49 protein-coding genes and 2 pseudogenes are annotated in these 49,733 nt (G+C 39.2%); 7 read left to right on the plus strand and 44 right to left on the minus strand.

The window, feature by feature from the left end:
* Positions 1-23 precede the first annotated feature (23 nt).
* Positions 24-152: a YSIRK-type signal peptide-containing protein gene (locus C1E58_RS04295; protein WP_161951264.1), complete on the minus strand. Its 129-nt coding sequence runs from the start codon at positions 150-152 to the stop codon at positions 24-26.
* A gap of 213 nt (positions 153-365) precedes the next feature.
* Here C1E58_RS04295 and C1E58_RS04300 point away from each other — a divergent pair, with 213 nt between their 5' ends.
* Positions 366-803: a PH domain-containing protein gene (locus C1E58_RS04300; RefSeq protein WP_105209516.1), complete on the plus strand. Its 438-nt coding sequence runs from the start codon at positions 366-368 to the stop codon at positions 801-803.
* 105 nt (positions 804-908) lie between these two features.
* On the opposite strand, the gene asnS is transcribed toward C1E58_RS04300, so the two are convergent.
* The 3 genes from asnS to C1E58_RS04315 are packed head-to-tail and all read right to left on the minus strand — an operon-like array spanning position 909 to position 3,945.
* Positions 909-2,255 (minus strand): asparagine--tRNA ligase, encoded by a 1,347-nt coding sequence (asnS, locus tag C1E58_RS04305; RefSeq protein WP_014638198.1) that lies wholly within the window; start codon positions 2,253-2,255, stop codon positions 909-911.
* 14 nt (positions 2,256-2,269) lie between these two features.
* Entirely contained in the window at positions 2,270-3,451 is a 1,182-nt protein-coding gene (locus C1E58_RS04310; protein WP_105209476.1) for a pyridoxal phosphate-dependent aminotransferase, read from the minus strand.
* Positions 3,448-3,945 carry a DUF5590 domain-containing protein gene (locus C1E58_RS04315; protein WP_105209477.1) on the minus strand — a complete coding sequence of 166 codons (498 nt, stop codon included), beginning with the start codon at positions 3,943-3,945 and terminating at the stop codon, positions 3,448-3,450. The genes C1E58_RS04310 and C1E58_RS04315 overlap by 4 nt, the downstream gene beginning before the upstream one ends.
* 124 nt (positions 3,946-4,069) lie before the next feature.
* On the opposite strand from C1E58_RS04315, the gene C1E58_RS04320 reads away from it, so the two are divergent.
* Positions 4,070-4,510, plus strand: coding sequence for a MarR family winged helix-turn-helix transcriptional regulator (locus tag C1E58_RS04320; protein WP_105209478.1), 441 nt, complete (start codon positions 4,070-4,072; stop codon positions 4,508-4,510).
* A gap of 147 nt (positions 4,511-4,657) precedes the next feature.
* Here the strand turns inward: C1E58_RS04320 and glf are convergent, their stop codons facing one another.
* The 4 genes from glf to C1E58_RS04340 all read right to left on the minus strand — a co-directional run bounded on the left by glf (position 4,658) and on the right by C1E58_RS04340 (position 8,383).
* Positions 4,658-5,767: a UDP-galactopyranose mutase gene (gene glf / locus C1E58_RS04325; protein WP_105209479.1), complete on the minus strand. Its 1,110-nt coding sequence runs from the start codon at positions 5,765-5,767 to the stop codon at positions 4,658-4,660.
* An 18-nt stretch (positions 5,768-5,785) separates the two neighbouring features.
* Positions 5,786-5,995, minus strand: a complete 210-nt coding sequence (locus tag C1E58_RS12195) for a hypothetical protein (RefSeq protein ID WP_105209480.1) — start codon at positions 5,993-5,995, stop codon at positions 5,786-5,788.
* Between the two features lie 359 nt (positions 5,996-6,354).
* Positions 6,355-6,663 (minus strand): PD-(D/E)XK nuclease family transposase, encoded by a 309-nt coding sequence (locus C1E58_RS04335; protein WP_105209481.1) that lies wholly within the window; start codon positions 6,661-6,663, stop codon positions 6,355-6,357.
* A gap of 226 nt (positions 6,664-6,889) precedes the next feature.
* Positions 6,890-8,383, minus strand: a complete 1,494-nt coding sequence (locus tag C1E58_RS04340) for a nucleotide sugar dehydrogenase (protein WP_193441736.1) — start codon at positions 8,381-8,383, stop codon at positions 6,890-6,892.
* A gap of 295 nt (positions 8,384-8,678) precedes the next feature.
* On the opposite strand from C1E58_RS04340, the pseudogene C1E58_RS12605 reads away from it, so the two are divergent.
* Positions 8,679-8,859, plus strand: a pseudogene (locus C1E58_RS12605) (ISL3 family transposase); the annotation flags it as partial.
* A 356-nt stretch (positions 8,860-9,215) separates the two neighbouring features.
* Here the strand turns inward: C1E58_RS12605 and C1E58_RS04345 are convergent.
* The 21 genes from C1E58_RS04345 to yaaA all read right to left on the minus strand — a co-directional run bounded on the left by C1E58_RS04345 (position 9,216) and on the right by yaaA (position 29,746).
* A complete protein-coding gene (locus tag C1E58_RS04345) occupies positions 9,216-9,512 on the minus strand; it encodes a DapH/DapD/GlmU-related protein (protein ID WP_161951265.1) in 297 nt (98 codons plus the stop codon).
* Positions 9,513-9,755: 243 nt separating this feature from the next.
* The gene (tagD, locus tag C1E58_RS04350; protein WP_105209483.1) at positions 9,756-10,178 is read right to left on the minus strand and encodes a glycerol-3-phosphate cytidylyltransferase; all 423 of its coding nucleotides are present in this window, start codon (positions 10,176-10,178) and stop codon (positions 9,756-9,758) included.
* Positions 10,179-10,204: 26 nt separating this feature from the next.
* Positions 10,205-10,894, minus strand: a complete 690-nt coding sequence (locus tag C1E58_RS04355) for a hypothetical protein (RefSeq protein WP_105209484.1) — start codon at positions 10,892-10,894, stop codon at positions 10,205-10,207.
* Positions 10,895-10,910: 16 nt separating this feature from the next.
* Positions 10,911-12,134 carry an oligosaccharide flippase family protein gene (locus C1E58_RS04360; protein ID WP_105209485.1) on the minus strand — a complete coding sequence of 408 codons (1,224 nt, stop codon included), beginning with the start codon at positions 12,132-12,134 and terminating at the stop codon, positions 10,911-10,913.
* Positions 12,134-13,087, minus strand: coding sequence for a glycosyltransferase family 2 protein (locus C1E58_RS04365; protein ID WP_105209486.1), 954 nt, complete (start codon positions 13,085-13,087; stop codon positions 12,134-12,136). Before C1E58_RS04365 ends, C1E58_RS04360 begins: the two co-directional genes overlap by 1 nt.
* Positions 13,088-13,151: 64 nt before the next feature.
* Positions 13,152-14,372, minus strand: coding sequence for a hypothetical protein (locus C1E58_RS04370; protein WP_153055820.1), 1,221 nt, complete (start codon positions 14,370-14,372; stop codon positions 13,152-13,154).
* A 14-nt stretch (positions 14,373-14,386) separates the two neighbouring features.
* Entirely contained in the window at positions 14,387-15,619 is a 1,233-nt protein-coding gene (locus tag C1E58_RS04375; protein WP_105209488.1) for a glycosyltransferase, read from the minus strand.
* A 1-nt stretch (position 15,620) separates the two neighbouring features.
* Entirely contained in the window at positions 15,621-16,745 is a 1,125-nt protein-coding gene (gene wecB, locus C1E58_RS04380) for a non-hydrolyzing UDP-N-acetylglucosamine 2-epimerase (protein ID WP_105209489.1), read from the minus strand.
* 2 nt (positions 16,746-16,747) lie between these two features.
* Entirely contained in the window at positions 16,748-17,857 is a 1,110-nt protein-coding gene (locus C1E58_RS04385) for an NAD-dependent epimerase/dehydratase family protein (RefSeq protein ID WP_105209518.1), read from the minus strand.
* Complete coding sequence (locus tag C1E58_RS04390; RefSeq protein ID WP_105209490.1) at positions 17,854-18,897, minus strand: polysaccharide biosynthesis protein; 1,044 nt, start codon at positions 18,895-18,897, stop codon at positions 17,854-17,856. Before C1E58_RS04390 ends, C1E58_RS04385 begins: the two co-directional genes overlap by 4 nt.
* Positions 18,890-20,095: a glycosyltransferase family 4 protein gene (locus C1E58_RS04395; RefSeq protein ID WP_105209491.1), complete on the minus strand. Its 1,206-nt coding sequence runs from the start codon at positions 20,093-20,095 to the stop codon at positions 18,890-18,892. Before C1E58_RS04395 ends, C1E58_RS04390 begins: the two co-directional genes overlap by 8 nt.
* A 10-nt stretch (positions 20,096-20,105) precedes the next feature.
* Complete coding sequence (locus C1E58_RS04400; RefSeq protein ID WP_105209492.1) at positions 20,106-20,714, minus strand: acetyltransferase; 609 nt, start codon at positions 20,712-20,714, stop codon at positions 20,106-20,108.
* Positions 20,711-21,328: a sugar transferase gene (locus tag C1E58_RS04405; protein ID WP_105209493.1), complete on the minus strand. Its 618-nt coding sequence runs from the start codon at positions 21,326-21,328 to the stop codon at positions 20,711-20,713. The genes C1E58_RS04400 and C1E58_RS04405 overlap by 4 nt, the downstream gene beginning before the upstream one ends.
* Positions 21,329-21,341: 13 nt before the next feature.
* Positions 21,342-22,592, minus strand: a complete 1,251-nt coding sequence (locus C1E58_RS04410; protein ID WP_105209494.1) for a DegT/DnrJ/EryC1/StrS family aminotransferase — start codon at positions 22,590-22,592, stop codon at positions 21,342-21,344.
* 33 nt (positions 22,593-22,625) lie between these two features.
* Positions 22,626-23,108 carry a Fic family protein gene (locus C1E58_RS12365; protein ID WP_330848250.1) on the minus strand — a complete coding sequence of 161 codons (483 nt, stop codon included), beginning with the start codon at positions 23,106-23,108 and terminating at the stop codon, positions 22,626-22,628.
* Between the two features lie 317 nt (positions 23,109-23,425).
* Entirely contained in the window at positions 23,426-25,252 is a 1,827-nt protein-coding gene (locus tag C1E58_RS04420; protein WP_105209495.1) for a polysaccharide biosynthesis protein, read from the minus strand.
* A 29-nt stretch (positions 25,253-25,281) separates the two neighbouring features.
* Complete coding sequence (gene cps4B / locus C1E58_RS04425) at positions 25,282-26,013, minus strand: capsular polysaccharide biosynthesis protein Cps4B (protein ID WP_105209496.1); 732 nt, start codon at positions 26,011-26,013, stop codon at positions 25,282-25,284.
* Positions 26,014-26,054: 41 nt separating this feature from the next.
* Positions 26,055-26,750 (minus strand): tyrosine-protein kinase, encoded by a 696-nt coding sequence (locus tag C1E58_RS04430; protein WP_105209497.1) that lies wholly within the window; start codon positions 26,748-26,750, stop codon positions 26,055-26,057.
* Between the two features lie 9 nt (positions 26,751-26,759).
* Positions 26,760-27,449 carry a YveK family protein gene (locus C1E58_RS04435; RefSeq protein WP_105209498.1) on the minus strand — a complete coding sequence of 230 codons (690 nt, stop codon included), beginning with the start codon at positions 27,447-27,449 and terminating at the stop codon, positions 26,760-26,762.
* Between the two features lie 19 nt (positions 27,450-27,468).
* A complete protein-coding gene (locus C1E58_RS04440) occupies positions 27,469-28,908 on the minus strand; it encodes an LCP family protein (protein ID WP_105209499.1) in 1,440 nt (479 codons plus the stop codon).
* Positions 28,909-29,017: 109 nt separating this feature from the next.
* On the minus strand, positions 29,018-29,746 hold the full coding sequence (gene yaaA / locus C1E58_RS04445) for a peroxide stress protein YaaA (RefSeq protein WP_105209500.1): 729 nt from the start codon (positions 29,744-29,746) through the stop codon (positions 29,018-29,020).
* A gap of 119 nt (positions 29,747-29,865) precedes the next feature.
* On the opposite strand from yaaA, the gene C1E58_RS04450 reads away from it, so the two are divergent.
* Positions 29,866-31,125, plus strand: a complete 1,260-nt coding sequence (locus C1E58_RS04450) for a PLP-dependent aminotransferase family protein (protein WP_105209501.1) — start codon at positions 29,866-29,868, stop codon at positions 31,123-31,125.
* 113 nt (positions 31,126-31,238) lie between these two features.
* Here C1E58_RS04450 and C1E58_RS04455 read toward each other — a convergent pair whose 3' ends face one another.
* Entirely contained in the window at positions 31,239-32,093 is an 855-nt protein-coding gene (locus C1E58_RS04455; protein ID WP_105113427.1) for a DegV family protein, read from the minus strand.
* 126 nt (positions 32,094-32,219) lie between these two features.
* On the opposite strand from C1E58_RS04455, the pseudogene C1E58_RS12370 reads away from it, so the two are divergent.
* A pseudogene (locus C1E58_RS12370) lies at positions 32,220-32,477 on the plus strand (TetR/AcrR family transcriptional regulator); the annotation flags it as partial.
* 413 nt (positions 32,478-32,890) lie between these two features.
* Here the strand turns inward: C1E58_RS12370 and proC are convergent.
* From proC to C1E58_RS04480, 4 genes are all read right to left on the minus strand, one after another.
* On the minus strand, positions 32,891-33,676 hold the full coding sequence (gene proC / locus C1E58_RS04465) for a pyrroline-5-carboxylate reductase (RefSeq protein ID WP_105209502.1): 786 nt from the start codon (positions 33,674-33,676) through the stop codon (positions 32,891-32,893).
* 9 nt (positions 33,677-33,685) lie between these two features.
* Positions 33,686-34,924, minus strand: a complete 1,239-nt coding sequence (locus tag C1E58_RS04470; protein WP_105209503.1) for a glutamate-5-semialdehyde dehydrogenase — start codon at positions 34,922-34,924, stop codon at positions 33,686-33,688.
* A 65-nt stretch (positions 34,925-34,989) separates the two neighbouring features.
* A complete protein-coding gene (gene proB / locus C1E58_RS04475) occupies positions 34,990-36,066 on the minus strand; it encodes a glutamate 5-kinase (RefSeq protein ID WP_105209504.1) in 1,077 nt (358 codons plus the stop codon).
* 161 nt (positions 36,067-36,227) lie between these two features.
* Positions 36,228-38,696: a bifunctional DnaQ family exonuclease/ATP-dependent helicase gene (locus C1E58_RS04480; RefSeq protein WP_105209505.1), complete on the minus strand. Its 2,469-nt coding sequence runs from the start codon at positions 38,694-38,696 to the stop codon at positions 36,228-36,230.
* A 108-nt stretch (positions 38,697-38,804) separates the two neighbouring features.
* Here C1E58_RS04480 and C1E58_RS04485 point away from each other — a divergent pair, with 108 nt between their 5' ends.
* Positions 38,805-39,440: an MBL fold metallo-hydrolase gene (locus C1E58_RS04485; protein ID WP_105209506.1), complete on the plus strand. Its 636-nt coding sequence runs from the start codon at positions 38,805-38,807 to the stop codon at positions 39,438-39,440.
* Positions 39,441-39,487: 47 nt separating this feature from the next.
* On the opposite strand, the gene C1E58_RS04490 is transcribed toward C1E58_RS04485, so the two are convergent.
* The 10 genes from C1E58_RS04490 to C1E58_RS04535 form a co-directional block, all read right to left on the minus strand.
* Positions 39,488-39,988, minus strand: a complete 501-nt coding sequence (locus C1E58_RS04490) for a GNAT family N-acetyltransferase (RefSeq protein ID WP_105209507.1) — start codon at positions 39,986-39,988, stop codon at positions 39,488-39,490.
* Positions 39,989-40,056: 68 nt separating this feature from the next.
* Positions 40,057-42,072, minus strand: a complete 2,016-nt coding sequence (locus C1E58_RS04495; RefSeq protein WP_153055821.1) for a M13 family metallopeptidase — start codon at positions 42,070-42,072, stop codon at positions 40,057-40,059.
* Between the two features lie 59 nt (positions 42,073-42,131).
* Complete coding sequence (locus tag C1E58_RS04500) at positions 42,132-43,154, minus strand: PhoH family protein (protein ID WP_105209509.1); 1,023 nt, start codon at positions 43,152-43,154, stop codon at positions 42,132-42,134.
* A 114-nt stretch (positions 43,155-43,268) separates the two neighbouring features.
* On the minus strand, positions 43,269-43,484 hold the full coding sequence (locus C1E58_RS04505) for a YozE family protein (protein WP_105114529.1): 216 nt from the start codon (positions 43,482-43,484) through the stop codon (positions 43,269-43,271).
* A 5-nt stretch (positions 43,485-43,489) separates the two neighbouring features.
* On the minus strand, positions 43,490-43,945 hold the full coding sequence (locus C1E58_RS04510) for a DUF1801 domain-containing protein (protein ID WP_105209510.1): 456 nt from the start codon (positions 43,943-43,945) through the stop codon (positions 43,490-43,492).
* An 8-nt stretch (positions 43,946-43,953) separates the two neighbouring features.
* On the minus strand, positions 43,954-44,874 hold the full coding sequence (locus C1E58_RS04515; protein WP_105209511.1) for a 2-dehydropantoate 2-reductase: 921 nt from the start codon (positions 44,872-44,874) through the stop codon (positions 43,954-43,956).
* Positions 44,875-44,876: 2 nt separating this feature from the next.
* Entirely contained in the window at positions 44,877-45,731 is an 855-nt protein-coding gene (gene cvfB, locus C1E58_RS04520; RefSeq protein WP_105209512.1) for an RNA-binding virulence regulatory protein CvfB, read from the minus strand.
* 125 nt (positions 45,732-45,856) lie between these two features.
* Positions 45,857-46,414 carry a ribosome recycling factor gene (frr, locus tag C1E58_RS04525; protein WP_029187063.1) on the minus strand — a complete coding sequence of 186 codons (558 nt, stop codon included), beginning with the start codon at positions 46,412-46,414 and terminating at the stop codon, positions 45,857-45,859.
* A 28-nt stretch (positions 46,415-46,442) separates the two neighbouring features.
* Complete coding sequence (gene pyrH, locus C1E58_RS04530) at positions 46,443-47,177, minus strand: UMP kinase (RefSeq protein ID WP_172029101.1); 735 nt, start codon at positions 47,175-47,177, stop codon at positions 46,443-46,445.
* A gap of 106 nt (positions 47,178-47,283) precedes the next feature.
* Entirely contained in the window at positions 47,284-48,924 is a 1,641-nt protein-coding gene (locus tag C1E58_RS04535) for a putative polysaccharide biosynthesis protein (RefSeq protein WP_105116909.1), read from the minus strand.
* 201 nt (positions 48,925-49,125) lie between these two features.
* On the opposite strand from C1E58_RS04535, the gene C1E58_RS04540 reads away from it, so the two are divergent.
* On the plus strand, positions 49,126-49,733 hold a 608-nt coding region (locus C1E58_RS04540; protein ID WP_161951269.1), incomplete at its 3' end, for a transposase.

Here is a 49,733-nt window from a genome sequence, read left to right on the forward strand (position 1 = left end):
CGTTAACTAAAGCAAAACGTGTATCAAGCCATTCTTTCTTTGCGACGATGATGAGTAGCAAAAGCAAGACCTGTTGCTAATGTTGTCATTCCTAAGATGCTTCCAACTCCTAGGCTAGTCTTACGAATAGAAAATATTTGTTTTTTATTCAAAAACATTCCTTCACCCCATTTAATATTTTTCTTACTATTCTACCCCCCATTTTGTCAAGGATTTTATTGTATATTTAAATATTTTTTATATGCATTTTATTGCAAGAAATTAGATTTTTAAACTTTATTACTAGCTCAACTATTGACTAACTATAGCATTTATATTATTATGATTTATATCACATTAATATAAAAAGGAGACATGTTATGGCCATCAATTTTGGAAAATTAACTCAAGGACTTGCAGGAAACTTTAGCCAACAAAGTAAAGAATCCCTAAATGCAGAATATTCTTCCTACTTAATAAGTGGAGAGGAAATAAAAGATGGGTATGTTCTTATTCGAGACGCCATTATTTTTACCAATATCCGAATTATTTTTGTTGATAAACAAGGCGCTACTGGAAAGAAAACAGCCATTAAATCGATATTTTTAGCAAATATTGTTAATGTAGAGATGGAAACAGCTGGTTTCGGTTTGGATGATAGCGAAATTACGATTACCTACCTTGAAAATATCTATTTAAAATCTCACCGTGAACATCTCATCCATCATAAATTTGAATTTCCAAAACAAACTGACATACTTCCACTCTATACCTATCTTTTTGAGTTAGCTTACCAAAATAGACTAGCTATCAATAATCTATAATTTTTTCAGGACCAAAATTATCTGGTCCTTTTATTTTATTCAAATCTACTGAAACCTCAAAAAACAGACCACGTTTGTAGTCTGTTTGGCTATCTATTGATTTGCTTATGGATGCAAGCGATGCAACATACGTGGGAACGGAATGGCTTCACGGATGTGTTTTGTACCAGCGACGAAAGTTACCATACGCTCGATACCGATACCGAAGCCACCGTGTGGCACAGAGCCGTATTTACGAAGGTCAAGGTAGAATTCGTATTCTGACTTGTCCATGCCAAGCTCGTCCATCTTAGCTACCAAGGCGTCGTAATTGTCCTCACGCATAGAACCACCGATGATTTCACCGTAGCCTTCTGGTGCAAGCAAGTCTGCACAAAGCACGCGCTCTGGATTGCCAGGAACTGGTTTCATGTAGAAGGCCTTGAAGCTTGCTGGATAGTTGACCACGAAAGTCGGTACACCAAAGTAGTTTGAAATCCATGTTTCATGAGGTGAGCCAAAGTCATCACCATGCTCGATGTGTTCGTAGTCTGTATCTTCATCAGCCTCATGCTCTTGCAGAAGGGTAATGGCATCATCATAAGCCACACGTTTGAATGGTTCTGCAATGTAGCGTTTAAGGGCATCCACATCACGCTCCAGAGTTTCCAAGGCTTGTGGAGCACGGTCGATAACACCTTGGATCAAGGCTTTGACATAAGCTTCTTGCAAATCAAGTGACTCTTCATGGCTGAGGAATGAATACTCGGCATCCATCATCCAGAACTCAGTCAAGTGACGACGAGTTTTTGATTTTTCCGCACGGAAAACAGGACCGAAGTCGAAAACACGACCAAGTGCCATAGCACCAGCTTCAAGATAAAGCTGACCTGATTGACTGAGATATGCTGGTTGACCAAAGTAATCTGTTTCGAACAACTCTGTCGAATCTTCTGCCGCATTTCCAGACAAGATTGGGCTATCAAACTTGATAAAGCCATTCTTTTCAAAGAATTCGTAAGTCGCATAGATGATGGCGTTACGGATTTGCTGGATAGCGACCTGCTTACGCGAACGCAACCAGAGATGACGGTTGTCCATAAGGAAGTCCGTACCGTGTTCTTTCGGTGTGATTGGGTAATCTTGTGACTCACCAATGACTTCAAGGTCTGTCACATCCAACTCATAACCAAACTTAGAACGCTCGTCTTCCTTGACAATCCCTGTCACATAGACAGACGTTTCTTGGCTGAGGCGTTTTGCTACATCGAACTTCTCCGCACCTGCTTCTTCGCCGAATTTTTCAATGAAGTTTGGCTTGAAAGCAACAGCTTGGAAGAAGGCTGTTCCGTCACGCAACTGCAAGAAAGCCAACTTGCCCTTGCCTGACTTGTTGGCAACCCAGGCACCGATGGTCACTTCTTGACCGACATAGTCTTTTACTTGGTTAATGGTAATCAATTTTCTAGACATTATTTTTCCTCTTTTTATTTTTTCATAAATGTGTGTAGTCGAGCCACTGCTTCCTTGAGCGTGTCCATATCTGTCGCATAACTGAGGCGGATATTTTCAGGAGCTCCAAAACCTGCACCTGTCACCAAGGCTACTCCGACTTCTTCCAAAATGGCTGTGGTAAATTCAGTCACATCTGTGTAGCCCTTGATTTCCATAGCCTTTTTGACATTAGGGAAGAGATAGAAGGCACCTTCTGGCTTGATAACCTCAAAACCTGGGACTTCTGCCAGCAAGGGATAAATGGTATTAAGCCGCTCTTCAAAAGCCTGACGCATGGTTTCTACCGTATCTTGCGGACCTGTAAAGGCTTCAATGGCCGCATACTGAGCAGCAGTTGTTAAGTTCGATGTCGTCTGTCCGACAATCTTGCTCATAGCTCCAATAATCTCAGGATTGCCAACCGCAAAGCCAACCCGCCAACCTGTCATGGCATAGGCCTTGGCCACCCCATTGACAACAATAGTCTGCTGACGAATGCTTTCTGAAATGCTTGAAATCGGTGTGAAGCTATTTCCATTATAGACCAAACGACCGTAAATATCGTCTGCCAAGATGAGAATATCGTGCTCTACAGCCCAGTTTCCAATAGCTTCCAACTCCTCACGACTGTAAATCATGCCCGTCGGATTAGAAGGACTATTGAGCAAGAGGACCTTGGTCTTATCCGTACGAGCCGCTTCCAGCTGGTCAACTGTGACCTTGAAATTGTGTTCTTCCGTCGCAGTGACAAAGACAGGCACTCCTTCGTTCATCTTAATCTGGTCAGCATAGGATACCCAGTAAGGCGTTGGAATAATCACCTCATCACCAGGATTGATGACCGCCGCAAAGAAGGCATAAAGAACAAACTTAGCACCTGTCGCAAGAATGACTTGATTGCGTTCAATAGAGTAGCCATAGAAATTCTCAAAATAGGTATTGACCGCGTCTTTCAACTCTGGAAGACCAGAAGCTACCGTATAAAAACTCGCCTTACCATTTTCGATGGACTTGATGGCCGCTTCTTGGATATTTTTCGGTGTGACGAAGTCTGGCTCACCCAAGGTCAGCTCTAAAATATCGCGTCCTTCTGCCTTCAAAGCCTTGGCCCGCGCACCTGCTGCCAGCGTGACACTTTCTTCCATTTCTAAGACACGTTTTGATAACTTGCTCATAAGCCCTCCTTCTTGACAAAACTTCCTGTTTCAAACTCTACTAGATAATAGGCTGTCCCAGATTTGACTTCCCAAATTGGTTTGCCATCCCTAAATCCTAGAATAGTTCGCTCTGCTTGGCCTGCACCATTTTCCTTGGCAATCGCTTGCGCTTCTTCTTGTGAAATACCCTGAGTCAAAGGATAGACATAGACTGTACTAGAAGCCTCTGGAACCAGCACTGCAATCTCCTCTCCCTGACTGTTGGCACCGAGTACACTAAAATAGGTTTCGGTTCCATTGTAAATAGAGAAGTTGCTTACCGTTTGCAGATCTGCATATTCTGCAGCCACTGCGACTGCTTGACTGCGCGCACTATTGAAAGGAGCCCTAGCAATATCCCAAATAGTAAAAATTGAAAAAGTTACAACACTGAGGAGGATAAAAGAGCCTAGCACCAACTGACCAGCCTTCGATGCCATCCACTCCAATAGTTGAATTATCTTTTTTTCCATAGTAGTCCTATTATACTACAAGTTACAGGAGATTTCCATTTTTTCAGCGATAGAATAAGAATTTTACAGACCCCAACTTCCCATTTCACTTGCTTATCCGACGAATTATTGCTAAAATATTCTCATGAAAACTGTTGAACAATCTTTAAATGAAAATAAGCATGCACTACACAGCCTAGTTGTTTTTAGACGCGCTGCCAATACCATCTCAAAATCAGAATTAGAAACCATCAAAAAATACGGACTGACCGTCTGTCAATTCGGAGTCATGGAAGCCCTCTACAACAAGGGAAACCTCCGCATCCAAGACTTGATTGATAAACTCCTCAGCACATCTGGAAATATGACAGTCGTCATCAAAAATATGATACGAGATGGCTATGTCTATAAAACCAGTGACACAAGCGACCGTCGTGCCTCCCTGATTGCCCTGACAGAAAAAGGACGCCAGACGATTGAATCCATCCTACCAGAGCACTATGATCATGTCGGTCAGATTTTCTCTGTGTTAAGCTCAGAAGAACAAGACCTACTTGCTACAATTTTAAAGAAATTTAAACAATAACGACAAATCCCAAAGCCTACACTTTGGGATTTTAATCTGCTTTGTGTGATGAACAATTGATGCATCACTTAAAAATCGACAATATCAGACTGTACACTTTACTATATAAGAAATCAGCCAGTGCATACTACCCTGCCAGCTATCCCACTACTTCACTTCATTTCTCACACACTGCAAGGCAGCTCCGATAACCTGGTGCATATCGTAATAGCGATAGTGACCAAGACGACCACCGAAGATAACATTTTCTTGTTGTTCTGCAAGACGTTTGTAGGCAGTATAGAGTTTGTTGTTGCGGTCATTGTTGACTGGATAGTATGGCTCATCACCACGCTTCCAAGTCTTCGAATACTCGCGTGTAATAATGGTTTTCTCTTGAGTACCAAATTCGAAATGCTTGTGTTCGATGATACGAGTATAAGGTGTTTCGCAATCAGTGTAGTTGACAACCGCATTACCTTGGTAGTTTTCCATAGCCAAGACTTCCGTTTCAAAACGGAGACTACGGTACTCTAATTCACCCAGTTCATAATCAAAGAACTCATCAATCATCCCTGTAAAGACAACTTTTGGATAGCTTGCCAAGTATTCTTCTTTATTTGCAAAGAAATCAACATTTGTCTCCACATCGATATTTTCATGAGCCAACATCTTTTCAACAATCTGCGTGTAACCACCGATTGGAATACCTTGATAAGTATCGTTGAAATAGTTGTTGTCATAAGTCAAACGCACTGGCAACCGACGGATGATAAAGGCTGGAAGTTCCGTACATGGTTTTTCCCACTGCTTCTCTGTATATGACTTAATCAATTTTTCATAGATGTCCGTACCTACAAGGGAAATAGCTTGCTCTTCCAAGTTCTCAGGCGTTTTTCCTCCCAAAACAGCGCGTTGCTCAGCAATTTTAGCCTCAGCTTCAGCAGGAGTAACTACACCCCAAAGCTTGTTAAAGGTATTCATGTTAAATGGTAGATTGTAGATTTCACCCTTATAGTTGGCAACTGGTGTGTTCGTGTAGCGGTTGAACTCCGCAAATTGGTTAACATAGTCCCAGATTTCCTTTTCAGAAGTATGGAAGATATGCGCACCGTACTCATGAACCTGGATACCTTCTACTTCTTTGGTGTAGATATTACCAGCGATGTGATCACGCTTCTCGATAACCTTAACTTTTTTCCCTTTTTTTGCTGCTTCATGGGCAAAGACCGCACCGAACAAACCAGCACCGACAACTAGATAGTCGTAATGTTTCATATATTTTGTATTTTTCTCCTAAACCTGGTGATTTTGTGAAAGTTGATCAATTTGTGCAGAAGATAGACCGGTTAATTTTTCAATCATTTCATTCGAAAAACCTTCACGTAACATTTGATAAGCGACATCAAGCCGACCTTCTTCCTTACCTCGCCGTCTGCCACGTATGTAGGAGCTTTCCAATTCTCCAAAGTGGTTGGAAGCATTACGTAACCATTGATCTACCATTTCGACTTCCTCCTCTGTCCATGTATTTCTAACCCTCAGATGTTCTGCCTTTTATGTGATGTAGCTTGACTAAATGCTCGATTAGCGAAAAATTCTATCCATTGGCGTTGACTTTTCTCTAGCTGACCCTTTCGGAATTTTTTCCGTTCAATAATGACCATTTCAAATGGTTTTCTTAATTCTTCATATTCGCCAAATGGCAATTCCAAGACTTGACCCCTATCTTTTTCAGTTAATACAAAACTGTGAATCGGCTGGTCATCATCAAAATACTAACTAGCAACTAAGGCAATCGAATAAATCGGTGAGATTTTATCATACATATCGTGTGTCTGTGTGACCTTGTCACGAACATTGGGCTAGTCCTTGACCAAATGTTGACAGGAATAGGTCCATAAGCGCTTGATAAAACTATTTTGATAGGCAACCTGTATCTCAATGATGACCTGTGTTCTATCATCCATACGAGCCAAAATATCCACCGTAGTACTAAAGTGGCTAGTCTTTTCCTTTTTCACATCCGCAATAGTCCCATTCAAAATCTGAACAGACTTGGGGCGAAAACCTAGAAAAGTATTGATGAAATCAATAGTGATTTCATGGTCATTGAAAATCTTTTTTGCAATAATGTCAGCCATTGGACTGACTGCCTGACGGCGTTTTGTCATCTACTCTCCTCCGAATAAAGTAATCGAGAAATACTCCTTATCTATTTATTCGGAAAAGTTTCTAGTTATATTATAGCACGGTAGCTAAAATTTTCAAGTCACTTTCCTATTACAGCAACTACTAAAAAGCGTCCCAAAGCCATCTTGACTATGGAACGTTTTCTACTTTGCCTGAAGAAAGAATGAAAATTCGTCCTATCCACATGCAAGTTCAAATACCCTATATTTAATCCCTCCTAAAAATATCCCGCGTATAGACTTTGTCAAGAACATCATCCAAACTCAAGTCGTATCGGTTGACGACAATAGCTTGACTCATTTCTTTAAATTTCTTAAGATTGTTGACGACTTTGGAGCCAAAAAATGTCGTCCCGTTCTCTAGGGTCGGCTCATAAATAATCACTCTTGCTCCCTTAGCCTTCAAACGCTTCATAACTCCCTGGATAGAACTTTGACGGAAGTTATCAGAATTACTCTTCATGGTCAGACGATAAATTCCTATCGTGATATCCTTTTCTTGCTGTTGCGAATAGGAATCATGTTCTGAGTAAGCATAGTAGCCAGCCATCTTCAGTACCTGGTCAGCAATAAAATCTTTTCTAGTTCGATTGGCCTCGACAATTGCAGACATCATATTTTGAGGTACCTTATCATAATTGGCCAACAACTGCTTAGTATCTTTTGGTAAACAGTAGCCACCGTAGCCAAAGGAAGGGTTATTGTAATGTTCACCAATTCGAGGATCCAGACCAACACCTCTAATAATGGATAAGGTATCAAGTCCCTTTAACTCCGCATAGGTATCCAATTCATTGAAGTAAGAAACACGCAATGCCAAATAAGTATTAGCGAATAACTTAACTGCTTCTGCTTCTGTTGACCCCATATGAAGGATCTCAATATCTTCCTTCAAGGCACCTTCCTGTAGTAAGGCCGCAAACTTTTCTGCACCCGCAATAACAGTTTCACTATCATTTTTCTCATAAGAAACAATGATTCGTGAAGGATAGAGATTATCATAAAGAGCTTTGGATTCTCTTAAAAATTCCGGACTGAAAATGATATTTGGAGTACCAAATTTCTGACGAATTGCTTGGGTATATCCAACAGGAATAGTTGACTTGATAACCATCAAGGCGTCAGGATTTACTTTCAAGACAGTCTCGATCACCTTTTCAACATGGCCTGTATCAAAATAATTTTTCTCACTATCGTAGTTGGTCGGTGCAGCAATCACAACAATTTCTGCATCTTTATAGGCTGTTTCTGCATCTAGTGTTGCTACCAAATTCAGATCCTTCTCTGCTAAATACTTTTCAATATAATCGTCCTGAATAGGGGATTTTCTAGCATTGATCAAATCAACCTTTTCAGGAATCACATCCACAGCCACAACCTGATGATGCTGAGCCAAGAGAACGGCATTGGATAAACCAACATAGCCTGTACCTGCGACTGCAATTTTTGTCTTTGAAACTTTGGTTACTGAAGAGTTTTTACTACTCGAAAAGAATAAAGAAGCCAGGTCAAAATCCAAGACTTGAGCCAATCTTTCAAGCTGAGGAATGGATGGAATATAATCCCCCTTCTCAATCCTACTGATCATGGCACGATTGATGCCGGTCGCATTGGCCAGTTCTTGTTGAGAATAGCCATACTGTTTTCTATTTTCGAAGACTATTGATTTTAACTTTTCAATTGAAAAAACTTTGTTGCTCATTCTAACACCTCATTACACAAACGTTACAAAAAGTATATCATTTGTTGTATATAGTTGCAACAAATTAATCAATACTAAAGAACAAATATTTTCGTACAGCTAACGCTGCAAATTAGTAAATAACCTATAAAATCACTCAAATTTTTCATAATAATCTATTTTATACTTGAATGAGGAGGTAAGAAAGCATCTCACAATACTTATATAGTTTGATTCCCAATGAATGAAAAACCAAATTTCCTATAAAAATGATTCCGACGTTCTTCATCTATTGGGGAATTGGAATTTGACAATTGACCAAACTAAGGAATCGAACACTCTAGAGTTGCCATAATCCAATACCAAACAGAAGGAGACCAATACTCATATCAAAGTAATAAAACGAAGAGCATTTGATTTTAGGAACTTTGATAAGAATATAGGTTTCCCTGGACATAAAGAAGGAGAAAACGAATATCGGCATCACTATATGTTAGCTTATGTAGCTTTTCACCATTGACAAGCATTAACACTCCTGAACTTGCCTTACTCCCGTCAATCCCAAAAACTACTCGCATGATATTACCATTTAATGTTGTTTGATTTCTTGTTTCAATGATGTAACTTTAAATACTCAATATTTGAATTCTCACATACTATTATTACCGATTTCCTAAACCAGTTGTATTTCCATTCTATTTTGCGACAACCGGCAAAAATTATTTCACAAGTCACCACGACTTTATCAACTTGAAAATGAAAAAGTAGTGAATACTCTCTCCAGACGGAGATTTCTTCGCTACTAATCTTAGTATGTTCTTATTTATAATAAAAATTATTTTTTTATATAGAGCTAATCCAAAATTTTCTTAATCACAGCAGGTACACCCGCGACCATGACATTATCTGGAATAGATTTGGTCACAACAGAACCTGCAGCAATAACAACTCCTTTACCAACAGTTACTCCAGGTAATATTGTTACATTAGCACCAATCCATGTGCCATCACCAATAATAACTGACTTGCAAACTGTTTTACTAGATGCACGTTGTTTTTGTTCTGAAACTTCATGCGTAGCAGTCCCAATAAATACTCTTGGTCCGATAAAAACTCGCTTTCCAATTGTAATCTTTGTGTCCTTTTTCAACTGATCTCCGAAATGAAAAAAACAATCATAGCTTATAAATGTGTCTTCACCAATATATATATGATCTAAATGATCAGAGGATACCCCCCTCTAATATTTACACCTGAGCTTACATTCGAAAATAACTTAAATTTGGCTCTAGTAAATTTCTCATTGATACTTTCAAAATATTTTTTATAAAATTTATAAGCAAACTTCATAAGTCTCTCCATATTAATTTGAGTTAATATTTAAACTTTAATGTTATAAATCTGAGTTCTTATTTGTAGGTTCTATTGAATATAAATCCTTTTTTATTTGTGAAGTACTAATTTCAGGTGTCCTTGGTAAATAAACTACCTCTACTCCTTCTTCTTTAAGAAAATCAAATTTTCCTTCCCAATCATCACCCATAACAAAAGTATCTATATGGTATTCATGTACATCCGATTTTTTTTGATTCCAGCTTTGTTCGGGTATCACTAAATCGACATATCTAACGGCCTCAACCAGTGATTTCCTTTGTTCATATGTAAAGTAACATTTCTTTTGTTTTTCATTCCAGTTAAATTCATCAGATGAGACAACTACAACTAGGTAGTCACCTAATGCCTTAGCACGTTTTAATAAATTAATATGCCCATAATGTAATAAATCGAAAGTACCATATGTAATAACTCTTTTCAAAATATGTCCTCCGTTATTTGAATATGCTAATCATCTAAATGACCAAAGAGTTGAGTGTCAATATGAAATGAAGGTGAATCAAAATCTTTCCAATTAGGATTTGGAGTTCTCCAGTCCCTTGTATATAGAGTTTCTAAATAAGGTTCGATAGGTTCTGGAAGAGACTTAATACCTAATGCTGTTTCTAATTTTGCTACAGCTAATTCAAATGGCAAGATTAGATTAATTGATGTAAATTCTTTATCACTTGAATACTCAACACCTGGGACTCTGTAGTATGCTTGAGTTTGACATTTTCCATTAGAGTTCACGTATAAAAAGAAATCAATATTAACTCCTTCAAGAAGATAAGCCTGCTCCGTAATTGTGTTATTGGTTTTGAACTCCTTAATTTTTTCTAATCCATTAGAAACTAAAAATTTTTCAAACTCTAACCAATTAAATTGCTCATCCATCAAGATTCCTACATCAATATCAATATCTCCATTGATAAATTTTCCGTCTCTATAGAGACCCAAGGCACTACCACTAGCATAAAAAAAAGTATATGGAGATGCATCAAAAATACTATCTAGTTTTTGAGAAACTAATTCTCCATTTTCTAGTAAAAACTTACTCATTTTTCTCTTTTTTGGTAATAGTAAAACATTATTCAATTTTAAAAATAAGTCATAAATAATCTTATTTTTTTTTATTATTTTTTTTATTTTATGCATAGATACTCCTTATAATCTAGCTATATTTTTTAATAATTAATGCTCTGAAAATAACCTCAATTATTGTAGTCAAAGAAAATAAATAACCTAAACTAATTGGATTAATACTATGACAGATCCATAGAACTAATAATAGTAATACATAGACTGTAAAACTAAGAAAAATTGATATATTTGCGTATTTTTCTCTATTAATTGCTGACAATGCTGGAAATCCTAATAGGTAATTTGGAAACATTAAAATCATACTGGGGATTAATGAAATTATTATATCTATCGCCCCGATATATTCCATTCCAAAAATTAAAACTGTTAATTCTTTAATAAAAATAAAACAAATAATTGAAATGATAATTAATGCGGGTATGGTAATTTTTAAAATTTTATAGATAATGTTTAGGTCTTTTGTTCTGATAAGATATGGATACAGACTATCTGCTATAGGTGAATAAATTGAAAAGACCATTTGGGCAATTCTAAATGCAAATGAATAGTAACCAACTTCTACTTTTGAAGGATCTAGTACTCCAAGAATAAATATTCCTGCTGTGGAGTATACTACAGAGACAATTCTGGAAATGAAAAACTGTACTGAATCAAAAAATATCTCCGAAATTAACTTAAAATTAAATCTAAAATATTTAAAAACATTCACAATCCTATTTAAATCAATCAATGCCCACACCAAAGCCAACGCATTTCCAATTAAGGTAGCAACTGGAATAAGATTCAAATCCTCTTTCGTTTTTAAAAAAATAAAAAGCAGTAATGTAAAAATTAATCTAATAAAAATTGTCCGATAAGTAAACGACTGCATTTTCTCCAAACCTCTAAAAACAAAGTCTGGTAAGAAGCCGTTAATTAGTATTGCAATTAGAAACCAAATATACAAAGGATAAAAATTACTCTCAACTCTAAATAAGATTAAGTATATCCAAAGAAATATGATTGATACTACTGAAATAAGTAATTTAATTACAGATACACTCCAAAAAAGTTCAGTAATATATACTGGATTATTTCGATTTTTTGAAACTAATCCCGTCGCTGAAATAGTAAATCCAAAATCAATAAATAAGGTAAAGTATGTCATTAGGGCAGTTGCAATACCTAATTCTCCATAATATGAAATACCTAATACTCTAGCTTGTAATGGAATAGTTATCATGGAAAAAAATACTGTTGAAAATTTTAATAAGTATAATAAGACAGTATTTTTAAATAATGAACTCTTAACCATTATTTCCCCCTATAAATAATGCTAATAAGAGCTGGAAAATATCTGAAAAGAATTAAGGCTATTTTCTTACCTAAAGTATTTTTAGAGTTCCACACTTTAGGAAATGAATAATATTTTTTATACTGAATATGGAATATTTGCTTTGCATATTTATCAGAATAAAATATTTGATACTGTCCAAATGTGAATTTAAGAATCGAACATACAAAATTATTTCTAATTTCATCTCTATCTAAAAGGGTCAACCATTTCTCAAACTCATGATAAACCCATAATCTTGTATAGCTAAAACTTCTTGTATTAGTATTTCCCGACCTTTGCTTTAGATAATTATGGAAAACATAATTACTAGCAAAATATTTAGGTTTACGATTTAATAATTCCAAGTTAAAATAAACATCTTCAAAAGGTTGTGACACTTTGAACTTAATATCAACTAAGAAATCTTTTCTAAAGACTTTAGTCCACATTTCATATCTTATCAAATCTTGATTAACCACATTCTCAGTAAAGTAGTTAAAATCAACTTCCTGAAAACAAGCAGACTCCATACTTATTTGATTGTAAATTTGTAAATCATTTTTAGAAAATACATCTTTAGACTTAAATGAAAATACATCCAAATTGTTCTTATCTAATACTTCAACACATTTTTCTATTGCTATTGGATGAAGTGAATCATCCCCATCAAAAAAATATATGTAAAATCCATTTGCCTTCTCCAACCCAAGGTTTCTAGCAGCTGAAAGCCCCTCATTCTTTTGAGAGTAAACTTTCAACCTCCTATCAGCGGAATACTTTTCTAAAATATCAACACTATTATCAGTAGAACCATCATTAACAACTATTACTTCTAAATTTTGATAAGTCTGATTAAGTATTGACGGAATTGACACTTCTAAGTATTCCTCTAAATTATATACTGGAATTATTATTGAAACTAATCTATCCATATTATTGCTCCTATATTATTTTTTATCAGAATTTCGTACCACATTGACTAAACTTTTTGATTTTTTAATCATTGAGTATTTTTTTACTTTGAGTGAGAGGATTAAAATAATATAGGGAAATCAATAAAATAACTAAAAAATTCATTACTGCATTATATGAAAAGATATATCCTTTAACATTTACAAAAATAAGCGTAAAAAATACAAATAGTGTATACATTAGATTTCGATTTTCACTTAATAAATACCCTCGTACTAAGTTTAAAATTACAATAATAAAAATACAGATCAAATAGATATAACCACCTAACCAAATATCATTTATATAACCAATATCTGTACCTGCCATATTAAGTGTTGTGTTCCCCATCAATCTAGTTCCTTGCCCGAAAATTTGTGAAATTCCATCTGGTAAGACTATTCTTTGTGCAGATGTCACATATCCAAAATAACCTACCTCCTGACCATAAAAAAATAATACTATCTCTTTCATTCCAGCATATATCCAGTTTATAGTCGGGTTTATAGAATGTAAGGACAAAATAAAACTAGGTTGATATAAAACAAAATACATGGATAAAATTGATAAATTAATAAACAAAATGCCAATAATTTTCTTGTAGTTTATTAAAGAATAACAAAGAATTCCAATTAACAATACAACAATACCTGTCCTAGCATTGATAATCGAGGAAAATACAAAAATTGGAGATAAAAAGAGTGATAATTTTTTATACTTGTTTGAAGACAGACCTAAAAACAATATCATGATCTGAACAATCGGAGTTGAATATGTTAAGTTTCCAGCCCATCCATACATTCGATGCCCTGAAAGGACACTAACAATTTGAGATTGTCCAGCTAATAATAGTTGTGAAATAAAGAATTGCTGAAGCTGAGGGAAAAAGTAACTAAACCCTGCCAGAAAAGATTGAATTATTCCTGAAATAAATAATATCTCTATAACTTCGTCAGAGGTCTTAGCAAAAATTGATATAGCTATAGCTGTCGGTATTAATTTAAACAATATATTTAAATGAGTACCTAAATTAGTTATGCTTTGATAATTGAAAGTGATTACAATTAGTAAGTACAATAAAATTAAAAAAATCGGAAAGATAAGATTGAAAAAAATTTTTTTATTAATGACTTTATTACCAGTAATAGTTTTCAAAAATAGAAAAACAAGAGAAAATATAGCACAAAAATCAGCCAAGTAAATTCCAAATAATGGTGGATTATAAATAATTGAAAAAGTAAGAATTAGTAAAATTAGTCGTTTCAAAACAAAATCCTCAACTAAATCTTTATGTTAGCTAATACTTTAGCAATCTGATGTTCAGGCAATTTATTATTCTTAATAAAATTTAATGCGTTTATTCCCATTTTTTCTATCTCTTTTTTTTCTAATTTAGATATTGTGAGTAGTGACTCAACTAATGAATCATTGAAATTTTCAATTAAGTACATATAGTCATAATATTCATCAGGAATTCCAGATAATTTGTATCCTAGCATTGGAGTTCCTGATGATAAATACTCCATTATTTTTGATGGAAAACTATATTTCGTGAATTCCTGATCATTTTTTCTCGGATTGATTAACAGATCTGACTTCGATTGTAATTCAACTACTTCTAAATTATTCAATATTCCTAGATATCTAATATTTCCAGCTTGTTTGGAAATTTCAATAACCTCATTTTTCATAGGTCCATCACCGCAAATTTGAAGGATAATATTTGTATCTTTTAATTTACCAAATGATTCCAACATATCCTTGACTCCATACATTTTATCTAAAGTCCCCGTATATAATACAATAAATTCAGTCGAATCTTCTACATCATCTTTCAGACTTTCAAAGTTATTTATACTAACTTCATTAGGAATCCCTTCAACTACAATAGCATTATTAGCCTGTAAATATTCAGCCACTGACTTTGTTATCGTAATAGTTAAATCAATTTTATCTTGAATACGTCTATACTCTTCAATTACTTTATTTTTTATCATTCTATAAAAATAGTAACGAGATAAGGATGGATTCATAAAAATTGGTAAATCTGGAACGATAAGTACAATCTTAATATCTTGATAATATTTTCTTAATAATTTTATCCAATTTAGATGCTCTGATGTTAGTGCATAGAAAAAAAATATTAATTTATCGTTTTTGTGAGAACTTATCTTTTTTAGGTAGTTCAAAAAAATCATTCTTTTTTCAATATTCGACACTATCGACAATGTACTATAAGATTGTTTAGCAATCACTTTCCCATTACCGTCAAGTAATTCTGATTCAACGGTCTGACTTTTAAAACTTCTAGGATAATTTCCAACAAATGGGAAACTTATAGTATAAATTGTTTTAAAATCATATTGACGGATTCCTGTAAGGTATTGTCGTTGCAATTTATCTGCAGCAAATTGAATGGTCCGACGAGAATTTTTTAGAATAAATTCTCTAGTTTCTTCAGAAATTAGACCACCTACAAAAACGCAAGAATAATTTTGAAATTTATCTTGCATATTATTTTCTCCACACTACTCGATTCACATAATCTGTATAGCTGAGAATAATACGCAATACTTTTTCAGATACATTTGGCATTGAGTAGTCAGAAACAAGACGCAGGGTATCTTTTGCCTGTGACTCTAAAATCACTAAACCCTGCAGCACACGCTCAACATTAAGCCCTGTCATCATAACACTAGCTTCTTCCATTGCTTCAGGACGCTCATGTGCTTCACGGATATTTAAGGCACGGAAACCTAAAATCGAACTTTCTTCAGAAATAGTCCCTGAGTCTGATAAAACTACCTTAGCATTAATTTGTAAATTGTTATAGTCATAAAAACCTAGTGGCTTCAATAATTGCACATGCTTATTGAACTGCACATTCAGCTGTTCAATACGCTTACGTGTTCTAGGGTGTGTTGATACAATCACAGGAATTTGGTAAACTTCTGCGATATTGTTCAATATATCCACCAATTTCAAGAATTGATGATCAGGTCCTACATTTTCCTCACGATGGGCTGATATAACGAAATATTGTCCTTTGGTCAATTCCAATCGCTCTAGTACATCTGACTTTTCAATATCTTCTTTATGTTTGTTTAATACTTCAAACATCGGACTGCCTGTTTTAATAACTTGTGCTGGGTGAAGTCCCTCTGCTAATAAGTATTCACGAGCGATATCTGAATAAGTCAAGTTAATATCAGCTGTATGATCTACAATTCGACGATTTGTTTCTTCAGGTACACGAAGGTCAAAACAACGATTCCCTGCTTCCATATGGAAGATTGGAATATGACGACGCTTTGCTGCAATAGCTGTTAAACAGCTATTAGTATCCCCTAGAACTAATAAGGCATCTGGTCTTACCTCTTCCAAAACTGGGTCAATTTTTAAGAAAATATTTCCAATGGTTTCAATTGCCGTACCAACTGCAGCATCTAAGAAATAGTCTGGCTTACGAAGACCAAAATCATCAAAAAAGACTTGATTTAATTCGTAGTCGTAATTCTGCCCAGTGTGAACAACGATATGCTCGACAGCTTCGGATTGTTCTAATTGCTTCATGACTGCAGATAGTCTAATGATTTCGGGACGAGTCCCAACAACAGTCATCACTTTCAATTTATTCATTTTTATACCTCTTCAAAAAATGTATCTGGTCTATTTGGATCAAAGGCTTCATTAGCCCACATTACAGTAACCATATCAGTCTCACCAAGATTCTCAATATTATGAGTATATCCTGTTGGTATGTCGACTACTTCTAGTTTTTCCCCTGATACAAAATACTCTAATACTTCATCTGTGGCAACTTTTCTAAATCGAATTACTCCAGTTCCTGAAACGACTAGAAACTTTTCATTTTTTGTATGATGCCAATGTTGTCCTTTTGTAATACCTGGTTTAGAAATATTAATTGAAACCTGACCTCTATCTGGGGTTCTCAAAAATTCAGTAAAGGAACCTCTATTGTCCACGTTCATTTTTAAAGGATAAGAGAATTGATCTTTTGGTAAAAAACTTAAATAGGTAGAATATAACTTTTTAGAAAGAGAGTCAGACATGTCAGCAACAGTTAAATCTGTTCTACTTTCCTTAAAAGAGCGTATCATTTCTGCCAATTTTCCAATAGTAACTCGATGTAGCGTTGGTACAAAATAATAGCCATCTTTTTCATGTCCATTGCCACTTAGTACCAGTTTCATTTCTTCGATTACATCATCAATATAGCAAAGCTCAATGTCTGCATTCGGATTATCAATTTTAATATCGATACCTCTAGCAATATTGTGGCAAAAAGTTGCTACTACAGTATTATAATTCGGTCGTGACCATTTGCCAAATAAATTTGAAAAACGGTACACATAAACTGGTACATTTTCTGTTGAGGAATAGGAGATTAAGAGATCCTCTCCTGCTTTTTTACTTATACCATACTCATTATCTCTAGTAGCTTGAATTGAGGAAGACAACACAATTGGAGCTTTATTATTGTTTTTCTTCAACAAATCTAATAAATCCGAAGTAAATCCAAAGTTCCCTTTCATGAAGTCTTCTTGATTCTCCGGACGATTAACACCTGCTAGATGATAAACAAAATCTGCTTCCTTCGTCCATACTTCCAGACATTCTGACGGAGTATCTATATCATACTCAAAAAGCTCAATATCTTCTTGACGACTAAGTTCTGCGACTAAATTCCGTCCCAGAAACCCCTTGGCACCAGTGATTAGTATTTTCATTTTATTGCCTCCCATTTAGCAAGCTCCTCAACAACCAACGGTACAGTCAATAATTTTTCTTTTACCTCTTCTACTGTCATCAATTCCGTATTATTGGAATTAAATTCAACGAGGGGGTTTCGTTCCTCATTTCCCTCTGAAAAATACTTATCATAGTTCAAATCACGCTTATCCGCCGGAACACGATAGAAATTTCCCATATCAATAGCGTTAGCGCATTCTTCGTTTGTCAATAGTGTCTCATACATTTTCTCACCATGTCGAATGCCAATGACTTTCATCTCATTTTCAACCTTGAAGAGTTGGCGAGTCGCTTCCATTAAATCACCAATTGTTGAAGCTGGGGCCTTTTGAACCATAATATCACCAGATTGGGCATTTTCAAAAGCGTATATAACTAGATCCACTGCTTCTTCGAGTGTCATAATAAAACGAGTCATGGTTGGATCAGTTACAGTCAAATCTTTATTTTCTTTGATTTGATTGATGAAAAGTGGCACAACTGATCCACGTGAAGCTAATACATTCCCATATCGAGTACAGCAAATCATCGTATCTTCCGGCGATACCGTCCTTGATTTTGCAACCACTACTTTTTCCATCATAGCTTTTGAAGTTCCCATTGCATTAACAGGATATGCTGCCTTATCAGTAGATAAACAAATGACCTTTTTTACTCCTGCTTCAATTGCAGCTGTTAATACATTCTCTGTTCCAATAACATTAGTTTTAACAGCCTCCATAGGAAAGAATTCACAAGAAGGAACTTGTTTCAAAGCAGCAGCATGGTAAACGTAATCAACACCGTGCATAGCATTACGAATACTATTAATATCTCGAACATCCCCAATATAGAATTTTAATTTGTCACTGTATTCTGGAAATTTTTGTTGATAATGATGTCGCATATTATCTTGTTTTAATTCATCTCTTGAAAACACACGAATCTCTTTAATATCTGAACTTAAAAATCTATCTAATACAGCATTTCCAAATGACCCTGTACCACCTGTGATTAACAATACTTTATCCTTAAACATTTTCTTCTCCTTTAAAGTTTTTCATAATTACATCGTAGGAAGTGTTAACAGTATAATTTTCAATTAAGTACTTATAGGCATTCTCACCCATAATCTGTCTAACATCACTCTCATTAAGCACATCCATATTTTCAAAAAATTTAGTGGTATCACCACTCATACACCACAGACCAAACTGCCCCTCTTCTATTTTTTTTGATAAATCTGTAACCTTATCTGTTGCAGCAAGAATTGGTAGGCTATATTCCATATAGGACAATATTCTTGAAGGGAAGTTAGGAATTGTAAACCGTGGGTCTAGAAAAATTAATCCCACATCACAAATTTCTAGTAAACTATCAAAATTTTTTTTCGAAAGTTGGCTAATTAATTTAGCATTTTTTATCTTGTTTTCGACAAAGAAATGTTGAAGATTTGAAAACTCTGTACCCGAACCTACAATACAAATGAAACTCTTCGTAGCTTCTTCATTTTTCAAGATGATTTTTTTTAGAAATTCAACACCCTGGGGTTTCCCAAGATTTCCTCCGTAAACATATATTACTTTATTTGCTGGCAAACCGAAGTCAGATTTTTTGGTTGTACTCAAGGTTTTCGGAGTAATCTCAATAGAATTTGGACAAACTTCAACTTTTTTTCCTTTTAAATCATTATTTTTTTTGATATATTCCACATTCGCTTCGGACATGCAGCCAATAACATCTGACTGATGATAAAGTCTTAATTCTTTGGCTTTAAAAAAAGAATAAATTGGTGACCTTTTTGAGATAAGCCCTAAATCTACTGCGTTTTGTGGAAATATGTCCTTTAATAAAAGATAAGATTTTGCCGATGTATTTTTCTTCAAATACTTGATTACTGATGCAAAAGTAATAGGGGGAGTGGAGTATAGAATTAAATCAAATTTTTCATTTTTTAGGTACTTTGATATTGCCCTTTTAAATTGGAACTCTAACATCAAAGTTGCGATGCCTTTTTCTAAAAAATTTGATTTTGTTACATTTCCAGTCTTAACCCGTAGATAGCTTACTTCCGTTCCTTGTAAGTACTGTGTTTCTAATCCTAGTCGCTTTTCATTTGGATGTACAATTGTTATACTATGTCCTTCTCTAGCAAATTTTCTCATAAGATCTGCATATATTGAACTTTCTTTCCCAATATCTTCTATTCTCAATAAAGATAAAAAAATTATTCTCATGATTAGTTACTCAAATTTTCCTTAATTCCTTAGCAGGTGTACCAATGTATGTATTATTTGATAGTAAATTTTTTATAACAGTACTGCCTGCACCGATTGTTACAGAACTTTCAATATTGATATTGTTGATTACAGTAGTTCCGACTCCAAGCCACGTATCACGACCAATTTTTACATTTCCTGCAATATGACATCCTGGAGAAAGATGAACGAAGTCCCCAATTATACAATCATGATCAACTGTAGATGCCGTATTTATTATAGAACCTCTCCCAATTGTTACATCTGAATTTATAACCACTCCTGCCATAATAACTGTCCCAGCATTAACAACAACACGTCTTGAAATAACAGCTGAGGGATGAATCAAAGTCGCAATCCTATTCTGTGGTAATGAACATTGTTTACTAGCCCTAATTTTGTTATTACCTATAGCTATAATGAATTCAAAATCAGACAATTCTTCAATGTTTTGTGACGTACCAACAATAGGATAACCTGCGCATTCACCAGTAGAATAATCATCTAAAAATACAATTTCCTTGTAGCCATTTTTTTCAGCAATATCAGCAACTACTTTACCATGACCACTAGCTCCAATAATCGCAAGTTTTTTCATTTGTTTCCTTTAAATTCTTCCATTGTTACAGATTCAGTTGAAGAAATTCCACTTCTTTTTATGACAGATTGAACTGTTTGAAGAATAATTCTAATATCACCAAGAAATGTAATATTTTTTACATATTCAACGTCCATGTTAAATTTTTCTTCCCAACTCAAAGAATTCCGACCATTAGCTTGCGCATATCCTGTTAAACCTGGTCTAGTTTCATGCCTTTTAGCCTGCTCAGCAGAATACAAAGGCAAATATTTTACTAATAAAGGCCTCGGCCCTACTATACTCATATCTCCCTTCAAAATATTAAAGAGCTCAGGAAGTTCGTCTAAACTTGTTGAACGAAGCCATTTCCCAAATGCCGTAAGTCGAACACTGTCTGGTAAAAGCTCCCCTTTTTCATCCCTCTCATCCGTCATAGTTCGAAATTTATACATTCTAAATATCTTTTCATCTTTGCCAGGGCGCTTTTGACTAAACAAAACTGGCGATCCCAATTTAAAATAAACTAGAATAGTCACAATAAGTATAATTGGAAACAGTAAAATAATAGCTGTCAAAGATAGTATGATATCTAACAAACGTTTAAAATATTTCTCGTATAATCCTTTATTCATATTCTCTTAGTTTCTATTCAAAGCAAGCTTTTATCGTCTCAATAATAATATTCTGTTCTTCTACAGTCATTTTATTATCACTAGGAAGACATAGTCCACGTTCAAAAAGATCAGTACCTACATCTGAGTAGCTTCCCGTAATATAAGCATTGGTTTGAGCTCGACCATTTCCATTCTTTGTAATAAATGGATTCATTCTAAAAATTGGTTGTGAGTGCATAGGCTTCCAAATTGGGCGACCTTCCGCATTAATTGTGTTCAAGGCAGCTAAAATTTCGGAAGGAGTAGTTTTTCCCTTCTCAGAAGTATAAAGAACATCATTATCGGATCGCACTTGCTTTGCCATTGCTTCTGGATTTATAGTCAAACAAGATAACCAAAAATTCGGTACTGAACTACTTGAAGAAAATGGATTCATTTTAATTGGCAAATCCTTCAATCCTTCTTGATAACGTTCATAGATAGCTTTTTTCTGAGCAATATGCTCGTCTAAATAAGGCATTTGGCCACGAACAACACCTGCTATAACATTACTCATTCGATAGTTGTAGCCAATCTCTTCATGCTGGTACCAAGTAGCCTGTTCACGTGCTTGTGTTGACCATTTTCTCACTTTATTTGCCGCCTGCAAATCACTGGTCAATAAAGCTCCACCGCTTGAACCAGTAATAATTTTATTTCCATTAAAAGAAACCACCGAATGTTGTCCAAAAGTTCCTGTCTGTTGTCCTTTATAACTTGCTCCTAAGGACTCCGCTGCATCTTCGATAAGAATTGCACCATGTTTATCACATATTGCTTTTATTTCATCTATTTTTGCAGGTACTCCGTACAGGTGAACCAACACAACAACCTTTACATCAGGATAAATTTCAAATGCTCTCTCCAATGCTTCTGGGTCCATATTCCATGTCTCGTACTCAGAATCAATAAACACTGGAATTCCACCCTCATATGTGATCGGATTTACAGTAGCTGAAAATGTAACATCTGAGCAGAAAACATAGTCACCACTTTTTATTCCAGCTAACTTCATAGCCAAGTGCAATGCAGATGTTCCTGACGAAAGCGCAACCACTTGCTCACTCTTAGTATAATCCTTTATTATTTCTTCCAGCGCATTAATATTTGAACCTGCAGTTGTCATCCAATTGGTATCATAGGCTTCCTTCATGAATTTCAACTCTTCCCCATGCATCGTTGGCGAAGCAAGCCATACCTTATTCTCAAAAGGGGTTACTTTTTTTGTAAAATCAAATGCCATTTTAATCTCCTCTTAATTAACTATCTTGGTCAGTTAATCCTCAATCCTAAAATAATTTATATAGTCCTTAAATCGATCTTGTGCCGTTAAGCAAGTATCTAGTAAGAAACCATTCTGTTCCCCCCACTCAGCTAAGCTATGATAATAGAAATACTTCATATCACCTCCAATGATAAAGGGGACATGGCCATGTTTGAGACATTCTTTGAACATGATCAGTCGACCAACTCGACCATTACCATCTTGGAAGGGATGGATACGTTCAAATTGAACATGAAAATCAAGAATAGCCTCAAAGGAAGTCTGTGATAAACTATGATAGTTTCTAAGTAATTCTTGCATATCCGAATCTACATTTTCAGGTAATGTGGTTTCCCTTCCTCCGACTTCATTTGGAAGGTTCCTATACTCTCCGACTTGAAACCAGGCTTTCCGAGAATCAGACGTCCCTCTCTTCAATATAGCATGGATATTCTTTATCCATATCTCATTCAAGTCATCCTGAAAACTATCCAAAAGAAAATCGACTGCAGTAAAATGGTTGGTAGTTTCGATGATATCATCAACTCGTATAGTTGAACTTTCCTCAAAACCAATCGTATTGGTCTCATAGATATACCGTGTCTGGTCATGCGTCAGCTGACTACTTCTATATGGTTGGGATTGAAAACCAGCTCTATCTGAACCTTATGGTAAAGACCACCATTGATTCTGTTTTCTTTTTCTCTTACTAACCTATGACCTAACATATCTTACCTCTGGAAAGTTTTTCAACCTTCCTAGAATTTAAATCTTATTTAAACTCTAGGAAAGTAAAAATAACTTTTACTTTCTTATTCTTGCTTAGCAAATTCAAGCAAAGCTCTTCTTAGTTCTGCCTTATCTTTTGATAACAAACTATCGATAAAAGTTTGAACTACCTCATCTGCTTTATTGGTTACACGACCTACAAAAATCTTTTCATGAATCTGCTCGCTAACACGTTCTTCAGTGGATAGTAACTCTTCGTAGAGTTTTTCTCCAGGACGAATCCCAGATTCCACAATTCCGATTTCTTCCTCTGTATGCCCACTCAATAGGATGACCTTCCGAGCCAGTTCTAAAATTTGCACAGGTTCACCCATATCCAGGACAAAAATTTCACCACCTTTAGCCAAGTGTCCTGCTTGGATAACCAAACGACTGGCTTCTGGTATTGTCATGAAATAACGAGTCATTCTAAAATCAGTAACGGTAACAGGACCGCCTTTTTTGATTTGTTCCTTAAACAGAGGCACAACACTTCCACGACTACCTAGGACATTTCCAAAACGTACTGCAGCAAATTGTGTTTGTCCAGGTTCATTCAGGCTAGTAACAATCATTTCTGCTACCCGCTTAGTCGCCCCCATAACATTTGGTGGATTGACTGCCTTATCGGTCGAAACCATGACAAATTTTTCAACCCTAGCTGCTTTGGCTGCCTCAGCCACATTCTTTGTCCCAAAAATATTATTCTTTACTGCTTCATGTGGGTTATATTCCATCAATGGAACATGCTTATGAGCTGCAGCATGATAAACAAGAGCCGGTTTATATTCAGCCATGATTTCAAATAATAAATCTCTGTCTTGAATATCCGCTATAAGAGGGATGAGTTCGAGCTTGTCTTGGTATTTTCCAGATAACTCACGATGAATGAGATAAATAGAATTTTCTCCATGTCCCAGCAAAAGCAATCTCTTAGGTGAAAACTTGACAATCTGACGACACAATTCTGAACCAATAGAGCCTCCAGCCCCTGTAACAAGAATCGTTTTCCCCTCAAAGTAGTGATTCAGTTCTTCTTGGTCCAACTCAACTTCTGGACGGCCTAGAAGGTCTGCCACATCAATTTCCTGAAAAGCACTGACGGACATATTACCTGCCAGTATATCCTCAATACTTGGCATATTATTGACTTTTACACCTATGCTATTGCAGATTTCAACAACTTTTTCTCTTTCCTTACCATTTAAAGACGGAATAGCTATTGTTACTTGATCAACAGCCAACTCTTCAACCAATCGAGGTATGTCATTTCGATTTCCTAAAACCTTGACATTGCGAATAAAAGTCCCCAGTTTATTTGGATCTCGATCAACAATACCCACGATTTCAAAGTTCAACTTTCTATCTTTAACGGTATTGATAAAGATATTTCCTCCGTCTCCTGCACCCACAACAAGAATTCGCAAAGAACTATCCGCCTTATGAAGCCCGTTTTTCTTCGTGTCATGCATCACCTTCCAAATGATACGTGGAGTGATCAGCATGACAAATGATAGAACGATTGATACTAAAATAAATCGATAGCTAAAGGTTTGCCAGATGATTATTGAAAGTATCAAAAAAATAACGTGGGCTGAAAATAAACTCAGGCCAATTTTAATAAAACTTTGATAACCGGTGTATCTTGTTATTAGTGAAAATACTTTTAATCTAACGGATATTATTAGATAGAAGATAAGAATAAATAAAACTGCTAAGTAAAATCTATCGTCTGAAATATCTACAATAATATCTAAAAATAATCTACTTATGATCATGGATAGGATGATTAAGCAGCTATCCATAAACATTAGTATTAATTTTTTACTGTTTCTCTCCAAAAGTTTGTCAGTAACAGTTCCTAAATCCATTCTCTTCTCCACAATCTAGTACAAACAGCCTACAAGACCTGATTTTTTAATAACATTAGCGGATTTTTCTTAAACAAGGCTTTTGCTTTATCTTGGCCATATTCTTCGGCAACCAGCTGATAAGCATCCTTCATAAATGGTGGACGTGTTGTAGTATTGTGCATATCACTTGCAACGCAGTGAACAAGGTCTCTTTCTAAGAAGTACTGAACACGTTTCTTAAACTCTTTAGACTTATCACCAATCATACCTGCTTTTAAAACATGGCTACTATTGACTTGCATGTAACATCCCTTGTCGATCAGTTCTTCTACACGCTCAGCCTTGTAGGCCAGAGCATCGTAGCGTTCAATATGGGCGAGTAAGGGTGTTACTCCTAATAACATCACCTCATGAACGGCCTCTTGAATGTCCTTCCAAGGAGTTTTCATGCTAAATTCTAGCAAGATATAGCGTGACCCATTCATCGTTGGTAGTTTTTTCTTTTCTAACTTTTCTAAAACATCACGGCTATAGTAGATTTCAGCCCCATAACACAGCCGAACCTCTGGGTAAGCTGCTTTTACAACCTCTTTCAGTTCAAGAAAATTGGCCATGATCACTTTTTCAGGTGTTTCAAACATGCCTTTGCGTCTATGGGAGGTTGCTACGATAAAGCGCGCTCCTTGACGGTGAGCATGACCAATCAAGGCCAAGCTCTCCTCTATACTCTTTGGACCATCATCCACACCAAAGATTACATGCGAATGAATATCAATCATCTCTCAAGTCCCTCTCTTATTGATGATATATCTTTACTACCTTAGGCTTTCTTCCCGTAATTACCATAATTTCCGTAATTACCATAATCACCATATTTTTCGGTTGTTACATCATATTTGTTCAAAATGACACCAAGGAATGATGTCCCGGTTTGTTCCAACTGTTCTTTTACCTTTTTGACAGCTGAACGCTTGATATTACCAGATTCCACAACAACCGCCATAGCATCACAGCGTTGGGCAATAATAGCCGCGTCAATAACCATTCCTAAAGGTGGACAGTCTACAATAACATAATCATAATAACGACGAAGGGTCGCAACCAAGTTCTCAAAATGCTTACTCTGCAAGAGGGCGGTCGGGTTTGGAGAAATTTTTCCAGACTCAATAACCGTCAAATTTTGGAAATCAGTATCACACAAGCCCTGTGATAAATCTGTCGTTCCAGCCAGATAGTCTGTCAAGCCTGTAATTTTTGTTGTTGGCTTGAAGAAACCAGACATTACGGAGTTGCGAATATCCGCATCAACTAGAACCGTTTTATAGCCTGAGCGAGCATAGGCAATTGCTAAGCTAGCAGCCGTCGTACTTTTTCCTTCATTGGATTGTACTGAAGTAATACCAACTACCTTGATGTCTGAACCGCTTAATTGGATATTGGTTCGAATGGCATTGAAATATTCTTCTGTTTTTTTAACAAGTTCTTTTTTCGTACGCGCAATTTCTAAAGTTGCCATATTGTTCTCCTATTTCAATTTCTTAGAATCTGGCACCACACCCAAAAGTGGCATGCCTAATACTTCTTCAATATCTTGAGGTCTCTTCACGCGATCATCTAAAACTTCTACTACAAGTACCAAAGCAATGGCAAGAAAGGCACCTGCTACCAGACCAATCGCAATGTTACGCTTGGTGCGAGGAACTGAAGGCTCTTCTGCTGGCACTGCTTCTTCTAAGGTTGTAACATCACTAACCTTTGTAACATCAATAATCTTTTGCGCTGCGACAGCTCTCAAACTATTAGCAATGCGGGATGCCTGATTAGGATCCGCATCTCGAACAGTGATTGACACAATACGAGTATCAACTGGGATAGAGACAGTTACCTTTTCCTTCAAATTTTCCGAAAGATTCAAATCAGATGACACGAGTGCTAAAACATCTTGTGAAAGAATAATTTCTTTATAGTCTTTTACCAGGTAGGTACCTGCTTGGAGGTCTTGGTTGGTTAATCCAACACCAGCCTCCACATTTTTGCTAACTACATAGATACGTGTTGTGGAATCATATTGAGGAGTAACCAAAAATGCACTATAGACGAAGGCAGCTCCTGCCCCAATCATTGCGGTTAGGAAGATGAGGATTTTCTTTCTCCAAATTGTTTTTAACAAAAACAGCACATCAATTTCAATTGCATTTACTTCTTGATTATTCATAACTTCTCCTATTGTTTTTTTATTGCCCATCCAAAACAGTTTGAATAGCTGATTTTACTTGGTTCAAACTATCTTGGTTAATTTCCATCATATAGAGTTGGGAACCTGGCATAGCATAAGATGGTAAATCCATACGTCCTGAACCAGTCAAGGCTTGAGACTCAACTGTAAACTGTGTCCCAGATTCCAATTGTCTATTGACCAAATCCATAACTGTTTCTAAGCTGAGGTCTGTCTGAATAGAACCTTCCAAACCTTTTAGAATAGCCTGATAGTTACCTAAATTCTCTGGCGAACTAAGTTTCTTGATCAAAGCAGCGATAACCTTCTCCTGGTTCTTACCGCGATCGTTATCTCCATTGGCTAAAGAATAGCGTTCACGAACAAAAATTAAGGCGCGCTCGGCATCCAAATGAACCGTTCCTAGAGGAAAGTGATGTCCACCACTTGTAAATTCTTGTTCATTTTGGACATCTACCCCACCAACCAAGTCTATCAGTTGGAGGAAGGAGGTGAAGTTAAGGCGGATATAGTTGCTAATATCAATGCCATAGAGATTTTCTAAGGTGTGGACAGAAGCATTTACCCCGTAAATTCCCGCATGGGTCAATTTATCATACTGGTTTTGACCACCATCCGCAATAGCAACATAGGAATCCCTTGGTGTCGTTGTTAATAATATCTTATGGGTCGCACGATTGATGGTCATGATAATATTGACATCCGAACGAGATACCGATGAGATGGAGCCATAGGTGTCAATACCGCTTATATAGATGTTAAAGCTATCTCCGCTAGCCTGTTCTACAGCCTTTTCCACTGGCTTAGTCATTTTAAAACTATAGATTTTCTTCACCTTGGAAGAAAATTCCGGATCTTCACTCTCCAAAATATTGGTGAAAACTCCGTTTAATACCATGGCTTGGCTTTCACCATTTATCATAGATTGATAAGCCGTCAGATAGGAACTTGTTGGACTGGTTGTCAGCTGAACTGACTTGCTAGTAGATACATCATTTAGGAGACTGGCAATATTTTCTTGATCATACTCTGATGGAGCCAGTAAACTAGATACCTGACTAACATCTGTAATATCGCTGTTAGCTGGCACCAGAATGCTCATTTCATATTCTGAAAACGAGGCACTGGAATTCAATTTGCTAGAAAAATCAACAATCTCACGTAAACCATAAGTACCTGCAGCCGTAACAATAGCAGATACGATTAAAAAAACGGTCGTGAAAACATGGAGTTTTTTTCGCCAAATTAGCCAGGCTGTCACCAAAGCCAAACCGATTAAGACACTTGCTACAATATGGTTCAGATATCGAAAGTTCAACATATTGTATTTATAGATAGTTAATAAAAGGATAATGAGGACACTGACATACAAAGCCCATAAGGCCCAGTTAATCCAATTAAAATTGAATGTTTCCCTCTTCCTGCTTCTATTCTTCATAATAGTCCTTCCTTATGCTTATAACCCTTCTATTATATCATATAAAAGCTTTATTCATATAGCAGAATCTGCTCTTGAAATCGCTATTATTCAATTTTCTTAAAAAACATTAGCCATTTCTTAAGAAAACCAGTAAATTTTTCTTGGATTCGATAGGATAAAACTGAAAACCATCGACATCAAATCTTTTTATATCTTCAATATCTTGAATGGCATGTTTAGCCAGCCATGAAAGCATCCGGCCACGGCCTTTTTTGGAGATGGTTGAATGGACTTTTAGCTGACCATTTTTCTCTTCCTTGAAAATAACCTTGACCAATTTTTCCTGAACTTTTGGTGAAAAGACTTGTTCAAACTCTGACGAAGCAAGTGAGAGCAGGACATCCTCATCAGCCACCTCTGCATCATAATGGGAACGCCAGTATTGTTTTAAAGATTGTTTACCAATCTTTAAATTTCCCTGAAAGTCAAGACGATGGGGTGAAATTAGTTCAAATGGAGAAATGAGACCATATAAGGCTGTTGCCACCCGTACATGCTTCTTGTGATAGGTCTCCTCTTCTGCTGTCAGGTCCCTTCTAGTCATGTAACGATACATAAGGCCATCATATAGTTGCCAGGCCGGGTAAGACTTGGCTTGACCTTGCCTAATCCTCTGCCATCGATCCAGTTCTAACTGGGCCTTGTCCTCGGATAATTTATATAAACTAGCCAGCTCTTCAAGGCTATATTGACCAATAGCCTCTAGGACCGATATGCTGGTATCAGACAGGGTTTGAAAGGCCTGATTATCCAGATTGGTATTTAGTTCTTTGGCGTTAGGAATAATGATTTTCATTCCCTCATTATACCATATAACTACTTGACTTCTCAAAGTAAACAATCTGGCTCGTCCTTGTTTTTCCAAAAAAATTACCTTATACTAGTCTTAATTATTTCTGTAGGGGGACAGTTACAATGGATAAGTACCAACGAATTATTCAGGATATCTTAGAGGGGATTGAAAACAACCAGTTTAAACGTGGGGAAAAACTGCCCTCTATTCGACAGCTCAGTCAGAACTACCAGTGCAGTAAGGACACTGTTCAGAAGGCCATGTTGGAACTAAAATACCAAAACAAGATTTACGCAGTAGAAAAGAGTGGCTACTATATATTGGAAGACAAAGATTCTAAAAACCAAATGGTTGAACTTGACCCTGCGGATTTTCAGGAGCTGCCTTATGAGGATTTTCGAGTGTGCCTACATGAAAGTCTGATTGGGCGGGAGAACTATCTGTTTAACTACTACCATCAGCAAGAAGGGCTGGCAGAGTTAATCTCCTCTGTCCAACAACTCTTGATGAACTATCATGTCTACACAAAAAAAGACCAACTGGTTATTACAGCTGGTAGTCAACAGGCCCTCTATATCTTGACCCAGATGGATTTCGGACCTGAGAAAACTGAAATATTGTTAGAAAATCCAACTTATTCCAGGATGGTTGACTTGATGCAACACCAAGCTATCCCCTATCAGACAATTGAACGAGATTTTGATGGCATTGATCTGGTCAAGCTAGAAAAAATCTTTCAAACTGGAAAAATTAAATTCTTCTACACCATTCCCCGTCTGCACAATCCTCTGGGAAGCACCTACGATACAGCAAGTAAGACTGCTATTCTGAAGCTAGCTAAGAAATACGGGGTCTACATTATCGAAGATGATTATCTGGCAGATTTTGATTCTAGCAGAAGCCTGCCCCTCCACTATCTAGACACCGATAATCTGGTCATCTATATCAAATCCTTTACCCCTACACTCTTTCCAGCCCTTCGGATTGGTGCCATCAGTCTGCCCCAGCAGTTGAAGCCTGCTTTTATTAAACATAAGAGTTTGATTGACTACGATACCAACCTCATCATGCAGAAGGCTCTTTCCCTCTATATCGACAATGGAATGTTTGCCCGCAATACCCAAAATCTCCATCAGGTTCATCATGCCCAGTGGTTAGATATACAGACCAACATGGACGAAACTTCACTAAATATTCCCTATCGCATTTCCAAAGGAAGCGTGACCTTCCAGCTGAAAAAAGGGCAGGTCAGTCCATTTATAGAGAAACAACTTGAAGGAGTCGCCTTCTTTTCTGGAGAGGACCATGATTTTCTACAAATCCAGTACACTAGCGATTTTAAGACAAGACTGGAAACATTCTTAAAGAAAATGACAATGTGAGGACAACATTTGAAATAGATCCCCTACTAGCTATACTGTATTGCGAAACAAAGGTCCTCAAACCTGTAGCTTGAGGACCTTTCTTGTATCTAAGTCATTTTCAAAATGAACTCTTATTTTGAATTTATTTCATAGCCCATCAAAAGACCGCCTTCTTCTGCATAAAAAGAGCAAAGGCCTGATGTCGGTACCTCTTCGATGATTGCACTAGCAAATTCAGCCTTGACCAAGTCTGAAAACTGTTGGAAGAATTTAGCATTGTTACGGTGGGCCATGACAATACGACCGCCCTTATAGCCAGCCTTCTTCATCTCATCAAAGGCAGCTGTGACAGATTTCTTATGACCACGCGCTTTCTGGAGCAATTCTAGCTTCCCTTCGCTACTTGCTTCCCCAACCATACGGATATTGAGAAGGCCAACGACTGTTCCAAGCAATTTGCTGAGACGACCATTTTTCACCAAATTATCAACCTTGGCAAGGACAAAGAGCAATTTACTATTTTCTTGGTAGGCGGTGATGGCTTGTACAAGCTCATCAAACTCCAATCCAGTAGCAATCAGACGGTTGATTTCGTCAACAATGAGATCCATTTCTCCACCAGCTGAAAGGCTATCAATGAGATGGATATTGACTTCAGGATGTTCCTCGACAAACATATCACGCGCCACACGAGCAGCATTGAAACTACCTGACAAACCACCTGTCAAGGTTATAACAACAACATTTTCCGCTCCCTCAAATGCTGTCTGATAGGCCTGTGGACTTGGACAGGCAGAACTAGCAGCTTCAGAAGAGGCGTACATCACCTCCATCATCTTATCAATGTCCAAGTCAGCCTGGTCAACAAAGGTGTCTGCACCAATCTGAATGGTCAAGGGCACACTGACAAATTCTGTATCAGGGGCAAGGTTATTTAACTGACGATAATCACAGCCTGAATCTGCAACGATTTTCCATTTTTTCATGTTCTACTCATTTCTAGTATTACTTTTTTATTTGACAATAGCAGACTATTTCCTTACAATTATATCATTAAACTAGTCCTTCTGAAAGCATTTTCTTTCAGATGTAACAGTCAGGAAAGGAAAGCTATGGCAGAACGTAAGATTTCACCAACTTCTTTAAAAAATCTCTATCAATCCAATAAAGAAACCAATCAACTGACCAAAGAATCCATCGAAATAGCTCTGCTATTTCTCCTAGAAAAAAAGGACATCAAACAGATTTCGGTATCCGAGTTGGTCAGAAAGGCTGGTGTGTCACGCAATGCCTTCTACCGCAATTACAAGTCCAAAGAAGAGATTTTGGAAACCTACTACGAGCGGACTTCTAGCAACCTTAAGAAGAAATGGCAAGACTTGCAGGACAAGGTTCAAAAGGATGGCGTCAAGCAGAGTTTTGCAGAGTTTGTCCAGGAGCAAAAACGCAAGGCAGAGCAAAGCAAAACCTTTTCCAATGTCAGTCAATGGATCAAAGACAAGACCAAACGAGATTAATGTCTCGTTTTTTTCTTACTCTCAAGCGCAAAAAAACTTGACCAATTAGCCAAGTTTTTTAAGGAGATGTTGAAAATATTTAGGATTGACTATAGTATATCGTAACCGCCAACCGTTTCCATCGGTCTTATCGTCATTTAGTTTTTCTTTTATTACGTCGTTAACTCGCTTTGCCGTACTTCAGTACAGCCTACAGCTCGTTGCCTAGTACTAAAAGACTATAAGACTGAAAAATACGTTGCAACCAAAAATTTTCTATATCAAATCTATTTTTTACCTAATTTCCTCGTCTTTTTGAGGGCGGCGGCGACTGCCTTGATAATGGCGTAACGGAAGCCTTCTTTTTCAAGAGCTACCACGCCTGCGATGGTCGAGCCTCCTGGCGAGGTCACTTCCTGTCGGAGCTGGGCCGGATGCCTGTCACTGTCCAAGACCATTTGAGCAGTTCCAGCTAGGGTTTGGGCCGCCAATAGCTTAGCATCCTGAGCCGTCAACCCGTTTTGCACACCGGCATCGGTCAAAGCCTCAATCATCTGATAGACGAAGGCTGGTCCGCAGCCTGCGATAGCCGTTGCTGCGTCGATCAGACTCTCTGGCACTTGCTGGACCTTGCCTGATTTTTCTAGGATTTGTTCCAATAGCGGAGCGAGATTTTGATTGACCAAGCTATAGGTTGTCATGCCTTGGCCGATAGCGACAGGTGTATTGGGCATGATCCGAATGAGGTTGTCTGCCGACACAAATTCTGCCAGGCTGTCAAGGGTCACACCCGCTGCCATAGAAATCCAGATAGCTGAGGAATTCTGGCTAATCTGGTCCTGTAAGCCTGACAAGACTGACTGAATCAGGTGAGGCTTGACCCCAAGGAAAATCACCTCGGCCTGCTCTGCTATTTCCCCATTAGAAAAAAGCAGACCGCCCAACTGGTCTTGTAGGGCCTGAGCTTTTGCTGGGTTGTGGTTGCTGAGGAGGAGCTGAGCATCTACCTGCTGGCTGACCGCTTGGGCCAGGGCCGCTCCCATGTTGCCCAGTCCGATAAATCCAATCTTCATCTTGACCTCCTAACGAATATGGCCGTCGCCTGTGATGATGTACTTGTAGGTGGTCATCTCACGCAGGCCCATTGGACCACGGGCGTGCATCTTCTGAGTGGAAATGCCCAACTCGCAGCCCAGACCAAACTCTCCACCGTCAGTAAAACGAGTCGAGGCATTGACATAGACTGCTGCTGAATCGACATGGAGTGTGAAACGATCTGCCGTCTGGCTGTTTTCCGTCACAATGGCCTCGCTATGTCCAGTCGAGTGTTGAGCGATGTGACTGATAGCTTCTTCCACACTTGAAACGACTTTAACTGCCATGATGTAGTCCAGAAATTCTGTATCAAAATCTTGGTCGCCTGCTGGTGTAGATTGGTTGAAAAGAGCCTGAGCCTTCTGGTCAGTCCGCAATTCTACCTGACCAGAAAGAGCTTCCTCAAGACGAGGTAGGAATTGGCTGGCAATTTCTTCATGGACCAACAAGACTTCCGCCGCATTGCAGACAGATGGACGACTGGTCTTGGCATTGACCACAATCTGAAGAGCCTTATCCAAATCCGCATCCTTGTCCACATAGACATGGCAGATACCTGTGCCTGTTTCAATAACAGGAACTGTTGCATTTTCCACAACAGCTTGAATCAGCCCTGCGCCACCACGAGGCACCAAGAGGTCAATCTTGCCTTTGGCAGTCATCAATTCCGTCGCAGAGGTACGGCTGGTATCTTGGACTAGCTCGATGACCTTTGGAGAAAGACCAGCCTGCTCCAAACCAGCTTTGAGGGCTGTGACAATAGCTTGAGCTGAATGAAAGGCTTCCTTGCCTCCACGCAAGATGACTGCATTACCACTCTTGATGGCCAAGGCAGCGGCATCTGAAGTCACATTTGGACGACTTTCGTAAATCATGCCCACCAAGCCAAAAGGAATAGATTTCTTGCGAATCTGTAAGCCGTCAGCCCGAGTGGATTCTTCCAAGACGAGTCCGACAGGATCTGGCAAGCCAATCAATGCCCGAATGCCATCCGCCATGGCTTCAATCCGCTCAGCTGTCAGAAGCAAACGGTCCTGCATGACCTGGCTAATCTTACCTTGGGCATTTTCCATATCAATGGCATTGCCTGCTAAAATTGCCTCAGTCTGAGCAACCAACTGGTCTGCCATAGCTGCCAAGGCCTGGTTTTTCTGTTCGGTTGTTGCAAGGTTGATAGAAGCCTTGTGGGCCAATAAACTATCTAATAATGCTTGTGTTGTTGTCATAAATTTCTCCTATATAGTCTCTCAGTTTGCTCGTTCGTTACAATAATAAAAGAAAAACTGAATGACTATAAGCTCACCCAATCGTTGCGGTGAATGAGCACACCCTCTGCTCTGCCATGTGCCAACTGGTCCTGCAAATCTTTGGAGGAAAGTTTAACCCGCCCTTTACCAATCAAACGGTGGTCTGCCTGGCTATAAACTTCCACAACCTGCCCCACTTCAAAGTCGCCTTCGAGGGCTTTGACACCCGCAGCTAACAAACTGCGGCCTTGATGCAACATGGCATCTACAGCTCCTGCATCCACTTCAACGGCTGCGTCTGTCCGAGCGTAGAAAGCCATCCACTGCTTGCGTTGGTTCATGGCATGGTCATCTGCTAAAAAGAGGGTGCCGCGGTTGGCTTGGGTAACTGCCTGTAAAAGAGCAGTGTCCTCTTTTGAAGAGCAGATAAAGACTGGCACGCCTGACTTGGTCGCAATCTGTGCCGCTTGCAATTTGGTGGTCATGCCTCCAGTCCCGTTGGACGAACCAGCTCCTGCTGCCATGGCAAACAAATCTTCCGTAATTTCCTTGATTTCAGGCAAATGCTGGGCAGTCGGATCGCTGTTGGGATTGGCCGTATAAAGTCCATCCACATCCGTCAAAAGCACCAAAAGGTCTGCTTTCAAGAGCGAAGCCACCTGGGCAGATAAAGTGTCGTTATCCCCTACCTTAATCTCCTCAATGGCAATAGTATCATTTTCATTGATAATGGGAATAGCCCGTTGCTTGAGCAAGACCTGCAAGGCCTGAGAGGCATTCTGATAACGTCTGGCATCCGCAAAATCATCCTGGGTCAGCAAAATCTGAGCCGACACAATGCCATCTTTCATCAGATTTTGCGTGTATTCCTCAATCAACAAGCCTTGACCCACTGCTGCCGAAGCCTGCTTCTCCGCAATCTTGGTCGGTCGCTTATCAAATCCCAACCTCCGAAAACCAGCAGCAATGGACCCCGAGGTCACCAGCACAATCTGGTAGCCCTTCTGATGCAACTGAGCTAGCTGATTGGTAATCCGAGCAATCTTAATTCGATCCAAACTCCCATTTTCTTGGGTCAGGGAGCTGGTGCCCACCTTAAATACGATTGTTTTTTCTGTCATAATCTCTTCTCACAAAAACTAATATTTGGAAAATTATACCATATTTTAGGTATAAAGAAAATCAATGTTATTCAGCAGAGAATGAGGGAAAATTCCTAGTAATCAGTGACACTACAAGTATACTCGAAACAAAAAAGGAGAGCTTGCCGCCTCCCTTTAATCTATTCAAAAAATTCCTGTGCGATTGCTACCATATCCCTTTCGCTAGGCTGTAACACTTGATAATCTTTCTCAAAGAAGGAGAGGACTTGCTGTCCATAGCGTTTGGTATGGATGCGAGAATCTAATACCAAAACTAGAGAATCTTGGTTGTCGTGCCGATTGGTTCGACCAATGGCTTGACGCAACTTAATCATCATCATAGGCAGGCTGTAATCGTAAAATGGATTCTTCCCTTCCTTACGTAGATGGTGATTGATTTTCTGGACAAAACGGTCCTTGGGATTGTCGAATGGCAGTCTTGTAATGACCTGAATCAACTGGTCCTGGCTGGCAAAGTCAACTCCCTCCCAGAATACTCCTGTTCCTAGTAACATTTGGCTTTCCCCGCGTTCAAATTTGCGTTTGAGAGTCATTTCCTGGCCATGCTTATGTTGGGCTAGGTGAGGAACATCATTTTCTTCTAGTATATCCGATACCTGCAAGAGCAGAGAAATCGAGGTAAACAAGACCAAAATCGGTCTGCCCAGCTCTGCTATTTTCCCTAAAGAATGAGCTAAATAGGCTGCATGTTCTTCTTTTGAACAAGAGAGAATGTCAGGGAGATTGGTCGGAAAAAGTAGTTGCTGGTTGGTCACTGCTTGTGTAGGGAGCAAGTCCATGGTGACCCGCTCAAAGCCCAGCAAATCAGCAAGACTGACCTTCTTGCTGATTGTCAAGGTAGCGCTGATACAGAAAATCTTGGTGTCTGGTAGGTAGTTGGCCACATTCAAGAGGCTGTCTTTAGAGCCCCGCAAATAAGCAATCCGCTTGTCCTCAAAATACTTTTCCTCCAGCCAAAAACTGTCATAATAGTCTAGGAGTTGGTCCAGGTCCTGCAGGTCAATGTCCTGTAATTCAGCCAAATTCTGCTTGAGCTGACCTAGGTCTTCTTTTGCTATTTCCCTTTGACCATACTGGCGAAAACGATTCAAGAGGTGGTTGAGCTCAAATTGACAGGACTCATAGAGACGTTGGTCTAGAACCCTATCCGCCCTATCTTTTTTACTCTGCAATATTTGTAATAGAGCTGTAAGTTCCTGAGAATCTGTCGCCAGATTTTCGGCAGCCAAGAGGAATTTCTGAGCCTCATCAATGACCACCAAACGATTGTCCATCAGGGGATCTTGGTCCTTGAGATGACTGAGGAAATAGGCATGATTGGTAATGAGCACCCTGCTGGATAGGGCTTGCTGATGCAAACCTTGCCAAAAATCCCAACCCCAGAAAAGACTGGTAGGCTCCAAGTTTCCATCATGGGCAATCTCATCAAAGTAGGCTTGGTAGCGTTGTTTCTGCTTGAGCTCGTCCAAATCACCTGTTATCGTTTCTGTCAGCCAGACAAGGACCTGCATCTTAAATTGATTGACCAAGCGATTGTCATCTTGTCGCTGCAAGGTTTTCCAAAAACTATCCAATTTGATAAAATGCTTGGGCGACTTGAGAGAAGCCATGGAAATATGGAAAATCTCTCTCAGCTTACTCCCCTCTTTTTCCATAATCTGCTCTTGAAGGAGCTTGGTCGGCACCGTCACCAAGAGGGGCTGGTCCGACTTGGCAAGCAAGGGCAGCAGGTAGCCGTAGGTCTTGCCCAAGCCGGCCTGAGCCTGAATAAAGTGTACTTGTTCTCCATCAGCCAATCGTTTTTCAACCACTTGAGCAAAGGCCGTTTGTTTTTTGCGTTCGTGTAGACCCATGAGGGCAATATTGGTCGCAAAATCTTCTGACAGATGATAGGCTGGCTGGGCTTTGACTGGCTTTCTCAAAACCAAGCCGTGAACACTTTCTAAACTGGTCGAAATCGCTTCGGACAGGTAAGGCACCAGTTCATCAATGACCAGACGGGATTCAAAGAGCAGATTATCCGCTAAATCAAGAATTTTTTCAACAACAGTTCGAGGCAAACTCTTGATTTTCTCTTGAATTTTGATAAGAAGTCGAGCCGTTGCCAGAGCATCTGAAATAGCCGTGTGTGCCTGGTCCAGACCCAAGTCCAAATGCTCTGCTAGATTGCCCAGACTGTATTTATCAAATGTCGGGAAAAATAATTGTGCCAATTCCACCGTATCCACGCGCGGTGTCAGCAGTTCATAACCTTCAAAGAAAAGAGCTTCTGCCAAGAGATTGGCATCAAATTTGACATTATGGGCTACAAAAATAGCATCTCCAATCATGTCGTAAATGGTACTTGCTACCTGACCAAAATCCGGAGCCTGTTCCAACTGCTGGTCTGTGATGCCCGTCAGATTTTTAATATGGTCATCAAGTAGCTCGTAGGGATTGATGTCCGTCGCATAGCTGTCAATGATTTCTCCGTTTTCAACCAGAACAACCCCGATTTGAATGATTTTTGCATCGGCTCCTGTACCAGTTGCTTCCAAATCCACAACGGCATACCGATTGCTTGTTCTTGTATCTTTCATACTGTTCATTATAGCACATTCGCTCTCACTGAAAAAGCCTCAAACAAAATCCATGAATTCACTGGATTTTTTTGTTAGACTACTAATATAAAAACTGTTTCTGTGAGGAGAAATACCATGTTTATCCACAAATCTGTCAACCCTGTTGCCTTTCAAAATACCTACTACATTGAAAACGATAGCCACCTGCTTGTCGTTGACCCAGGAAGTGACTGGACCAAAATCCAAGCTATGATTGAAAAAATTGGCAAACCCATTTCAGCGATTCTCTTGACCCACACCCATTACGACCATATTATGAGTTTGGACATCCTGCGTGAAAGCTACAATTTCCCGCCTGTCTATGTGGCTGAAAGCGAGGCCAGCTGGCTCTACACGCCAGAGATGAATCTATCAGGTCTACCTCGTCACGATGATATGGACAATGTGGTCTGCCGACCTGCAGAAAATACCTTCCAATACCAAGAAGACTACCAGTTTGACGGTTTTCATTTCAAGGTTGTTCCAACACCTGGTCACTCTATTGGTGGGGTATCCTTTATCTTCCCAGAAGCTGAAGCGGTCATTACAGGTGATGCTCTTTTCCGTGAAACGATTGGGCGTACAGACCTGCCAACCAGCAACTTTGACGACTTGATTGCGGGTATCAGGGAACACATTTTTACCCTACCAAACCACTACACTGTCCATCCCGGTCACGGTCAAAATACCAGCGTTGGACATGAGAAAAATGTCAATCCATTTTTTAGATGACAAGAAAACCTGCCTAGTTCATAAAATCTAGACAGGTTTTTTATCTATCATCCAAAAGCGTACTCGGCTATGACAATCGTTTTACCAACCAACTCTTTGACCTCGCCAGTTGGACAAAATCCAACTTTGGACCAAAAATGACTAGACTGGGTATTGCTTTCTACATAGCCAAGACGCACCTTCTTGAAGCGAGTTGCTAACTGGGGCAGAAGCTCTGCTATAATCTTTGAACCAAGACCTTGTCCAGAAAAATGAGCATCTACCATAAACAGTCCGATATAGCAAGTATCTTCTGTCGGATAGCCGTCAATTAGGTCTAAGATGGCAACTAATCGCTCTTTGTCCCAAAATCCTAGAAAATACTTATCTGATAGCTCCTTACCTGGTGGACAATCGACCAGGTCATTGGCCAAACTTTCCAGACTAGGCAGGGGTGGAAAATGCTCAAAATAGAGGGGGTTAGTCTGGTAGAGGGCTAAAACCTGCTCTAAGTCGGCTTCAGTTAGCTTTCGAACTTGAAAGCGGGTGGATAAATTGGAAATTATCATAAAATCATCCTGCATTCTCAACATTCATCTTGGAATAGGTAAGTCCATCATAGATTGTTACCTTTCCTTTACCAAATAACCATTCTCTCTTCGGGTGCCCTATACATGGGGTCTCCCTTTTGAATAGTGTAGACTTCATAAAAATCATCCATCTGCTGCAACTGAATATTGACCCGAAACTCCTCTGGAGAATGTGTATCTACCTGAAGTTGATAACGGCCATAATTAACCGCAACCATTTCTCGACGGCTACGGGCATAATTCTCAAAAAATTCTTTTAGGTTAGCTGACGGTTCTTCTTTTTTGAGCGTAGCCAAAGCAATCTGTATTCCTCCCAAATCCGCAAGATTTTCAGACAAGGTTAGGTGACCATCTACTCTACCACCATAGACTTCCAGACCATCAAACAAGTCTACTAGGGCTTTATTTTTTTCTTCAAATGCTAGTCTATCTTGCTCTGTCCACCAGTCTTTTAGACTACCAGTCTCATCAAAATTTGCTCCTGTAGCATCAAAAGCATGAACAAACTCATGAGCAATAATTTTGCCAATCCCGCCATAATTCTCGGCCACAGATTGATTTTTGTCATAATAAGGAGCTTGTAAAATAGCCGCCGGAATATAAATCGCATTCTGACTAGGAGCATAGGCGGCTGTTACTTCACTTGCCGATACATTGCTAGCCCAAGTTTGTCTATCTATTGGCTGACTATAACGCTCGAAAAGTCCTGTTCTAGCTTGAATCGTAATTGCCAAAATATTTTCAATATAAGACAAGTCTTCACGAACCTTTAATGACTTGGTCCAGTCGCTCAACTCCCTTGGATAGCCAATATGATAAGTGATATTTACTAATTTTTTTATTGCAGCTTGCTTGGTGGTTTGACTAAGCCAATCATTGGCTAGAATCCTTTCCTGATAAGTCCTAGAGATTGCCTTAGCCATCTCCTGAATGGCAACTAAGTCCGTTTCATCGGCATAGTTACGACCATAATAAACACCCAAACTTTCCTTGAAGATTCCAGTCACATCCAGATAAGTCATGTAATCATTTGGATAGGAGGCTGAAAGTCCTTGGACTTCTGCTTGAAATCTCCCTGCTGTCTGCATGATTTCCCCAGTCAAATAGGGGGCTAACTTCATTGCTTGACTAACTAAAGCCCATGACCGATATTCTGAGAAATTTTCTTCCTTGACAAATTGGGATAATTGTTCAAAATAGCTTGGATTAGAAACATAAACTTCCTCCGGTTCCAAGCCCACCAGTCCTACTAATTGTTCTCTAATTGATAAAGTTGGAGAGTAGTTTTTGACCTCTGAGAATGTTCTAAGTTCTTCTGCATTCACAGGTCCCCAATCACTATGCACACTCTCACTAGATGGTAGAGTGTCAACGAGTCGATTGTCAAAAGTAATGGCTCCTTCAACCAAAGCAATGGCCTCCTGGTCTGAGTAGCCACATTTTTCCAAAATATGTCTTGCAGATATACGGTAAGAATCCATGAGTTTCTCACGAACAGCCCTGTCTTCATAGTAGGACTTATCTGGTAGAATCGTCTGAGGTGGTAGTAAGATCAGCATTCTTTCAGATGTATTTCGTGGATTGGCAATCACATCAAGACCATAGGGCAATGGATAGTCCTTACGAATCCAATCTTGACTAAGCGATTTCAGCTCGGAAAACGAAGCAATTCCCATCATTTCATCCAGTATCATTCTAGCTACTCTGACACCATCTTCTTCCCTTTTGGTAAAATCAAGACCCTGCTGATACAGCTTGATAAATTCTACTAAATCCTCAGACTGAGGCTCTAGCTGACCAGCTACCATTTTGTCAAAATCCGATTTTAATTGCTCATCTACTTCCATTTGCAATCTTGTAAACTCATTGTAGAAAGGTGTGCTACTTGATAACCAGCCACCATTTAACCAATCCCTATTTATAGCTTGATAAAAATTAGTTTGGATAGTCGGTTCTGCTTTTTCAACTTGTGTTTGGTCATCTCCTATTTTCTGACCACCACAGGCAGCTAATAGACAGACTAAACCAAGTAAAACCAATCTCAGTAGACCTTGTTTTATCACGCGTCCTCCCTCACTTGTTTTCCACAAACTATTTCGACAGGCAAAGAAGCAGAAAATAATTACTCCTCCGCATCTTGCTCTTTCTTCAGCTCCCCAATCGTCTCAAAACTTGCTCGGCTATCAGCTGCCAGAGCCTCCTGCTCGTAGGCATTGATAATCTGGGCAACGACTGGATGGCGGACCACATCCTTGGCTGAAAAATGCACGAAATCAATCTGTGGAATGTTGCTCAACTTATCCGTCGCATCAATCAAACCTGACTTGACCTTGCGCGGCAGGTCAATCTGGCTAATGTCCCCATTGACAATCATCTTGGAATTAAAGCCCAGACGGGTCAGGAACATTTTCATCTGCATAATGGTAGTATTTTGCGCCTCGTCCAAGATGACAAAGGCATCTTCCAAGGTCCGACCCCGCATATAGGCCAGGGGTGCAATTTCGATGATTTCCCGCTCCATTAGGCGCGTGGTCTGCTCCTTGCCCAAAATCTGGTAGAGGGCATCATAGACAGGACGCAAATAGGGGTCTACTTTTTCTTTTAGGTCCCCTGGCAAAAAGCCTAAACTTTCGCCTGCTTCGACCGCAGGACGGGTCAGAACAATGCGCTTGACCTGTCCCCGCTTGAGGGCTGTTACCGCAAGAGTAACCGCTAAAAAGGTCTTACCTGTACCAGCAGGACCGATTCCAAACACGATGTCATGACGCTTTACGCTGTCCACGTAGAGTTTTTGACCAAGAGTCTTTACGCGAATAGGTTTGCCGTAATTATCCTTGATAATCTCTTCTTCATAGAGGGCAACGAATTTTTCAATCTCATCATTTTTGACCATAGAAATAGCCGTGACCACATCTGGCGTATTGATGACCAGGCCCCGATTGACCAAGACCAAGAGAGATTGAATAACCAGCCGAGCTTGTTCTACTTGTACTCCCTGACCGATGACTTGCACAACTTCCGTCCGTGCATGGATGACCACGCCCAGTTCTTGCTCCATCAGCCGTAAGTGACGCTCGTTGGATCCAAAAAGGCTAAACAAATCATCTGGATGTTTTAAATGAATATCAATCGAATGTTCTTGCAAGAAACTTCTCCTTTGGTGCTTTTCTATTATTATACCAAAAATACAGGCAAACTGGCTTTTAAAGGGAAGAAAAGCAGTGAACAATCTGTCCACTGCTCTCCCATAAACAATCGATCAATGTCCCAAATATTCTTCCCAAATGGCATCAAAATCCGACATGGAGAAGGCAAAGCTAGCTGATTCTTCCAAGAAACGACTGACCTCATCAAAGTCATCTGATTGTTTTGGAAAATCAACCTCCTCAAAAGCATAGTCAGCTAAAATGGCAACAGGCTCATTGCTTTTCGGATTTCGCTGAGTCATCAACCAAGAATAAAAACTTCTTCTCACTACATCTACTTTCTATGATTTTTTTCGTAGAGCTCTATATAGCGCTCCATAGACATTTTTGTCACCAATTCACCAATCAATTCATAGGGAATATTTTTAGGATTTTTCATACGGACACAGGACTTTCCCATGTCCAGCTTGGTTGGAACTTGTTCCTGATACTTCTTTACAAACCAGTCATTCAGTCCCTTGTCCATATAGATTCCCATATGATAGAGGGCAATATGGGTCTTTTGTGACGCCAAGGCTAGGAAAGGCAAAGGCTCTCCAGGTGTGCAATGATAGCCATTGGGATAGGCCGTCAGAGGAACATAATAGTTGATCATACCACCCAACACACCCACGGCAAAGCCAGCTGGCAAATGATCCACTATGACTTGGTGCAGACGTTCAACCGCCTCTCTGCGATTGTCTGGCAAGGCAGCCATGTATTCTTCTATCGTTTCCACTTCAATTAGCATGGCAACCCCTATCTCAATCCAAGCATAGCTTCCTTAGCATGCACCATTTCCGTCATCATCTGGCAATAAGGCGTTGGAATACCTGCACGTTTGCCCTTGAATACAACAGCTCCATTTAAATAATCGATTTCTGTCTTACGACCATTTTGGACCAAATCCTGATGCATAGAAGGATAGTGATTAGATGCCTTTTTAGAAGCCTCTATAACATACTTCCAAATAGCCTCTTCATCAATCCCCTCGGTTTCTGACTTGGCTACGGCTATAAATTCCTTGAAAATTCCCTGCACCAAATTCAGACCAGCCTCTGTACCAAAGAGCTCTCCAATAGTACAATTCAGCACTGTACAAGTCGGATTCATGGTTCCATTGACACAGGCCTTTTGCCAAATGGCTTTGATAACATGATCATCGTAGGTCGCATTCAGACCAGCCTCATTGAACATAGCAATCATGTCAGCCACTGATTGACCATCGCCAACTATATTCTGAACAGAGATGGAACCTGGTCCTTCCAAATGTGCATGACCTGGCCCCTTAAGCCCAGCCAGCCAAATAGTCACACCGACCATGATACTTTCATCTGGCACATAACGGCGCATGGTAGTCGCATGACCCAGCCCATTCAACAGGCTAAGAACCTTGGTCTTCTTACCAATAATCCCCTTAATATCCTGCAACATCTTGGGCAACTGGTCCGCCTTGGTCAGAAGAATAATCAAATCAGCCACTTCCGTCGCCTCGGTCGGCTTCATAATCGGTAAGTGGACCACATCATCAAAATCACCCGTCACCTTTAAGCCATTTTCACGAATGGCCTCAATGTGAGCATCCCAATTATCCAGCAAAATCACTTCATGAGCCGTTTTAGACAACTGATAGCCAAACCGACAGCCCATGGCACCACTTCCAGCAATATAGACTCTCATGATTAGATTAACTCCGTTCCAAATTCATCTTGCTTGATCTTACCAGCCTTCATCAAACCACCCAGGGCTTTTTTGAATTGCCCCTTGGAAATACCAAAGGTGGTCTTGATATCTTCCGGAGCAGACTTGTCGTTCAAGGTCATAAAGCCCCCACTGCTCTCCAGATAAGTCAAAATCATCTGAGCATCATTTTCCAACATCTCAAATGAACGTGGTTTAAGAGACAAATTCAAGGTCCGATCGACAGCTCGATAGCCAATGACACGCGCCTCCAAGACCTGCCCCAAACGTGGCTCCGTAAAGCGTTCGCTCGGATGAATAAACCCAAGCATATTGTTGTCTGGCAGGTAAACAAACGTCCCATTCATTTTCAAACGATAGACAATAGCTCGCAAGTTTTGGTTCTGCATATTGTCATAGGCAGGACCAGCCAGCTTCTGAAAATCTTCCTGAAAGGCTGGCAGGGCCCAGATACGATCTTTCTTATCCACATCCAACTTAACATACAGCTGATCATCTTTTTTGGGCCAGAGTTCCTTGATTTCAGGCAAAATGTCTAAGGAAACCACCACCTGCTTATCAGGAAGACCAGTGTCCACAAAGACACCCAAGTCCTTGCGCACTTCGGTTACAGTACCCCAACCAAAGCTGGTCCGCGTTGCTTCAACTTCCTTGGTGGTCAAGCGCAGTTTTTGTTTCATATCTGTATAGGCAAAACCCTTAACAGACTGCCCCAGTTTAAACTCTCCCTCAGCTTTTGAAAGGGCAAAGGTCAGCCCCTCTTTTTGAACAAAGTAAAACTGGTCATTTTGGTCGGTCACAAGACCAACCATATAGTGTGCTAATAAATCATTCATGATTTTCTTCTTTCTGATTAAAAAAGGGAGAAGTCTTGTCTAACTCCCCCATTAGATTTCTTATTTGGTCATCACTTCCGTTAGACATGTTCGTGATGATTTTTGATGGAATGAAAGGAAAGAGATTAAACTTCCAACAATTCTTTTTCCTTATCGGCAGTCATCTTATCGATTGTCTTGATGGCATCGTCAGTGACTTTTTGAATATCTTTTTCAAGTGTCTTCAATTCATCTTCAGTGATTTCCTTGGCTTTCTCAGCTTTTTTAGCCTCATCCATAGCATCACGACGGATATTACGGATAGCAACTTTAGAGTTTTCACCCACTTTTTTCACATCTTTTGCCAAGTTCTTACGCGTTTCTTCTGTCAATGCAGGAATAACCAAGCGGATAACTGTACCATCAGACTGTGGTGTCAAACCAAGGTCAGAAGCATTCAAGGCACGCTCAATATCTTTCAAGATAGACTTGTCAAATGGTGTAATCAAGAGCACACGCGCTTCTGGAACAGTAATACCAGCCAACTGGTTCAAGGGAGTTGGCGCACCGTAGTATTCTACTGAAATACGGTCCAACAAGCTAGCGTTGGCACGACCAGCACGAATGTGGCTAAACTCACGAGCCAAACTCTGATGAGATTGGTTCATACGCTCTTGGGCTTTAGCAATAATTTCTTTAGACATAAGACTTCCTTCTTTAATTTTTTATGTTTTATTTTTCTTCTGTAGAGTTAGAAACCGTTGTACCGATTTGCTCACCAAAGACAACACGCTTGATATTTCCTGGCTCATTCATATTGAAGACTACCAAGTCAATATCGTTGTCCATTGAAAGCGTAGATGCTGTTGCATCCATGATTTTCAAACCACGGCTGATGACTTCACGGTGGGTCAATTCATTGAATTTAACCGCATTGGCATCTTTCTTCGGATCGGCATTGTAGACACCGTCTACACCATTTTTAGCCATCAAAATGGCATCGGCTTCAATTTCTGCTGCACGCAGGGCTGCAGTTGTATCCGTTGAGAAGTAAGGTGAACCAATACCTGCACCAAAGATGACAATGCGACCTTTTTCAAGGTGACGTAGGGCACGACCACGAATATAAGGCTCTGCCACAGACTGCATGGCAATCGCTGTCTGAACACGCGTATCTACACCAAGCTGTTTAAGGGAATCAGCCATTACAAGAGCGTTCATGACCGTACCAAGCATACCTGTATAGTCTGCCTGCACACGATCCATACCAGCTTCAGCAGCCGGCTCTCCACGCCAGAGGTTACCACCACCAATAACAAGGGCAATTTGAACACCCGATTCTGCCACTTCTTGAATTTCCTTAGCCATTGCTTGAACAGTTTGGATGTCAATACCGACACCGCGCTCACCAGCCAAGGCCTCACCAGATAGTTTGATTAGAATACGTTGGTATTTAGGTTTCATCATCTCTCTCCTCTTTTTTATCCCTACTATTCTACCACAAAATCAAAATTTTTTATAGAAAAATCTCTAGGAAAAAAGGAAAATCCATTCCAGATTTTCCTACTTTCTATTAAGTCAATTTTAGTTTACGACGAAGCAAGTCTGCCCGACTGCCAATCAAGCGATCCAACTGTCTTGTTTTCAAGGTCAGAAAGACAAAGACCAATACTCCCATCCCTCCTGCAAGGACTAAGTGAACAAAGCTCGATAGGTAGCTACTAGCTGGTAGCATGTAATTCAGTAACAATTCCAGGAGCCAGACAAGCCCGCCCATGACCAAGGAAATCCAACTGATTGTCACAATATCTTTCACAATCAAACCTTCGTCCACACCTAAAACTGCGTCAATACGCTTATAAAATAAATAGAGCATGACCGATAGACTGATAAGGGTTGAAAGGAAGGGACCGTAAACTTGGAACAAATAAATCATTGGCAACTGTAAGACCACTTTTATCAACATCCCAATTGCAAAATAGATAACTGCCCGACGATTTTCAAAAATTGCTTGAATGACTACACTGATAACCGAATACAAGCCCAGTGGTAAAATCATAACCAAGTTCCAAATAAAGAGCTGAATTTCAATGTCCTGCGATTGACCATAGAAGACTGAATAGAGCGGTCTAGCCAACAAGACCGTTCCAACAATAGCTGGGATAGTAAAAATAAAGAGCAACTGTAAGTTATCCGCCACCAAATTGGAAGCCGCCTTCAAATCTTTTTTGACAAATTTTTCAGTAATTAGAGGAATAGCCACACTGCCCAGACTGATAGAAATCCCGATAATCATCATGGTAATCTTGTTGGGATTGGCAGACATGAAGGAATAGAGTTCCAAGAGCTCCGAGTTGGTCAGGCTGGTAATCTTCTCCATGACATTGATAAAAGTAACTTGGTCAATAAATTGCAAGAGCTGGATGGTCAAACTCAAGATAATAATCGGAATAGCATCCTTGACCGTTTCTTTGATAAGCTGACTAGTATTAACAGATACTTTTTGCTTCTTGGCATGGAGTAATTTGCCCAGATAGCCCTGTTTCCAGAGAGTATAGACCAGAATGCCTACACTTGCTAGCATGCCCACAAAGGCCGCAAAAGTGGACTGCACCACGGCATCCAAATAGTTCCCATTGCCCAGCTTCATGATAATAAAAGTAGCTGCTAAAATCCAAATAACACGAACCAACTGCTCAGCCAACTGACTGATAGCGTAGGGTTTCATATCGTGGCGACCTTGGAAAAAACCGCGGAGAATACTCATGGCTGGAAAAATGAACAAAGGAGGAACCAGACTATACATGACTGGAATCAGTTTCTCTTTGGAACCTGACGCTTCTGCTAGCCAAGGAGAACTGATAAACATGGCTCCTGCAAAGACGGCTCCGAAAACCAACATGAGCTTGAAAAATTCCCTAACCAGATAGAGCGAAACCTCTTCTTTCCCCAATACATTGTACTTGGCAACCTGTTTGGCAATGGCGGTCGGCAAACCTGCTGTAGAAATCAAGAGGAAATTGGCATAAATTTGATAACCCATACTAAAGAGGGCATTAGCCTCCGCTCGATGTTCTCCAAGCCAGATATACCAAGGTATCACATAGGCAACTCCCAGCAGACGACTGAGAAAATTCCCAGCAGTTAGCCAGGCCATGCCTCGTACCATGGTCTCTTGCTCACGAGATTGACCCGTTTTTATTTGTTCAGACATGATAAAACTTCTTTCTTTTATGATAACTCCTCTATTATAAACTTTTATCAAACCAATGTAAAATACGAGCAAGCAAAAGAGGCTGGGCAAAAACTAGCTTCTCACATATAAAAAAACGAGCATTTCCAATTAGGAGTTGCTCGTTTTCCATTTCATGCTTTATAATTATAATAACGACAAAACAACTAGAAAGGCATGAAAATGTATAAACAGTATAACACAAATCAGTTAAGTTTGGAATTAAATCTTGCTTGGGATTTACCTGCTACTCACGAGGCTCGTCTGATTAGTCAGTTTGTGGATACCATTCCTTTATCCGTTCTATTAGAAGAAACTTCCCATACTGGTCGTCCAGCCTTTCATCCAGCCATGTTGCTCAAAATGACCCTGTTCGCCTATGCTCGCCAGGTATTCTCTGGTCGAAAAATCGTTCAAATGAATGAAGAAGTCATTCCTATGAAATGGCTGAGTCAGGATACCTATGTCTGTTATCGGACCATAAACAGTTTTCGGGCTAGCACACATGCCAATCAGCTCATCAAAACTGCCTTCATCTACTTCACTCTCCTCCTCAGAGAGAATGGATTGATTGAAGATGAGGCCCTCTTCATTGACGGGACCAAGGTAGAAGCTGATGCCAACAAGTATTCTTTCACGTGGAAAAAGGCCGTTGAACGCTATGAAGATGCCTTGAATGGAAACATTTCTGCCCTTTATGACAAGCTAGTTCAAGAAGGGGTGAATACTGCCTTGTCCAAGGAAGAATGCCTCACTAGCGAGGGACTCAAACAACTCCTACATGAGACAGA

It is taken from the genome of Streptococcus suis (assembly GCF_002964575.1).
GTDB lineage: Bacteria > Bacillota > Bacilli > Lactobacillales > Streptococcaceae > Streptococcus > Streptococcus suis_R.

Excerpts from the sequence above, each read along its gene's own strand:
- C1E58_RS04450 (WP_105209501.1), top strand. The coding sequence starts at position 29,866 with ATGGATAAGTACCAACGAATTATTCAGGATATCTTAGAGGGGATTGAA.
- C1E58_RS04355 (WP_105209484.1), bottom strand. The coding sequence starts at position 10,894 with ATGCATAAAATAAAAAAAATAATAAAAAAAAATAAGATTATTTATGAC.
- C1E58_RS04340 (WP_193441736.1), bottom strand. The coding sequence starts at position 8,383 with ATGAGCAACAAAGTTTTTTCAATTGAAAAGTTAAAATCAATAGTCTTC.
- cps4B (WP_105209496.1), bottom strand. The coding sequence starts at position 26,013 with ATGATTGATATTCATTCGCATGTAATCTTTGGTGTGGATGATGGTCCA.
- C1E58_RS04315 (WP_105209477.1), bottom strand. The coding sequence starts at position 3,945 with ATGGAAAAAAAGATAATTCAACTATTGGAGTGGATGGCATCGAAGGCT.
- C1E58_RS04390 (WP_105209490.1), bottom strand. The coding sequence starts at position 18,897 with ATGTTTAAGGATAAAGTATTGTTAATCACAGGTGGTACAGGGTCATTT.
- C1E58_RS04365 (WP_105209486.1), bottom strand. The coding sequence starts at position 13,087 with ATGGATAGATTAGTTTCAATAATAATTCCAGTATATAATTTAGAGGAA.
- C1E58_RS04435 (WP_105209498.1), bottom strand. The coding sequence starts at position 27,449 with ATGAATAATCAAGAAGTAAATGCAATTGAAATTGATGTGCTGTTTTTG.
- C1E58_RS04360 (WP_105209485.1), bottom strand. The coding sequence starts at position 12,134 with ATGGTTAAGAGTTCATTATTTAAAAATACTGTCTTATTATACTTATTA.
- C1E58_RS04420 (WP_105209495.1), bottom strand. The coding sequence starts at position 25,252 with ATGGATTTAGGAACTGTTACTGACAAACTTTTGGAGAGAAACAGTAAA.
- yaaA (WP_105209500.1), bottom strand. The coding sequence starts at position 29,746 with ATGAAAATCATTATTCCTAACGCCAAAGAACTAAATACCAATCTGGAT.
- wecB (WP_105209489.1), bottom strand. The coding sequence starts at position 16,745 with ATGAATAAATTGAAAGTGATGACTGTTGTTGGGACTCGTCCCGAAATC.
- C1E58_RS04440 (WP_105209499.1), bottom strand. The coding sequence starts at position 28,908 with ATGAAGAATAGAAGCAGGAAGAGGGAAACATTCAATTTTAATTGGATT.
- glf (WP_105209479.1), bottom strand. The coding sequence starts at position 5,767 with ATGAAACATTACGACTATCTAGTTGTCGGTGCTGGTTTGTTCGGTGCG.
- frr (WP_029187063.1), bottom strand. The coding sequence starts at position 46,414 with ATGTCTAAAGAAATTATTGCTAAAGCCCAAGAGCGTATGAACCAATCT.
- C1E58_RS04405 (WP_105209493.1), bottom strand. The coding sequence starts at position 21,328 with ATGAATAAAGGATTATACGAGAAATATTTTAAACGTTTGTTAGATATC.
- asnS (WP_014638198.1), bottom strand. The coding sequence starts at position 2,255 with ATGTCTAGAAAATTGATTACCATTAACCAAGTAAAAGACTATGTCGGT.
- proC (WP_105209502.1), bottom strand. The coding sequence starts at position 33,676 with ATGAAGATTGGATTTATCGGACTGGGCAACATGGGAGCGGCCCTGGCC.
- C1E58_RS04375 (WP_105209488.1), bottom strand. The coding sequence starts at position 15,619 with ATGCAAGATAAATTTCAAAATTATTCTTGCGTTTTTGTAGGTGGTCTA.
- C1E58_RS04310 (WP_105209476.1), bottom strand. The coding sequence starts at position 3,451 with ATGAGCAAGTTATCAAAACGTGTCTTAGAAATGGAAGAAAGTGTCACG.
- pyrH (WP_172029101.1), bottom strand. The coding sequence starts at position 47,177 with ATGATGAAACCTAAATACCAACGTATTCTAATCAAACTATCTGGTGAG.
- C1E58_RS04490 (WP_105209507.1), bottom strand. The coding sequence starts at position 39,988 with ATGATAATTTCCAATTTATCCACCCGCTTTCAAGTTCGAAAGCTAACT.
- C1E58_RS04535 (WP_105116909.1), bottom strand. The coding sequence starts at position 48,924 with ATGTCTGAACAAATAAAAACGGGTCAATCTCGTGAGCAAGAGACCATG.
- C1E58_RS04335 (WP_105209481.1), bottom strand. The coding sequence starts at position 6,663 with ATGACAAAACGCCGTCAGGCAGTCAGTCCAATGGCTGACATTATTGCA.
- C1E58_RS04410 (WP_105209494.1), bottom strand. The coding sequence starts at position 22,592 with ATGGCATTTGATTTTACAAAAAAAGTAACCCCTTTTGAGAATAAGGTA.
- C1E58_RS04395 (WP_105209491.1), bottom strand. The coding sequence starts at position 20,095 with ATGAGAATAATTTTTTTATCTTTATTGAGAATAGAAGATATTGGGAAA.
- C1E58_RS04385 (WP_105209518.1), bottom strand. The coding sequence starts at position 17,857 with ATGAAAATACTAATCACTGGTGCCAAGGGGTTTCTGGGACGGAATTTA.
- C1E58_RS12195 (WP_105209480.1), bottom strand. The coding sequence starts at position 5,995 with ATGGTAGATCAATGGTTACGTAATGCTTCCAACCACTTTGGAGAATTG.
- C1E58_RS04510 (WP_105209510.1), bottom strand. The coding sequence starts at position 43,945 with ATGCTAATTGAAGTGGAAACGATAGAAGAATACATGGCTGCCTTGCCA.
- C1E58_RS04400 (WP_105209492.1), bottom strand. The coding sequence starts at position 20,714 with ATGAAAAAACTTGCGATTATTGGAGCTAGTGGTCATGGTAAAGTAGTT.
- C1E58_RS04320 (WP_105209478.1), top strand. The coding sequence starts at position 4,070 with ATGAAAACTGTTGAACAATCTTTAAATGAAAATAAGCATGCACTACAC.
- C1E58_RS04515 (WP_105209511.1), bottom strand. The coding sequence starts at position 44,874 with ATGAGAGTCTATATTGCTGGAAGTGGTGCCATGGGCTGTCGGTTTGGC.
- C1E58_RS04470 (WP_105209503.1), bottom strand. The coding sequence starts at position 34,924 with ATGACAACAACACAAGCATTATTAGATAGTTTATTGGCCCACAAGGCT.
- proB (WP_105209504.1), bottom strand. The coding sequence starts at position 36,066 with ATGACAGAAAAAACAATCGTATTTAAGGTGGGCACCAGCTCCCTGACC.
- C1E58_RS04455 (WP_105113427.1), bottom strand. The coding sequence starts at position 32,093 with ATGAAAAAATGGAAAATCGTTGCAGATTCAGGCTGTGATTATCGTCAG.
- C1E58_RS04485 (WP_105209506.1), top strand. The coding sequence starts at position 38,805 with ATGTTTATCCACAAATCTGTCAACCCTGTTGCCTTTCAAAATACCTAC.
- cvfB (WP_105209512.1), bottom strand. The coding sequence starts at position 45,731 with ATGAATGATTTATTAGCACACTATATGGTTGGTCTTGTGACCGACCAA.
- C1E58_RS04480 (WP_105209505.1), bottom strand. The coding sequence starts at position 38,696 with ATGAACAGTATGAAAGATACAAGAACAAGCAATCGGTATGCCGTTGTG.
- C1E58_RS04430 (WP_105209497.1), bottom strand. The coding sequence starts at position 26,750 with ATGGCAACTTTAGAAATTGCGCGTACGAAAAAAGAACTTGTTAAAAAA.